We start from the raw sequence: 57,671 nt of genomic DNA on the forward strand, positions 1-57,671 counted from the left end.
GTTCACCGGCCGCGCGGGGCCCGACGACGACCACCCCCGTCGGTGGTCGGCCGTGGGGTTGCGACGCGGCCCCGCTCGACGCCCCCACGGCCCCGCGCCAGAGTGGTCCTGCACGGTCGGTCACGACGGGCAGGCCGACAGTGACGTCGGTCGAGGTCGGGGTTCAAGGTTGCGGGCCAGACGCCGATGAACAGGGAGTCACCCGCTCCCGGGTGGTGCCCCACGGCGCGGCGCGCCGGCAGCGAGGAAGGTCAGGTGCGACGTGGGCCCACGCATCAAGGTGCTCACGGTGGACGACTCCGTGGTCGTCCGCCGGATCGTCACCGACGTGCTGGCCTCCGACCCGGCCATCGAGGTCGTCGGAACGGCTCCCAACGGCAAGATCGCGCTCGAGAAGATCGTCCAGCTCAAGCCCGACGTGGTGACGCTGGACATCGAGATGCCCGTCATGGACGGGCTGGAGGCGATCAAGGAGATCCGCAGGATCGACCGGAAGCTGCCGGTCATCATGTTCTCCACGCTCACCGAGCGCGGCGCCACCGCGACCCTGGAGGCCCTGTCCTCGGGTGCCTCCGACTACGTGACGAAACCGGCGAACGTCGGGTCGGTCCAGGAGTCCATGGACTCCGTGCGCGAGCAGCTCATCCCCAAGATCAAGGCGCTCGTGCCGGGTCTGGCCGCCGCGGCCGCCCCCGCGGCACCCCTGGTCCCGGCGCGAGCCGCGACCCCCGTCACGACCCGCGCCCGCACCTCGGCCGCCAAGTCCCCCCGCGCCCTCGTCATCGGCTCCTCCACCGGAGGGCCCGAGGCCCTGTCGGCGGTGCTGGCCAAGCTGCCGGCCGGGCTCGGCGTCCCCGTGCTCGTCACCCAGCACATGCCGCCGGTGTTCACCCGGCTCTACGCCCAGCGCCTGGACAAGTCCTCCGCCCTGCGCGTCGTCGAGGCCGCCGACGGTGACGCCGTCGTCGCGGGCACCGTCTACGTCGCGCCGGGCGACTTCCACATGCAGGTCGTCCGCCGCGGGCCGCAGATGGTGATCGCGTTGAACCAGGGACCTGCCGAGAACTTCTGCCGACCCGCCGTCGACGTGATGGTGCGTTCGGCGGTCGCCGCCTACGGCGGTGAACTGCTGGCCGTGATCCTCACGGGCATGGGGTCGGACGGCAAGCTCGGCTGCAAGGCCGTGGCCACCGCCGGTGGGCAGGTCCTGGCCCAGGACGAAGCCACCTCGGTCGTCTGGGGCATGCCTGGCGCCGTGGCCCGTGAGGGGATCGCCGACGAGGTCCTGCCCCTGGGGTCCATCGCCGAGGCGATCCAGCGCCGGCTCGGCCCTGCCCGGTCGGTGTCCGCACCACCGGCGGCGCCGAGAGCCACCACCAGCACCACCAGTACCCGCACCAGTTCCCTCCCGCCGGCTCGACCGCCGGCGTTCCGTCCGGCCGCCCCCGCGGCCCGTCCCTCCCAAGGCAGGTGGTGACATGGCACTCACGACCACAGCCTTCGACTGGGTCTGCACCCTCGTGCGCAAGGAGAGTGCGATCGTCCTCGAGAAGGGCAAGGAGTACCTCGTCGAGTCCAGGCTCGTGCCGCTGGCACGAGCCGCGGGTGCGAGCGACGTCTCGGCCTACGTCGACGGCATCCGCCTGCGCCCGGACCGCCGGGCGCAGACCGCGATCGTCGAGGCGCTGACCACGAACGAGACCTCGTGGTTCCGCGACGGCGCCCCGTTCACCGCGTTCTCGACGTCGGTGGTGCCCGCGCTGAAGCAGGCGCGGGCGACGACCCGTTCGCTGCGCATCTGGTCCGCGGCCAGCTCCACCGGCCAGGAGGCCTACAGCCTGGCGATCTCGCTGCAGGACAGCTTGATCGCCGAAGGGTGGCGGGCTGAGATCATCGGCACCGACCTGTCCAGCGAGGTGCTGGAGAAGGCCAAGGCCGGTCGGTACTCGCAGTTGGAGATGAACCGCGGGCTGCCGGCCCCGATGCTCGTGCGCCACTTCACGCGCGTCGGGACGCAGTGGCAGGTGAACGACGACATCAAGCGGATGGTGCGCTTCCAGCAGCTGAACCTCACGAGCTCGTACGCGGCCCTGGGCCAGTTCGACGTGGTGTTCCTGCGGAACGTGCTCATCTACTTCGACCTGGAGACCAAGCGCGACATCCTGTCCCGCGTGCGCAAGGTCCTCAAGCCCGGGGGGTACATGTTCCTCGGGGGTGCAGAAACGACGCTGGGCGTCGACGAGAACTGGGACCGCGAACTCATCGGACGGGTTTCGGTCCACCGTCCCAAGAACGGAGGTCAGGCATGAAGGCTCTGGTGGTGGATGACTCCCGCGCCATGCGGAAGATCATCGCTGGTGCGCTGCGCAAGCTCGGGTACGAGACGATCGAGGCGGCCGACGGCGCCGAGGCGTTGAAGGCCCTCGAGTCGGGCCCGCTGCCCGACCTCGCGACGGTCGACTGGAACATGCCGGTGATGGACGGTCTGACGTTCGTCACCCAGGTCCGGGCGAACCGCGACTACCGCGCGCTCACGCTCATGATGGTGACGACGGAGGCCGAGCACGGGCAGATCGTCCGGGCGCTGGCCGCCGGTGCGCACGAGTACCTCATCAAGCCGTTCACGGTCGAGTCGCTGGAGGAGAAGCTCTCCCTGCTCGGCCTGCTCCCGGAAGGGGTCCAGGCATGACCGAACTGGTGGAGGAGTTCTACGACGAACCCACCGACTACGTCGAGGACGAGGCCCTGGGCCAGATCGTCGACGCGATGTGGGCGTCGTACTTCGCGCACACCGAGTTCCTGCTGCCGTCGTTCGAGCAGCACGACATCGAGGGCGACATCCTCGCCGCCTCGGTGACGATCTCCGGGGCCCGCCCCGGCATCGTGACCGTCAGCGTCGAGCGCACCCTCGGCCTGCCGCTGGCCGCCGCCCTCCTGCAGGACGACGGCGAGCTGACCGACGAGGACGTCTACGACTCCCTCGGTGAGGTCGCCAACATCGTCGGCGGCAACATCAAGGCCCTCGTCCCCGACGCGGGTCCCCTGGGCCTGCCCGTCGTCTCCACCGCCAAGCCGTTGCACGGCGCCTCCGACCGCCTCGCCGCCCGGCTCGACGCCAACTGGCAGGGTCAGTGGCTGACGTTCGAGGTGTGGCTGGCCGGCGGCAACGGCTCCGAGAACGCGGGGGTGTGAGGACGTGAAGGCCCTGGTGGTCGACGACAGCCGCGTCATGCGGCAGATCGTCATCCGCACGCTTCGTCAGGCCGGGTACGACTGGGTCGAGGTGGTCCAGGCGGAGAACGGCAAGGAGGGGTTCGACGCCGTCCGCAAGGAGAACCCGGACATCGTCCTCTCGGACTGGAACATGCCGGAGGCCAGCGGCATCGAGATGCTGCAGAACCTGCGCGGTTCGGGTCTCGACGTGCCGTTCGGCTTCGTGACGTCGGAGGGTTCGGAGGAGATGCGGGAGAAGGCGGCGGCTGCCGGCGCCCTGTTCCTCATCGCCAAGCCCTTCACCCCCGAGGCGTTCGCGGCGGCCCTGGCCCCGGTCCTCGGTGGTGACGCCGGTTCCGGCGCCGTCGAGACGTCGGTGGCGCAGGGTGAGGTCAAGTTCGAGGTCAACCCGCTGCCGTCGAACCTGGCGATCCGCAACCTGCTCTCGGACCTGCTCAACCGCGACGTCGACCTCTCCGACGGCCGCCCGCTGACCGTCGGCGGGAACCCCGGTTCCCTCGTCGGGCTCTACGTCGACGACCACCTGAAGTCCAAGGCCGTCGTGGTCTTCGACTTCGCGCTGGCCGCGCACGCCGGTGCCGCGATCGGCCTGCTGCCCCCCGGGGCCAGCGAGGCCGCGATCGAGGACAAGGAGCTGCCGGAGAACCTCGCCGTGAACTCGCGCGAGGTGCTCAACATCATGGCGTCCCTGTTCAACGTGGAGGGTGCAGCCCACCTGAAGCTGTACGCGTCCTACGTGCCCGGCGAGGCCCTGCGCCCCGACGTGGCCGACTGGGCGACCCGGACGGGCAGCCGCCTGGACCTCGCGGTCTCGGTGGCCCGCTACGGCAAGGGTGCGCTCAGCATCGTCACGTTCTGACGCGCACGACCCCGGAACCCCTCGCCCCCGCGGGCGGGGGGTTCTCGTCGTGCCCGGGGTCCGCCTCAGCCGGTGACGACGGCCGTCGTCGCCCCCGGACCGCCGCCCCCGAAGGGGTCCGCGCTCGGCCGGCCCAGCAGGTACCCCTGCCCGCAGCCGACGCCGAGCTCCCCGAGCACGCTCAGCTCGTCGGGCCGCTCGACGCCCTCGGCCACGATCGTCGACCCCAGTTCGGAGGCGAAACCGACCAGGGCCCGGGCCACGGCCCGGCGGGCGGGGTCGGTGTCGATGCCGCGGACGAACGCGATGTCGAGCTTGACGATGTCCGGCGACAGGTGCAGGACGTGCTGCAGGCTGGCGAACCCGGCCCCCGCGTCGTCGACGGCGATGCGCACCCCGTGCCGGCGCAGCCGCGCGGTCGCCTCGGTGAGCGCGTCGTAGTCCGCGACGGGGTCGTGCTCGGTGATCTCCACGACGAGCCGGTCCGGTGCCCCCACCAGCAGCAGGTCGTGGGTCGCGGGGTCCAGCAGCGCCTCGGCGGAGGCGTTCACGCTGAGGTACGTCCCGGCCGGCATGACCCCCCGCAGCGGCAGGGCCGAGGCGATGGCGGCCTGCTCCAGCCGGACGCCGATGCCGCAGGTGCGGGCGTCGGTGAAGACCTGCTCGGGGCAGCGCGGTGAACCTCCCGGCCCGGTGAACCGGCTGAGCGCCTCCGCGCCCACCGTCGTCCCGGTGCGCAGGTCGACGATCGGCTGCAGGACGGTGGTGCGGCCCGCACCGGCGACGAGCGCGTCCAGGGAGGCCAGGCGGTCGTCCCGTTCGGCGCGGCGGCGGTCCCGGTGGTGCAGGACCCCGGCCAGCAGCGCCGCCACGACGTGCAGGGCCTCCAGCTGGCGGGAGGCGAGGTCGTCCTCCGCGGCGGGCCCGACCCCCACCAGCCGTCCGCCGGTGACCCCGTCGGGGCGCACGACGTCGACGGCCAGCGGGGTGCGGGCGAGGTCGGTCTCGGCCAGCAGCCGGACGGTGGCGCGCGGGTCCAGGACGCTGCTGGTCTGCTCGACGTGGTGCGCGGTGGTGGGGGTGGGTCTCGTGAGGGCCGCGACGGGTGTCCCGAAGACGTCCCTGGCGAGGTCCAGGAGCTGGGCGACGGCGTCGGCGTCGTCCTGCCCGTCACCTCGCACCGGTGGCCCTCCCGCGGACGTGCCGTCTGTCGTTCGTCGAGTCGTGGGTGACCGCACCACCCGACGGGCGCACCGTGCGGGAACGGGGCGCCCTCCTCGTGACCCGCCGTCCGCTCGACCCTCGCAGAAGGGTGCCGTCCGCACAATCACGACGAGGTCACAGTCACCGTCGGTCACTCCCCGCAGTCGGCGTCGCCGTGCCCCGGTCTGCGCCGCGGCGCTGCGTCAGCGATGCCCGCTCGGGCCGTGCCGGCGCATCCGCAGCACCGCGACCATCGCCTCGCGGATGATCGCCCTCGACATCTTCGACGTCCCGTGCGTGCGCTCGGTGAACAGGATCGGCACCTCGCGCACGGTCGCGCCCCGCTGCAGCGCGGCCAGCGTCGTCTGGATCTGGAACGCGTACCCCGCGGCCGTCAGCTGCGACAGGTCCAGGGAGCGCAGCAGGTCGGCGCGCCACGCCTTGAACCCACCGGTCAGGTCGGCGACGGGCGCCCGCAGCAGGACGCGGGCGTAGACGTTCGCCCCGCGCGAGAGCGCCTTGCGGTACCAGGGCCAGGCGTCGTCGAGCGCGCCGCCCGGCACGTACCGCGCGCCGAGGACGAGGTCGGCGCCCGCGGCGATCTCGGCGGTCATCCGCTCCAGCGCCTCCACCGGGTGCGAGCCGTCGGCGTCCATCTGCACGACGACGTCGTGCTCGCCGGCGGCGAGGGCGTGCGCGAAACCGGCGCGGTAGGCGGCGCCGAGGCCGTCCTTCGTCGTGCGGGTCAGCAACCGCACGCGCCCCTGCGGGTACCGCGCCGCGACCTGCTCCACCAGGGCGCCGGTGCCGTCGGGGGAGGAGTCGTCGACGACCAGGACGTCCGGGGCGAGCGCGGAACCCAGGATGCGCTCGAGCATGCCGGTGATGTTGTCGGCCTCGTCGTACGTGGGCAGGACGACGACGCAGCGCAGGGCTTCGGCCAACGGGAACTCGCTCGGGTGATCGGCGGACGGGTCGCCCGACGCTACCCCACCTCCCACCCCCTCCGTCCCGGCCGGACACCGGGTCCGGCGTGTCCGCCCGCCGGTCCCGGGGTCGTGTCGGACCAGTGCGGCACGATCGGCCCCGTGCGGACGACCGGTGCGCAGGCTGCTGCGGAGGAGGTCGCGTGATCGAGCACCCCGGCTCGGAGCGACGGCCCGCCCCGGTCCCGACCTGTCCACCGGCACCCCGCGCGTCGCGCAGGAGGTGGTGTCGCCGTCGCCTCGACACCGTGCTCGCGCGGGTCGCCGCACCGCAGGAGGCCTGATGGGGCTGGAGGAGCTGCCGCCCGCCGTGCTCGGCGAGTGGTTCACCGAGGAGAAGCGGCTCCTCGCCCAGCGCGTGCTGCGCGCGGAGTACGAGCGGGGCCGCAGCCTCGCCCAGATCGCCCTCGACAGCGGCTACAGCGTCACCCGCGTGCGCAAGCTGCTGCTGCGCGAGGGCGTCGAGCTGCGCTCGCGGGCGGGCAAGCCGGTCCAGGAGCACGGAGCAGCTGGCAGACTGTCCCTGCGCCCGGGCCACCCGCAGGAGGCCGGCGCGGCCGGGAGGGCTGGCCGAGTGGTTGAAGGCGGCGGTCTTGAAAACCGCTAGGGAGGTACCCACTCCTTCCTCATGGGTTCGAATCCCATGCCCTCCGCCACCGCCGGACGCCCGGTCCGGGACGTGAGGACGCAGCGACGGCGAGGAGCAGGACGATGAGCGCGGTCGTGGGGCCCGAGATGACCCCGCAGCGGCGGGCGACGGCGCTGCGCGCCTTCCAGACGCTGCCCCGGGAGGACCGCCAGGACGCGATCGCCCTGGCCCGCTGGGGCCGGCGCCACCCCGACGAGCGCGTCGCCGCCGTCGCCTGGTGGTACGCCGCCGCCGTCCTGCAACCGCGCTGGTACAACCGGGTGCCGCTCCTGGTGCCCGTCCTGGTCGTCCTTGCGCTGCTCGCCGCGGCTCTCCTGGCGAACTCCTGGCCGCTGGCGCTCCTCGGTCTCGTCGTGCTCCTGCTCTCGGCCGCCCTCGTGCGCCAGCGCCTGACGACCGCGCCGCTGCTCGGCCTCATGCGCCCGCCGAGCGCCGCCGACGTGCCCGCGGACCCCCAGGGCTGAGACCGGCAGCGACGGCCTGCGCTCACCGCCGGACGGGTGACTGCGCGCTGTTGCACCCTCGTGGCCGATCCAGTCCCGGTGCCCGCGGGACGATCCACAGCAGGTGCGTACCTGGTCCAACCGAGGGCGGGACGCGCTGAGCGGCACTGGCCGCCTCGGCGCGGACCTCGGCGTCCTCGCGGGCGTCCTCCTCGCGCTGGCCCTGGTTCAGTCCCTCCTGGGGCGCGGGTCGACGCCGGCGCTGCTGCTGCTCGGGTCCGGTGAGGCGGCCGCCGCGTTCCTCGCCGCCGGTCTGCTGACCCGGGCGGTCCGGCGGCGGGCGCCGTCGCCGTGGCAGCGGCGCAGCTGGGCCCTGCTGGCCCTGGCGTGCTGGTCCTGGGGGACCGGCCAGCTCGTCTACGTCGTGGAGGACGTCCTGGGGCTCGCCGGGGGCGCGACGACCTGGGCCGACGGCCCGTTCCTCCTCTTCTCCTTCTCGCTCGTGGCCAGCGGTCTCAGCTGGTTGCGCGGTCAGACCCGCGCCCACCTCGGCGTCGGGGCGCTGCTCGACGGGGTGCTGCTGGGGACCTCGCTGCTGATGGTCGTCTGGGTCGGCTGGCTGGCCGAGGCGGTCCACGCCTCGCCCCTCCGGCTGACCGACCTCGTCGTGCCGTTGACCTACCCCCTCCTGGACCTGGTCTTCCTGACGATGGTGCTCGTCCAGGTCACGCTGTCCGGCCCCACCCGCACCGGGGTGTTCTGCCTCGCCGCCGTGAGCGCCCTCGCCTTCGCCGACGCCGCCTACCTGTGCGGCGTCCTGGCCCCGGGGGGTTTCCGGACGGGCGGTCCACCCGACTTCGCCTGGATCGCCGCCTTCGGGGTCGTGGCCGTCAACGCCCGGCACCACCCGGCCGCCCCGGTGCAGTCCTCACCGGCGACCGAGGGGTCGACGGGCTGGGTGGTGTCGTACCTGGTGATGTTCCCCGCCTGCCTGTGCGGGGTGGTCAGGCTGTGGACGGTGACCGACCACGTCGTCCTGGTCCTCCTCGTGACCATGGCCGCGACCGTCATGACCCGGCAGTTCCTGGCCCTCGACGACCACCGCCGTCTGCTGTCCACGGCCGAGCGGCAACGTCGTCAGCTCGACGTCCTCGCCCACGTCGACCCCCTCACCGGTCTGGAGAACCGGCGCCGGTTCTCCGACCGGACGGCGGAGGCGGTCCGCGACGCCCTCGGCACCGGTGACGCCGTCGTCGTCGCCTTCGTCGACCTCGACCGGTTCAAAGCCGTCAACGACACCCTCGGGCACGCGGCCGGCGACGACCTGCTCCGGGGGGTCGCGGCCCGGTTGCGCTCGAGCGTGCGCGAGGAGGACTGCGCCGCCCGGTGGGGCGGGGACGAGTTCGCCGTCCTGGTCACCGACCCGCAGGCGCGCGCGGACGACGTCGTCGAACGCCTGCGCGCCGCGCTGACGGAACCGTTCCGCATCCAGGGGACCGTCGTCCAGGCCTCCGCCAGCATCGGCGCGGTCCGGGAGGACGTGCGGGCCCTGGCCGCGGGCAGGGCGGACGACGGGGACCTCGTGCCCGGGGTCGTCGAGGCGCTGCTGGCCGCGGCCGACGCCCGCATGTACGTCGTGAAGCGGGCCCACCGCGATCCCGTGGCGCTCGAGCGGTGACCCGGGGGTAGGTTCGGGCGGTGCCGGCCGAGCGCCTCCTCGTGCCCGTCGACCCCGCCGGGGCGGACGGGCCCGTCCAGGTGGCCGCCGACGTGACCGGCACCGGCCCCACCCTGCTGCTCCTGCAGGGGCAGAGCCTGGGCCCGGAGACCGCCGCCGGCCTGGCCGAGGACCTGTCCGGCGCGTTCCGCGTCGTCGTCGTCCACACCCGGGGGACCGGTGCGAGCACGGGCGGTCCCGGACCGGGCGGCTGGAGCACCGCGACGTTCGCCGCCGACGCCGTCGCCGTCCTCGACGCCCTCGGCGTGGACCAGGCCCACGTCCACGGCTTCTCGATGGGCGGCCGCGTCGCCCAGGTGCTCGCGGTCCGTCACCCCGGGCGCACCGGCCGTCTCGTCCTCGGGGCGACCGGTCCCGGCGGGGTGCGGGAGGTCCCGTGCGACGACGCCGTCACCCGCACGCTGCGGCACGCCGCCTCCACCGCCGGGCGGCAGGAGCTGGCCGACCTGTTCTTCACCCCGGGATTCTCGACGGCCCACCCCGAGGTCGCGGCGCGGTTCGCCCCGACCGGGACCCCCCGCGCGCAGCGCGCCCACCACGGGGCGAGCAGGGGCCACGACGGGTGGGGACTGCTGCCGCGCATCCGGGCCCGCACCCTCGTCGTGCACGGCGACGGCGACCGGCTCACCCCGCCGGCGAACGCGCGGCTGCTCGCCGACCGGGTCCCCGACGCGCGGCTGGTCCTGCTCGACGGCGCCCGCCACGGCTACCCCGAGGAGTTCCGCGCGCAGGTCGCCGAGACCCTCGGGGGTTTCCTCACCTGACGCCGCGGGCGACGCCTCCCGGCGGGCGTCAGGACTCCGCGGGGACCTGGATCGTGACGGCGCCGGGGAGGACGCGCACGTGGAGGCCCGTCGCCTCGCCGAGGGTGTCGCCGTCGAGTTCCACCTGCCGGGCTGCCGGCAGGGCCAGGCTCATGGCGGCTGCTGTGACGTAGTTGAGGGCGGTGATCTCCCGCCGGCCGATGACGTGCCTCAGCGGGGTGCGCCGGACGATCCCGTTCTCGATGAACACCTTGCCGAGCACCTGCAACCAGTGCCCGAGGCCCTCGGGGCTCATCAGGAGCACGTCGAACCGGCCGTCGTCCAGGGCCGCGTCGGGGAGCAGGAGGATGTTGCCGGTCAGCGTTCCGCAATTGCCGACGATGACGGTGTGGGTGCGCAGCCGTTGCAGCGGCCCGTCGTCCAGTCGGTACTGCAGGCGGAAGGTGTTGGTCTGGCGCAGGGCTGCCACGATCGCCTTGACGTACGCCAGCCAGCCGACCTTGGCCTTGAGGTCCTCGTCGGTGGCGGCCAGCATCGTCGCGTCGATGCCCAGGCCGGCCATGACGAGGAAGGCGTGCTGGTCGACGCTGCCGTCGGGGCGGCGGATCTCGACGTGGCCGAGGTCGATGGGGCGGCCCCGCCCGGTGAACGCGGTGCGCACGGAGTGCTCGACGTCGTCGAGGGTGAGGTCCATGTTGCGGGCCAGCAGGTTGCCCGTGCCCGAGGGCAGCAGGGCCAGCGGGAGGCCGTGTTCGGCGAGGGCTTCGGCGACCAGTCGCACGGTACCGTCCCCGCCGGCGGCGATGACCAGGTCGACACCGGCGGCGACCGCTTCCAGGGTGGGGCCGCGGCCGGGGTCCTCCTTCGACGTCTCGAACCACAGCGTCGGGTCCCAGCCGGCGCGGGCCTGCTCGCGGTCGACGACCGCGCGGACGGCGTCGAGGTCGATCTTGACGGGGTTGTAGACGACAGCGGCGCGCATGGGGCGGCTCCAAGGACGGTGCGTGCGGGGAACGGTCCGGTGCGCAGGTGGGCCGGGGGTGCCTCCCGCAGGGGTCGCGGCGCCGAGATCGACACGTCCTGCGGGAGGCTCGACCTCAGGCGCGGAACTCCGCGGGCCGTTCGGCCGGGGCGTCCGCGAGGGCCCGGGTGATTCCCTCGACGCCGGCCTCGGCACCGTAGACGGGGGTGCCCGGCTGCTGGCGCCACGACTGCGCCAGGGAACCGGCGTCCACGACGTCGAAACCCATCTCGCGCACCAGGCCCGCCACCACGTCCTTCGCCGCGGGGTCGTCGCCGGCGATCGGCAGGGCGCGTCGTTCCAGGTCGCCCTCCGGCCGGCCCGCGGTGATGAGGTGGTCGGCCGTGATGCCGTTGAAGGCCTTGACCCAGTGCAGCCGTCCGCGCGGGTCGAGGTGCCGCGCGGTCCACACCGTCTCCGGGGTCCCGTCCTCGATCTCGTCGAGGCGACCGTCGCGCTGCTGCGGGTAGTAGTTGCCGGTGTCGACGACGACCGCGCCGTCGGGCAGGGGGTCCAGCAGGGTCGCGGGGAGGTCGGGAACCCTGCCCTGCGGGATCGTCACGACGGCCAGGTCCACCCCGCGCGGGGCGTCCTGCGCGGTGACCGCGCTCGCGCCCGTCTCCTGCGCGAGATCGGCCAGCGTCTCGGGCCCGCGGGAGTTCGCGACCTTCACGGTGTGGCCGAGGCGCGTGAACGCGCGGGTGAGGTTTCCGCCGATGTTGCCGGCGCCGATGATGCCGATGTCCATGGCCGCGACGCTACGTCCGCGGGCCGGCGTGCGCCCTCCGGGGCGACCCGGCACCCGTGCGGGGAAGCGAGTCGTCGACGCACCCGGCTCGCCGGGGGAGCCGGGTGCGTCGACGGGCCCGGACCCACCGGGGGCCGGGGAGGTGTCAGGTCAGAGGGTCGCGGTGTCGATGACGAACCGGTACCGCACGTCGGAGGCCAGCACGCGCTCGTACGCCTCGTTCACCTGGTCGGCGGCGATGACCTCGACCTCGGACCCGATGCCGTGCTCGGCGCAGAAGTCGAGCATCTCCTGGGTCTCGGCGATGCCGCCGATGTTCGAACCGGCGAAGCTCTTGTTGCCCATGACGACGGAGAACATCTGCAGGGACAGCGGCTTCTCGGGCAGACCCACGTTCACCATCGCGCCGTGCACGTCGAGCAGCGAGAGGTAGGCGTCGAAGTCGAGCATCGCGCTGACCGTGTTGATGATGATGTCGAACTGCCCGCGCAGCGCCGTGAAGGTGTCCGGGTCGGACGTGGCGTAGTAGTGGTCGGCGCCCAGGCGCAGGCCGTCCTCCTGCTTCTTCAGCGACTGCGACAGCACGGTCACCTCCGCGCCCATGGCGTGCGCGAGCTTGACGGCCATGTGGCCCAGGCCGCCGAGACCGACGACCGCGACCTTCTTGCCGGGGCCGGCGCCCCACTGCTTCAGCGGGGAGTAGGTGGTGATGCCGGCGCACAGCAGCGGGGCGGCGACGTCGAGGTCGATGCCCTCGGGGATGCTGCAGACGAAACCCTCGGTGACGACGATGGCCTGGGAGTACCCGCCGTGGGTGGGCTGCCCGTCCTTGCCGACGCTGTTGTAGGTGCCGGTCATGCCCTTGAGGCAGAAGTGCTCGTCACCGGCGAGGCAGTTCTTGCACTCGCCGCAGGAGTCGACCATGCAGCCGACGCCCACGCGGTCGCCGACGGAGAACTTCGTGACCTCCGAGCCGACCGCGGTGACGGTCCCGGCGATCTCGTGGCCGACGACGACGGGGTACGTCGCCGGGCCCCACTCGCTGCGGGCGGTGTGGATGTCGGAGTGGCAGATGCCGGCGAACTTGATGTCGATCGCGACGTCCTTCGGTCCGACGTCGCGGCGCTCGACCTCGAACGGCGTCAGCGGTTCGGTGGCGGACGTGGCGGCGTAGGCCTTGACGGTGGTGGGCACGACTTCTCCCTGGATCGGACGGGTGGGGACACGCGCTCCGTTGCGGCTCCTCCACGTTAACGCGGGGCGACCGCCCCCGCCGTCCGGGGTCGTTGCACTCTCTACCAGAAGCGGGGACGGCGTGGAGACCGCACGATGCTCGTGTGTGCGAAGCGACCCCGGACGCCGTCCTGGACCTGCCCGCGGACCTCGGCGCGGCACGCCTGGCCCGCGCGTTCGTCCGCGAGCGGGCGTGCCCGGACCACTGCGGCGACGTCCTGGACCGCGCGCTCCTGGCCGTCTCGGAGCTGACCGTGAACGCCGTCGAGCACGGCGCTCCGCCGGTGCGCGCGCACCTGGACTGCCGCGACGGCGTCCTGCACCTGGAGGTCAGCGACGGCGGTTCCTCGCTGCCGCGGCACACCTCGCCGGGCACGTCGGCCGAGTCCGGCCGCGGGGTGGGGCTGGTGGCGGCGGTCTGCGCCGACTGGGGGGTGCGCCGGGAGGGTCCCGGCAAGACGGTCTGGTGCGACCTGGCCGGGTGAGGGGTCCCGGCGGGCCGGGTCAGCCCACCCGCACCGCGACGATCGCGACGTCGTCGTCGCTGCCGTCGGGCAGCATCCGTTCCAGCAGGGCGTCGCAGACGGCGTCGACCTCGAGGTCGGCGAGGTCGCGGACGACGGAGCGCAGCTCGGCCAGGCGATCCTCCATGGGCTGGTCGCGGCGTTCCACCAGGCCGTCGGTGTAGAGCAGCAGGAGGGTGCCGGGTGCGAGGGTGCCCTCCTGCTGGTCGCGCTGCTGACCCGAGCCCAGGCCCAGCACGATGCCCTCGCCCTCGAGCAGCCGGACCTCGCCGTCGGGCGCGGCGACCACGGGCGGCAGGTGACCCGCGGTGCACCAGCGGACGCGACGCGCCCCCGGACCGGCCTCGAGCTGCATCACGACACCCGTCGCGAGCGTCGTCACGCCCAGGCCCTCGAGCAGTTCGTCGAGGCGGCGGACGACCTCGCCGGGTTGGGCGGAGCGGTCGTAGGCCAGGGCCCGCACGAGGGTGCGCAGCTGACCCATGGCGGCGGCGGCGAGGACGTCGTGGCCCATGACGTCGCCGATCACGACGACGGTGGACCCGTCCGGCTGGGTGAACGCGTCGTACCAGTCCCCGCCGACCTGCGCGGCCTCCGCCGCCGGGTGGTAGCGCGTGGCGATCGACAGCCCGGGGGAGGGGGTCGGCGGTGTCAGCAGACTGCGCTGCAGCGTCTCCGAGGACGTGCGCTGCTGCGCGTAGAGACGGGCGTTCTCCAGGGCGACCCCGGCGCGGGCGCCGAGGTCGGTGGCGGTCGCCAGGTCGTCGGTGGTGAACGGGGGGCGGTCCGGGCCCGACAGCAGCGTCAGGGAGCCCGTCACGGCCCCCCGGGCGCGCAGCGGCACGACGACGGCGCTGCCGAGGCCGAGGCGGCGCAGCACGTCGGCGGTCTCGCGCGTGGTGGTCACGGCGTCGGCGTGGTCGTCGTCGATCGAGACGAGGGTCGGGCCGAGGTCGCCGTGCAGGACGCGCATCGAGATGGAGTTGTCGCCCAGGTCGGCGTGCAGCTCCTGGAACCGCGCGGCCACCTCGGTCAGGTCGGGGTCGGCGTGCGAGGCGCGGATGTGGCGGGTGCGCCCGGAGGTGTCCAGCAGCGTCGCGAACGCCCACTCGGCGAACTCGGGCACCACGAGGGAGGGCAGGAGGTCCTGGGCCGCGTCGGGGTCCAGCACCTCGGACAGCTGGTCGGTGACCTGGGACAGGAACTCCAGCCGGCGGCGGGCGTCGCGCGCGGCGGCGAGCGCCTCGTCGCGCTCGCGCTCGGCCTGCACCCGCAGCGTCACGTCCGACTGGACGCCGACGAAGTGGGTGACCCGGCCCGCGGAGTCGCGGACGGGGGAGATGACGACCTCGTTCCAGAAGGCGGTGCCGTCCTTGCGGTAGTTCAGGAGCAGCTCGGTGACCGTGTCGCCGGTCTCCAGCGCCGTGCGGATGCGCCGGACCGCCTCCCGGTCGGTCTCCGGACCCTGCAGGAAGCGGCAGTTGCGCCCCAGCACGTCGCGGCCGTACCCGGTGACCTTCTCGAAGGCGGGGTTGACCCACACGAGCGGGTTGTCGGGCTGGGTGGGGTCGGAGATCGTGAACGACAGGTCGCTGGCCAGGACCGCGCGGGAGTGCAGCCGTTCGGCGGACTGCTGGGCGTCGCGCACCATGCCGGCCTCGCGCAGCGGCAGCAGGGCCACGAGGGCCAGGCTCGTGAGGGTGTCGACGGGGGCGTCGGTGAGCGGCAGCCCGATGACCCACAGCGCCTCGCGCTCGTCGGACATGTCCGAGGACCTCGCCGCGGTGACCCGTTCGCCGTGCACCGGTTCGCCGTGGACGATGCGCGACAGGGGGGAGGCGTCGTTGGTCGGGTCGTCGATGTCGTCGCCGTCCGAGCTCTGCAGACCGGCGCGGCGCGACCACTCGTCGACCGGGCAGGGGAGCCGGACCCCGGGGGCGAGCTGCTCGGCCAGGGGGTTGGCGAACAGGACGGTGCCGTCCTCGACCCGCACGAGGAGTACCGCCCCGGGTTGGCCGTGCAGGACCCGGGGCAGGTCGCTGCTCAGTGCGCCACCGGCCACGGCCGCGCTCGTCCCGTCCATCTCCTCGACCATAGCCGCGCGCGGGACCCCCCGCGAGTGCCGTCGGGCACGGGCGCTCCACCGACCCCGACACCGTCCGCGTGACGTCACAGGTACGCCCGGTGACCGTTCCGGGAGGGAGTCCGACGGGTGTCGTCCGCGTGAACGGAGGCGGTGCACACTGTTCGCGTGATCGCCTCGCACGACGAGTGGCTCGAGGGTCTCGACGACACCCTCCGTGCCGAAGCCCTGCACTGCCTGCTGGCCGGCACCTACTCGCGGCGGCTCCTGGAGTCCCTGCGCCGCGACGGCCCGGCGATCTCGCGCCGGGAGCGCGGCCTGGACGACCCGGAGAAGGCGCAGCCGGGTGACCCGCTCGGCGCGAACCTGCAGACGTTCCTGCGCGAACGGCTCGTCACGCAGACCCCCGAGGCCGTCAGGCTCTGACGCCCACCGGCCCGGCGGTGCCCACGACGGTCGCGTCCCGGGTCCCCTTCCCCGCGTACAGCGCCCGGTCGGCGGCCGCGACGACCGTGAGCGCGTCCAGGCCAGGTGCCCACTCGCACACGCCGACGGTGCACGTCTGCCCGTCCGGGACCGCGGCGCGGATGCGGTCGACGACGGCCACGGCGTCCGCGGCCGTGCAGTCCGGCAGCAGCAGGGCGAACTCCTCCCCGCCCCAGCGGGCCAGCGTGTCCGCCTCCCGCAGCTGGGCCGTGGCGGCCGCCGTGAAGGCGCGCAGCAGCTCGTCCCCGGCCAGGTGGCCGCGGGTGTCGTTGTAGCGCTTGAAGTGGTCCAGGTCGAGCAGGGCGAAGGTCAGCGGCGTGCCGGAGCGGGTGGCCCGGGCGATCTCCTGGCGGGCCAGCACGTCCCAGCGGCGGCGGTTCACCGCGCCCGTCAGCGGGTCGTGCTCGGCGGCCTGCGCGAGCCGGGCGAGGAGGTCGGCGCGGCTGAACGCGTGCGCCGCCTCCGCCGCCAGACCGGCCAGGACCGCCGCGGTCGTCGGGTCCGGGCCGGCCACGCGCTCGCGCCAGGCGACGCACAGGACGCCGAGCACCAGGCCGTCGCCGTCCACGACGGGTTGCCACGCCCCCGAGACCAGGTGGCCCTCGGCCACGAGGCGGGTGTCGGCCTGCGGGTGCAGCGCCACGTCGGCGACGAACAGCGTCTCGCGGGACAGGTAGCTCGACAGGGTCAGGCTCGTGTCCCGCCGCACGTCCAGGTCGAGCCGGAACCCCTCCGGCATCCCGGTGGAGGCGGTCACCACGAGCCGGCCGTCGTCGGGCTGGGCCAGGAACGCGGCGTGGGCGTCGGCGATCTCCACGGCGGCCTCGCAGACGGCCCGACGGGGGTCCTCGGCGGTCAGGACGGCGCGGGAGGCGACGGCGAGCCGTTCGACCCGGGCGGCGTGCAGCCCGAGCTGCGCGTTGGCGCGGGCGAGCTGGGCCTCGCGCGAGCGGACCTCGGTCGTGTCGTGCATGGCGACGACCGCGCCGAGCACGGTGCCCGTCCCGTCGGTGACGGTGCGACCGGTGCACACGACCGGCACCGACCCCACCCCGGGCCGGTCGATGACCATCTCGGCGCCGCTGACGGCGCCCTCGGCGAGGGTGCGCAGCAACGGGATCTGCGCCGCCGTCAGCGGGGTCGTGCCGTCGGGACCGTAGAGGTGGTAGTTGTCGGCGTGCTGGGTCGGGTCGAGGCTGTCGTCGGCGTCCAGGCCGTGCCAGGCGCGCGCGGTGTCGTTGAACAGCAGGAGGCGCCCGTCGGGGTCGGCGACGACGATGCCGGCGCCGACGCTGGTGAGGACGGCGTCGGAGAACCGGGCGCTGCGCTCGGCGTCGGCGCGCGCCCGCTGGGCCTGGGTGGTGGCGGCCGAGAGCCGGGCCAGGAGTCCGGCGCGTTCGTCCCGGCCCACCGCGAGGGCCATCCCGAGGGCGGCGACGAAACCGACGTGGACCTGCACGACGAGGGCGCGGGCGGCGTCGTCGTGGATGCCGGCGAAGGGGCCGGCCCCCTGGAACGTCCCGACCACCGTGATCGTGGCGACGGCCACGCTCGTGACGACGACGAGCGTGGTGTCGAACCGCAGGGCCAGCCAGATCGTCGCCGCCAGGGGCAGGAACGCCAGCGGGATCCCCGGGGGGCCCCAGAACACCCCGGCGTAGGTGACGCAGGAGACGGTCACGGCCGCGACGAGTTCCAGCCGCCCGGGGCGGGTCCGGGGCCAGGCCACGGCGACACCGGTCTCCAGGCGCAGGACGACGGGGGTGAGCAGGGCGATGCCCGTGAGGTTCCGGGTGAACCACACGGCCACGCCGAGCCAGCTCGCTCCCCCGCCCGCGGCCGCGACGGTGAGGGTCCCCCCCAGGGCGCCGGCGGCGCAGGCGATCGCGGTGGCGCCGAGCAGGACCGCCAGGTGCCGGGTGCTGTGCGCCACCGTCGAGGAGGACCACCGGCGCCGCAACCTCGCGTAGAGCAGGGCCTGACCGAGGTTCGTCACGACGAAACCGGCCAGCAGCACCGGACCGGCGCCCGTGAGGGCGTTGAGGGTGACCGTCACGACGGCGAGCAGGGCGGCGTCGAGCCAGCGGTGGCGCGTCCGGCAGAACCAGGCGGCCGCGACGCCGGCGGCGGGCCACACGAGGCTCAGGCTGGTGCCGTCGAGGACCGTCAGCCGGCCCAGGTACACCGTCACGGCGAACAGGGCCGTGAACACCAGGCTCCGGACCGGCAGGACCGCCAGGGCCCTGGCGACGGCGGGAGGAGGGTTCACGAGGTGTGTGTCGGCAGTTCCGGACCTCGGGAACAGCCCGGGAGCGCGGGTGTTCACGCGGTGTCGACGGTGAGGGCGTCCGGCACGGGGTGGACGCGGGACAGCTGCTCGCCCAGGAGTTCTCGCGGCACGGCCCGGGAGTACAGCCAGCCCTGGCCCAGGGGGGCGGAGATGAACCGGCAGATCGCGGCCTGCTGCTCGGTCTCGACGCCCTCGACGACGACCGTCAGCCCGAGGCGGGTGGCGAGGTCCACGACGCACGTGACGACCGACTGGCCGTTGACGTCGTCGGTGAGGGACCGCGTCAGCGACCGGTCGATCTTCAGGACGTGCACCGGCAGCCGGCCCAGGTACCCGAAGGCAGAGTACCCCGTCCCGAAGTCGTCGATGGCGATGCTGCACCCCAGGGCGGCGAGGTCGGTGACGACGCGCTCGGCGGGGGAGTCGGAGTCCAGGAATACCGACTCGGTGAGTTCCAGCGTCAGCAGCCGCGGCGGGACGCGGTACCGGTCGAGGAGTTCGACGACGACGTCGGTGAACCCCGGTGACTGCAGCTGGACCACCGAGACGTTGACGGCCAGGCCGACGCCGGCGGAGAACACCCCGGCCTCGTGGGCCGTGCGGACGGCGGTGCGCAGGACGTGCTCGCCGAGGGCCACGACGAGGTTGCACTCCTCGGCGACGGCGATGAACTCCACGGGGGAGACCGGGCCCAGGACGGGGTCGTCCCAGCGGGCGAGGGCCTCGAACTTGTCGACGCGGCCCGTCGTGAACGAGACGACCGGCTGGTAGTGCACGTCGACGACCCCGTCGCGGACGGCCTGCGTGAGCCGGTCGCGCAGCAGGCTGCGGCGGGCGTGCTCGGCGGCCACCGACCCCGAGTACACCGAGACCGCGCCCGGCCCGTGGCGCTTGGCCTCGCGCAGGGCGATGTCGGCCTGCACGAAGGGTTTCATGACGTCGGTGCCGTCGTAGTCGTCGCCGAACGGGCAGTTCGCGACCCCGGCGGCGGCCGACAGCGGGAACCGGGCGGCGCCGGGAACCCTCGCGGGGGCCGTCGTGACGGCGGCCAGGACCCGTTCGGCGTGCCGCAGGACCTGAGCGGGTCCCCCCGGCAGGACGACCGCGATCTCGTCGCCGGCCGTGCGGAAGGCGTCCCCGCCGAGCTCACCGGCGACGGACCCGACCTCCTGCGCCGCGGCGGCGATGACGGCGTCGCCGGCGCTGACGCCGAGCACGTCGTTGACGTCGTCGAGCCCGACGAGTTCGACGAGGACCAGGCAGGAGGCGTGGTCGGGTTCGGTGAGGGCGCGTTCGAGCAGCCCGCGGTTCCCCAGCCCGGTGAGGTTGTCGTGCAGCGCCTGGAACGTCAGGTGCGTGGTGGTCCGGTCGATCGATCGCGCCGTCGCCGCGTGCCGGATCGTGAACGTCACGAGGACGGCGACGTAGAAGCCGTACAGGACGGAGTCGGCGCGCGGGTCGACGACGAGCAGCACGAGGTCGACCAGCAGGACGGGGCCGGGCACGAGGGAGGCGACCTGGAGCCTGCGGGCCGCGCGTCCGGCGGTCTGCCCCCCGTGGCGGACGACGCCGTCGCGGGGCAGGCACAGCAGGCCGACGGCCCCGCCGACCGCCGCGACCGCGCACCCGACGGACGCCACGACCGCGTCGTGGTGGTGGCAGACCGCCGCGAGCGCCGTCCCGATCCCGTTGACGGTGAGCCCGGCGGCCGCCAGGCGCAGGCGGGGTTGCTCGATGGCCAGCGCGATCGACGAGCAGGCCACGACGGAGCTCACGACGAGGACGGCGGCGACCGCGGCCGTCCACCCCGGCGGTCCGTGGTGGCCGGTGCGGGCGAAGGCGTCCCAGGCGGCGGTGGCCAGGGCGCTGGCGAGCATGAGCGCGTCGACGACGAGCGGGGGGTCGTCGCTGCCGGCGCGGGCCCGCACGAGCAGCTGGAGCAGGACGACGAGCAGGCCCAGGGACCCCACGGCGAAGGCGAGCGGGGGCAGCGGGGACGTCTCGGCGCCGGTGCCGGGGAGGAGGCCGGCGGTGAGGGCGCCGATCCCCCACAGCGTCGCGGCCCCGAGGTACTTGCGGGAGTTGCGGCCCCGGTGCAGCACGATCAGCGCGAGGGCCGCCGCGGCGATCGCGGCGATGCCGGTGACGGCCAGCGGCGTCCGCACGGTCCCCGTCGCCCGCACCACCAGCACCGTCAGCCCGCCGGCGAGCGCCAGCAGCCCGATCCCACCGCCGACGCGACCCGGGGTCGGGCGCGTCGGGGTGAGCGGGGAGGACACGGTGGAGGTGTCGGACGCCGCCGCCGTGGACTTGACCACTCCCGCGGTGCGCGAGGATGGAACCCGCACGGTCTCGATCAGCTGGAAGTGGTGGGTGCAGTGGCCAAGGGCAAGGTCCGTTCGTACGACGAGGACCGCGGGTTCGGTTTCATCCGGACCCCCGAGGCGTCCGACGACGTCTTCTTCCACTTCAAGGACGTCGTGGGCGGTGCCGACGACGGCCCCCTCGACGGCGCGGTGGTCGAGTTCACCCTCGGCGAGGGTGAGCGCGGCCCGAAGGCGTCCGACGTGCGCGTGGAGTCCCGCCGCAGCGGCCCGCCGCCGGAGCAGCGCCGCCCCGCGTCCTCGTCCCAGCGCCCCGTGTCGCTGCGCGAGTTCCGCCGCGAGGTCACCGAGATCCTGCTGAGCGTCGACGGGATCGGGTCCACCCAGGTCCGCGCCGTGCGCGACTACCTGTCCGACTACGGGCTGGACCGCGGGTTCGTGGTGGAGGACACCCGCCGCTGAGGGCTGGACCGGTACGTTCCGACCCGCTCGCAGCGCTGCGACGGGTCGGGACGTACCGGAAGATCCCTCCTCCACAGGGACGGAGCGTGATCGTGGCCCCGTGGGGGACCCTGCCGCGGTGCGCAGCGAGGTCCCGGACGTCCTGGTCGGTGCGGCCCTGCGCCGAGGTGAGCTCCTCCGCCGTGGCGTGACGGACAGTCGGCTCCGGTCCCAGGCCGTGCGACGGCCCTTCCGCGGGGTCCACGCCGACGCCGCTGCCCCGCCGGGCGTCCTGCGGCGCATCCGGGACGTCGTCCCCCTCCTGCCGCCCGGTGGTGTCGTCGGCGGCTGGGCCGCGGCCTGGTTGCACGGGGCCCGCTGCCTCGACGGTCGCGCCGGTGGCACCGAGTTGCCCGTGCTGGTCTGCGTGCCGGGGACGAGGCGGATGCGGCCCCGCCCCGGTGTGCGGGTGCTGCGCTCGGAGCTGCGGGAGGACGACGTCGCGGAGGTCTCGGGCGTGCCGGTGACGAGCGCGGTGCGCACGGGTTTGGACCTGGCGCGCCTCTCGGAGACCCCACGCCGTGGGGTCGTCGCCGTCGACGCGCTGTGGGCCGCCGGCGTCACGACCGGTCCCGCCGTGCTCGCCCACCTCGAGGAACGGCCGAGGTTGCACGGCTCACCTGTGGCCCGTGGGGCGGCGACACTGGCCGTGGCGGGCGTCCGCTCGCCCCAGGAGACTGCGCTCCGGATGCTGTGGCTGCTCGACGCGGGCCTGCCGGTTCCGCTCGTCAACCACCGCGTCGTGGACCTCGACGGTCACCACCTCGGCCGGCCCGATCTCCTCGACGAGGAGGCGGGCGTCGTCGGCGAGTTCGACGGGCGGGGCCACCTGGCGCTGGACGTGAGCACCGTGGACCACGTGCGCCAGGAGGGCCTGGAGCGTCACGGGCTGGTCGTGGCCCGCTTCACCTCGCTCGACGTCCGGCCGGAGCACGCGCGCCGCACGGTGTGGAGGCGCACGACGCTCGGCGACGGGGCCTGGAGCGGCCGGGTCCGCGGACGTGGCGGGTCGTCCGCTGACCGGTACGTTGCGACCCGTTCGTCGGGAACGGGCGGGTCGGGACGTACCGGTCCCGCCACCTCCCGCACGTCACTGGCGTTCCGGCGACGTCCGGTGACCGGCCCGGTGCGCCTCAGCGCACGGGTTCGGGGGAGACGGGGTACTCCCGCTCCAGCTCCGCGACGATCCGGTCGGCGGTGACGGCCGCCGAGTACAGCCAGCCCTGCCCCAGGCCCGCGCGCATGGACCGGCAGATCGCGGCCTCCTCGTCGGTCTCGACACCCTCGACGACGACCGTGAGGCCGAGGCGGTTGGCCAGGTCGACGACGGCCGTGACGACGGAGCGCCCGTTGCCCTCCCCGGTCAGCGACTGCGTGAGGGAGCGGTCGATCTTCAGGACGTGCACGGGCAGCCGGTCCAGGTAGCCGAACGCGGAGTAGCCGGTGCCGAAGTCGTCGATGGCGATCTGGCAGCCCAGGCGGGCCAGGTCGGTGACGACGCGCTCGGCGGGGGAGTCGGAGTCCAGGAAGACCGACTCGGTGAGCTCCAGGGTCAGCAGGTGCGCCGGGATGCGGTGGTCGGTGAGGATCCCGCGGACGACGTCGGCGAAGCCGGGCGACTGCAGCTGCACGACGGAGACGTTGACCGCGAGCCGCACGCCCGCGTCGAAGACCCCGGCCGCGTGCGCGGTGCCGACCGCCCGCCGCAGCACGTGCTCGCCGAGCGCGACGACGAGGTTGGACTCCTCGGCGACGGCGACGAACTCGACGGGGGAGACGCGGCCCAGCTCGCGGTCGTCCCAGCGGGCGAGGGCCTCGAACTTCACGACCCGGCCGGTGGCGAAGTCGATGATCGGCTGGAAGTGCACGTCGATGCAGCCCTCGGCGACGGCTGAGGCCAGGCGCTCGCGGACGAGGAGGCGGCGGGCGTGCTGGGCGGCGACGGCGCCGGAGTAGACCGACCAGCCGAGCATCCCGGGGTGGGCGCGGGCGTCGCGCAGCGCGAGGTCGGCGTGCACGAGCGGCAGGGCCGCGTCCCCGCCCGCGCGGGCTCCGCGGTCGACGCGGGCGATCCCGGCGACGGCCTCGACGGCGAAGCGGCCGGCCCCCGGGACCTGCAGCGGCGCGGCGCTGACGGCGCCCAGGAGGTGCGGCAGGTGCCGGACGGCCTCTTCCGGGCTGCCGGGCAGCAGGAGGGCGAACTCGTCGTGGCGGACGCGGTAGGTGGAGCCGCCGAGGGGGGTGACGTGCTCGCGCAGGTTCGCGGCGGCGGCGCGCAGGACGTCCTCGCCGACGGGGACGCCGAGGACGTCGCTGACGTCGTCGAGGCCGCTGACCTCGAGGATGACGAGGGACTGGGTGCGGTCGGGTTCGATGAGCGCTTCGGTGAGGGCCGTCCGGTTCTTCAGGCCGGTGAGCTGGTCGTGCTGGGCCTGGAAGAACAGGGTGCGGCGGGTGCGGTCGATGGCGCGGGCCGTGGCGGCCTGGCGCACGGCGGCCGCGAGGACCGCGGCGCCGTAGTAGGCCGACAGCAGGGCGTCGGCGCGGGGTTCGGCGACGTTGACGGCCATGGCGATGAGCACTGCCGCCCCGGGGAGGGAGACGGCCAGGCGGAGCCGGCGGGCGGCCTGCGCCACCGCCGCGCCGCCGTGCCGGACGAACCCGCCGCGCGGCTGGAAGACCAGCAGGGTGGTCCCGCCCACGACGGCGACGACGATGGCGACGTCGGCGACGCGGGGGGACGTGGTCGCCGTGATGGCCGTGACCTGCGTGGCGATGGCACCGAGCCCGAGCCCCAGGCAGGCCAGGCGCAGGGCGGCGTGCTCGACGGCCAGGACGGCGGCGCAGGCCGCGACGAAGGACGTGAGGAGGACGACCAGGGAGGCGCTGGCCTGCCACCAGCCGTCCCCGGTGTACCCGGCGCGGCCGAACCCGTCCCACGCGAGGGTGGCCAGGACGGTGCCGAACACGGCGGCCTCGACGAGCAGGGGCTGGTCGTCGCCGGCCACGCGCGCGTGCCGGAGCTGCTGGAAGGCGATGTGGGCCAGGCCGGTCAGCGAGACGGCGTGGGCGAGGTGCGGGAACGACAGCGGCCCGATCATCGCTGCCGGGTAGGCGCCGGCCAGGACCGTCCCGACACCCCAGAGCGTGCCCGCCGCGGTGAAGCGGACGAGGCCGGGGCGGGAGCCCCGCCGCGAGAGGAAGGGCATGAGGACGGACACGGCCAGCCAGCCCAGGCCGACGGTCAGCAGCACTGGCCGGCCTTCCTGCCAACGGGCCGCCGCGGCGAGCGCCACCGGCGTGGACACGGCGAGCACGGCGGTGGACAGCGCCGCGCGCCAGGCGTGCCGGGGGAACGTCATGGCCACAGCTTCGGACCGGCGCCGTCTGCGCTGGATGGGCCGACCGCGTGACGTGGCTCCCGGTGGGGTGGGAGGCGGAGGGAGCCGTCCCGTGATCGTTCCCGTCACAGTCGGCGACGACCGCCCGGAGGAGCTAAGCGCACCCTGGTCCGATGGGGGTCACCCACATGAGTCACACGGGGTCATGGCCCGTGCGAAGACGGTGACCCCATCCGGTGTGACTACTCCGTCTGGGTGACCTGGGGCCGTCGAGGCGGGTGAGGCTGCCCGTTACCAAACTGTGACAATCCTCTGTGGGAGGCAAAACCGCAGGTCACGGTGCGTCTGTCCCTCCCGACACGCCGGGACGGCGCGAGATCTTCTGTTACTCCCCGTGTTGCTGGTGTGACTCTCGTGTACGTTCATGTCTGTCACCGAGTCACTCCGCTGAGTAGCGGAGCGGATGGTGTCGCAGGCCCGAGACCGGGCCGGCCCCCACGGGGGGGAACATCACTTTCACATGCCTTGGAGGCAATCGTGACCGCAGCAACCTCCCGGTTGCGCCGGCGTGGTATCGGGGCCGGCGTCGCGGCTCTTGTTGGTCTGTCCGGCCTCGGCTTCGCCGCCATGCCGGCCCAGGCTGCAGCTGGCTTCGATCCTTCTTCCGCTTCTGCTCGCCTCGCGGGCGTCGACCGCTACGACACGGCCGCCAAGGCCGCGCTGGCCGGCTGGACCACCTCGTCCACCGTCATCGTCGCCAACGGTGAGGTCACGGGCATCGACGCCCTCGCCGCCTCGTACCTCGCGGGCGTCAAGGACGCTCCGATCCTGCTGACGCAGCGCGACTCGGTGCCGTCCCAGACGGCCGCCGCCATCGCGTCGCTGAACCCCACGACCGTCATCGTCCTCGGTGACACGAACGCGGTCTCGGCCAGCACCTACGCCTCCCTGGTCGGCACCAAGACCGGCCAGCGCATCGACGGCCCGAACCGCTTCCAGACCGCGGTCGACGTCATGACCGAGGCCGGCGTGACCCCGCCCAAGACGGTCTTCCTCGCCCGCGGTGACCAGTACGGCGCCGGCCAGGTCGCCGCCGACGCGCTGGCCGCCGGCCCGGCCGCCTTCAAGAACCGGATCCCGGTCCTGCTCACCAACCAGAACTCGCTGCCCGCCGAGACGCTGGCTGCGCTGAACACCGCCGGTGTCACCAAGGTGTACGTCCTGGGCAACGCGAACGCCGTCTCGGACTCGGTCTACACCCAGGTCGACAACCTGGCCAGCGTCACCGACATCGAGCGCATCCAGGGCTCGGACCGCACCGCCACCGCGGCTGCGATCGCCAACGAGACCGACTTCGGTTTCAACCGGACCGGTGCCGCCCTCGCCAACGGCTTCCGCATCGACGCCCTGGCCGCCGGCCCGGTCGCCGGTCGCGCCGGGTCCCCGATCCTGCTGACTGAGGGCACCGTGGGTCTGGGTGTCGGTACCGAGGCCTACCTGCGGGCCAACGCGGCTACTCTGACCAAGGCGTGGGTCTTCGGTGACGACAACAGCGTGACGCCGACGATCGCGGCTGCGGCCACGACCGCCGCCAACGGTGGTTCTGCCCCCACGCTGCAGAACATCGCGGTGGCACCGACTGCTGCGGCCGGCTACGTGATCGCCGACGAGACCGACGCGGCCACGCGCGCTTCCGACGACCGTGTCTACACGGTCACCGGCCTCACCGCGGGCACGACCTACCGCATCACGCTCGTCGACGCGAACTCCATCCGCACGGCGGCCGACGGCTCGGTCACCTTCCTGAGCAGCGCGGACACGGCGTCGGCCAGCGGGTTCTCCGCCGACCCGGGTGCCGACAACGCCGACATCACCTCCGTCAACAACGCCAGCCCGACCTTCACCGGTACGGCTGCGGAGATCGCTGCCGCTCGCACGACGACGGTGCAGCCGGTCAACGGCAGCATCACCTTCACCGTCGACGGCACCGCGCCCGGTTCGGTCGTCCCCGTCGTCTACATCAACGGTGGTGCCGGCCAGGCGGCCAACAACGGTGGCCCCAGCACCCGTCTCGAGACGAGCGCGACCGTCGCCGGTGCCTACGCGGCGGCGACCGAGAACTACGGGCTCGGTGGTGTGGCCAGCTACACCGCCACGCGAGCAGCAAACGGTTCGTTCGGTGGTGACAGCAGCGACGCCACCGTGGGCGCGGAAATCACGTCCGTGGACAAGGCTGGCAACACGTTCACCGCGGAGGTGGACCTCAACCCGGCCGCCGCCATCGGCCTGCAGGCGCGTTCGTTCGCCTTTGACGCGAACGACCGGTTCACGGTGGGTACTGCGTCGGTGGGCCTGGACGCCTTCAAGGCGGCGCTCAGCTCCGGCGACACCATCACCGGTTCCTACGCGACCGACCCGGGTGGCATCAGCACCTTCAACCTCAACGACAGCAACCCCGCCGCCCCGACCACGGTGACGTCCGCTCGCGGCACCACGAACGCCACGAGCAACGACATCACGGTCACCGTCACCCCGGCGGCCGGTGACTACGACTCGGTGGTCATCCAGCGCGCGCTGGTGACCGGTGGCACCGACGGTGCTGCGGACGGCACCGTGGGCACCTACACCACCGTCGGTTCGCCGACCACCGACGCGGACCTGGCCACGGCTGGCTTCCAGTACGTCGACAACGACGTGCCGGCCGGCACCTACCGTTACCGCGCGGCCGTGGTCAACGACGGTGACCAGGGCGACTACACGGCAGTGACGAACAACGTCGCCTCGATCGCCCCGAGCACCGACACCACCGGTCCGCTGGCCGTCGACACCCGCGTGGGCACGAACGGTGCCGGGAGCGCCCTCACCCTCAACCAGGGTGCGACGTTCACGGTGGCCTACAACGAGGCGGTCAACGCCCCCGCCAACGGCACCACGATCCGCCTCAGCGACGCCGACGGCACGCAGATCGACTTCATCGTCGGGACCACCGGCACGTCGGTGGCGCGGAACACCGCGGCGACCACCATCGGTGGCGTCTCCTACCCGGTGAACACCGTCCTGACCTTCACCCTGGGTACCGGGGTGCAGGTCAACGCCGGGACGGGTGCCGGCCTGAGCCTGCCGACGACGATCATCGCGCAGTCGGGTGTGCAGGACGTCAACGGCAACGCCTGGAACATCTCCGGCAGCACCGACGCCACGATCGACAACGAGTGATCTGGCAGCGCGAGTGATCTGATCTCCCGCCAGGAAGGGGTCCAGTCGAGTCCGCTCGGCTGGACCCCTTTCGTTTCCCCTTCGCGGCGCTCGTCGCGACCAGGTTTCGGCTCGAACAGATGAGGAAGTGCGATGGACAAGCGACAGAAGACCCGGCGCCGCGCAGCCGGTATCGGGGCCGGGGTTGCTCTGCTGGTCGGCCTCGGTGGAATCACCGGAGTTCCCGCACAGGCGGCCGTGGGTTTCAACCCCAGCGCGGCCGACGCCCGCCTCGGCGGCGCCGACCGCTACCAGACGGCTGCCCTGATCGCGCAGAAGTACTGGACGGCCTCGTCGACGGTCATCGTTGCCAACGGTGAGACGAACGGCATCGACGCATTGAGCGCGTCCTACCTGGCGGGTGTCAAGCAGGCTCCGATCCTCCTCACCTCTGCGAACTCCGTCCCCGCTGCCACGGCCGCCGCGATCGAGGCGCTCAACCCTTCCGAGGTGATCGTCATCGGCGGGGAGCCCTCCGTGTCCACTGCGACGTTCGCTGAACTCACTGCGGGCCGTACCACCGGGAAGCGCATCTCCGGGATCGACCGGTTCGACACCGCAGCCAAGATCATCGCCGAGGCGCGTGCTGCGCTGCCTGCGAACGCCCCGGCGCCCGCGGCAATCCTGGCTCGCGGGGACGTCTACGGCACCACCATCGCCGCTGATGCCCTTTCTGCTTCACCGTTGGGCTACCGCGGAATTCCCATCGTCCTGACGGCCCAGGGATCCCTGCCAGGCGTCTCGGCGTCGGCACTGGCATCCCTCAAGCCGACCTCGCTCACCGCGCTGGGAAGCACCCAATCCATCAGCGCGGCGACCGCGTCTGCCGCGGCGAGCGCGGCGGGCGTCCCCACCGCGTCCCGGCTGGAAGGTACCGACCGCAGTGCCACTGCCGTCGCCATCGCGACGTCGGACCTCGCGACGTCCGTCGGACTCGGCAAGACGGCGGTCGGGCTGGCGAACGGCTTCCGCGTCGATGCCCTGGCCGCCGGACCGGCAGCCGGCAAGGCGGGGTACCCCCTGCTCCTCACAGAGTCGGCGCAAAGCCTCGGCAGCGCCACGGAGGCGTACCTGCGGGCCAATTCCGGGAACCTCATCAGTGGCCAGATCTTCGGTGACGCCTCCGCCGTCTCGACCAGCGTCACCGACGCCGCCGTCACCTCGGGAGGTGGGGTACCCAGCTCGGGTCAGGTCGCACCCGTCTCCAACCCCGTTGCCGGCCTCCCGGCCAACCTCGACAACCAGGGCGATCAGCCCGACGTCCGCGTGAGCTTCGGCCTGAGCGCAGCACCCGTCACGAGTTTCACCGTCCAGCGCGTGTCGAGCAGCAACGCCGCCGTGTCCTCCCCGGTGAACCTCACCGGTCAGGACGTGACATCCGGATCGTTCATCGACTACGACGTCCCCCTGGGGTCGTGGGTCTACCGGATCACCGTGACATCGGGTGGTGCGACGTCGACCGTCGTGACCCAGACGCCTGTCAGCATCGCCGGCGCTCCAGTGGTGAACGGCCAGCCGACGGGTCTGACCCCGGGTTCCAACTCCGTCACCCTGACCTTCGACCAGCCGGTCTCCGGGCTCTCGCTTGGAGAGGTGACCTCCAGCAACGGCTCTCTCAGCTTCACGCCCACCGCAGTCGCTCCCAGCGGCGGCAGGTCGGCCACGTGGACGCTTGCCGTGGCCGGGGGGACTTTGCAGGCAGGAAACACCGTCACGTTGGCCGCCGGGTCGGTCGTGAACGCTCAGGGTGTCAACGGCCCTGCCACCGGGTTCACGTCGGCTCCGGTCGTCGCAGCGCCGACAGTCTCGGTGGCCGGCCTCCAGCCAGGGTCTTCGTCGTTGACCTACACGTTCGACCAGCCGGTCAGCGGCTTCACCGCAGCAGACCTCACGAGCAACAACGGAGTATTGACCTTCACCCCCTCCGCGACCCTCGACGCCAACGGCCGTGCTTCGGTGTGGACGGTGGCGATTGGAGGCGGGACCTTGGCCGCCTCCAACACCGTCACCCTGAGCGCCAACGCCGTTGTGAACGGGCAGGGGGGGACGGGACCGTCCAGCCCGAACGTCCAGACCGTCCTCGCCGCCCCGGTTGCGTCTTTCAGCAACTTCTTCGTCGGCGCGTCGTACATCCACGTCGACTTCAACGTCGGCGTGACGGGCCTCGAGGCCAGCGATTTCACCCTCCCTGGCGGGCAGAGCATCCTGGGAGTCAGCTCCCACAGTCCGCAGCAGTGGCACGTCGACCTGGCATCGCCAGTGGCTGCTGGTGAGACGTACACGTTGGCCGCGAACAGCGTGGTGAACAGCCAGGGCACCACCGGGCCGGTCACTGCCTTCACCGCGTCGATCGCCGCAGCGCCGAGCGTGTCGGCAGTGAGTGGTTGGTCGCCGAACACCACGAGCTTCACGATCACCTTCGACCAGGCGGTCTCGGGGTTCACCGACAGTGAGGTGACCTCCTCCGGGGCAGGGAACCCGGTCTTCTCGGTGGCGCCGCAGACCGCGGGGGCAACTTCCGACACGACGTGGGTCGTGACCGTCAGCAGCGGGACCGTGAGCAGCAACGACACGTTCACCGTCTCGGCGAACGCGGTGCAGAACGCCGACGGCACCAGCGGTCCGACGACTGCCTACACCTCAAGCGCCGCCTGAGCACTGGGGGCCGACAGGTCAGCACCCCGACCGGATGTCGGGGTGCTGACCTGGTGAGAGGGAACTGTTCCCCGTTCTGCGGTGAGTCTCTTCCAGCGCCGTGACGGGCGGGCTTCGTCCTTCACCGGTGCACAGGCGGCGAGTCCGTTCGGTCGCGTCGACTCCGTGGCGGTCGAGCAGTCTCTTCACAACGCGCCCCCGAGTCCTGTCCTGGGCAGGGGAACGCGCCGTCGCCCGCTTCGAGGATGGGCGGGCTGTGTCAGCGGCTGACGGGTCGTACGAGACTGAGGCGGTCGAACCGCTCGACGGTCCCACCGCACTGCCGCAGCCACTGATCGAGGTCGGCGCCCGGGATGCGGTTCGCGATGGTGGGGTCCACGACGAGGGCCGCGGAGCACTCCACCGCCCCTGGACCGATCACCGTCACCTGCGGCGCAGCGCGTTGCAGGGTGCCGGTGTCGGCCCAGGACACCACGGTCGTCCCGGGGGGAAGGGCCCGCAGTTGCGGGGCCAGCAGGGCGTAGTCGGCGGTGCGGGTGGTGGCGACCGTGGCGAGCTGCCCGACCCCGGCGACGAGCAGCGGGACGGCGAGGACCGCGGCCACGGGCCAGGCCCGGGACGCGGCCAATCGCGTCAACCCCACGGTGGCCAGCACCACGAGCGGGGGAGCGAGGACGTCGTGGTACTGCGGCAGTTTCAACGGTGAGGCGACGACCGCGACGGTGAACCCGACGACGGCGGTCGCGACGACCGCGGTGGACACCCGCCGCACCAGCGCGGCCCCGAGCAGCGCCCCGAGCCACAGCGCCGCCAATGCCGCCCACCCGAGGTAGCGGGACTGGAACCACCACGCCGACCACCACGGTGGGAAGGCGTAGTTCTGCCCGGCGACGTGCTGCACGGCACCGCGGCCGGCGTGGTCGAGCTGCCACTGCACCACGGTCCGCACCGCCTCCGGCGCCTCGGTGTCGAACGGCAGGTACGTGGCGAGGAACACCGCGACGGCGCTCACCCCGGCGAGCAGGACCCTGCCGACCCTCCGAGGGTGCGCGGCCCAGGTCGCGAGCACCACGACCGCGACGCTCGCCCCCGTGAGCTTCGTCGCGGTCGCCGCACCGACGGCCGCGCCGAACACCGCCCACCGCCACCACACCGGGCGGGCGGCGACGACCTGCGCGGCCCAGACCGCGCAGGACGTGAAGAACAGCAGCGGCATCTCCAACGTCGCCTGCCGGCCCACGTGGGCCTCGACCACACCGGGGTGCAGGGGCAGGACGTACCAGAGGAGCATCGCGACCAGCCCAGCCCGGGGGCCCGCGATGCGCCGGGCGATGCAGAACAGCACCCCGCCGGTGGCCAGGCCCATCAGCGCGGACGGCAACCGGTCCGCGGTGAGGGACCCGCCGAACGCGAGGTGCCCGAGGCCGATGAGGAACTTCGCCAGCGGCGGGTGCTCCAGGTTCGCCTGGAAGTTGCCGTGGACGTAGGCGGTGCCCGCGTCGCGGTAGACGAGTTCGTCGCCGGTGGACGACTCCACGCCCAGGCGCCAGAGGAAGACGAAGGCTCCGACGAGCACGACGAGGAGGGTCAGCAGTCGTCGGGTCCGTGTCATGGCCCGGTCACGCTACCGGGGACCGATGGCCGACCCCGCCCCTCGCGCAGGGGTGTCGCGGCCGGCTCGCCGAGCCCGTGCCACCTCGACTCCCGGTGCCTCCTGTCGTTGGTCACCGGAGCAGCAGTCGACGGAGGGACCCCGGGTCCACCACTCCCAGGCGCCTCGGTGCCGGCCTGGCCGCCCTCGTCGGCCTGTCCCTCCTCGCCACCGGAGCGGCGCAGACCTCGCCCGTCGACGACGGCGGCGGCCGACTCGGCGGGGCCACCCGCTACGGCACGGCGGCCCTCGTCCGTGGCGGCCTGTACGGGTCCGCGGTCGCCGCCGACGCCCTCACCGCCTCCCCGGTCGCCTTCCGCGCGAAGGTCCCCGTCCTGCCCGTCGAACCCGGCACGCTCCCCGCCCCCACCGCGCAGGTCCTGTCGATGGTCGGCGCCCCCTCGTCCACGAGCTGGGTTCGGCCGGCTCGGTCGGCGCGACCGTCGCCGGTTCCGGCCTCGCCGCGCCCGCCGGGTTCTCCACGATCTCCATCGGCCCGGCCAACGGCTGCTCCACCGATGCCCTCGCCGCCGGGACCGAGGAGTTCCTGCGCCGCCACGGCGCCGGGCTCACCGACACCGACGTCATCGGGGAGCCGGTCTCGGTGTCCTCGGCGGCGACGGCCTTCGGGGCAGCAGGTGCCGTGGCGGGGGAGGCTGGTGGTTCCGTCGATCCACCACTGCACGTCCCCCGGTCGAACACGTCCACCTTCGACTGCGGGTGCAGGCTGACACCGTCGACGATCGACGCCAGGACGTGCACCGGCTCAGCGGTGGTTCACGACCTGCCGTCGTACAACTCGGCCAGGTCGATCAGGTGGACGTCCGCGCGGTGCGCTGACGCCTGCACCAGGTTGACCTCGAAACCGGACCTGCTGAACAGGGCCAGCTGCGTCCGCTCGACGTTCCGACCCGACCGGGCCAGCAGACCACGCAGGGCGTCCAGACGGTCCAGGTCGGCGCTCGTGCGGGGCCGCCGGGTCGCCTTCGCCTCTCCCAGGGCGATGACGGGCGCGTTCGGGTCCTGGCGCCGGTGTCCGCGGGCGAGGGCGAGGACGTCGATCTCGTGCCGGGTCCGCCCGGCGGGGTCGTTCAGGACCGCGGGGCCGACCTCCCCAACCGGTGTGCCCCAACGGTCTGCGGAGTACCGGGCCGTCCACGTCCGGGCCAGGTGTTCGAAGTGGGGCCCGAGCACCTGTGCGGAGTACCCGGGGGCGGCGGCGGCCCAGGCTGTCGTGGTGTCGCCCTCTTCCAGGAGGGCGCGGTGGGGTTCGACGACGACCTGGGTGAAACGCACGACGGGGTCGGCGAGGGAGAAGGTCGGGCGTCGGGCCGTGAGGACGTCGTCGGTGCGGACGAGGAACCCCGCGTTCTCCAGGACGGTCAACGGGTGCCGCAGCGTGTTGAGGTCCCGGCCCACCGCAGCACCGATCGCGGTGGGCGATCGGCGTCCGTCGGCCACCGCCTGCACGAGTGAGGTGTAGGGCGTGCGGTCGAGGTTGCGCGGATCCTCGCGCAGGAGGAACGCCTTCTCGTTGAACAGGGCCGACGCCGGGTTCAGCACCGTGCGGCCCAGCCAGGCCGCCCAGCCGTCGAGGTGGGGTGGCGGTGGTTCGGTCACCAGCGCGCGGTACCCGGGCGTGCCACCGAGGACGGCGTCGAGTTCGAAGGCGACCTGCGGGTCCTCGATCTCCCAGTAGGCGCGGGAGTCCCGGAAGTCGAACGGGGGAGTCGTCAGCTCCAGCTGTGCGCGCCCGCGCAGTGGCTGCGAGCCGGTGAGCAGGGTGTTCATGACCGACAGCGCAGACCCGCAGACGATGACGGTGGGGGTCGGGGCCTGGGGGTCGTCGGCGACCTCGTCGTGCAGGAGCTGCAGCACGGAGGGGATCTCGGGGGAGTGGGCCAGGAGGTAAGGCAGTTCGTCGATGATGAGGACGTCGGCGCCCGGGCGTCGACGTCCCCGTGCGTCGGGGCGCGACAGGCCCAGGGCCACCCGCAGGGCTGTCTCCCAGGAGTCGAACCGCACGGCTGCGGGGTCGTAGCCGAGGTGGTCGGCCACGTCCCGGGCGAAGACGTCCAGCGCAGGAGCTTTGTCCAGTTCCCGAGCCTGGTGGTAAAGCCCGCCGGCGGCGGCGACCAGGCGGCGCAGGAGGTAGCTCTTTCCGTGCCGACGACGGCCGGAGACGATGCCGAGGCGCAGCCCGGTCCGGTGTCGCGGCGGGCCGACGAGGGTGGAGAGCGCCTCCCACTGCGGCACCCGGTCGAACAGGTCGTCGGGGCGGGGCAGCGACACCGGTCCTCCTGGGTATAAACGGATTTACAGTAAATCGCGTTGCACTCGGAGCGTAACGGCTGGTCTGCCCCTGGGGCAACGCGCTGACCACTCGCTCCACGGGAGTCGTCCGATGGCTCGCACGGGCCGCCCATCCGGTCTGACGAGGCGCCCTGGTGATCCGCGGACTGCGTGCGGACGAACCGGTCCCGACCAGGTGAGACCGCTGATCACCGGCGATGAAGGTGGCCCGGAGACGACAGGTGTGGCTGCTGTGACTCTCGTGGACGTTCTGCTCTGTCATCAAGTCGTTGCGCAGTGTCGGAGGAGGCAGTGCCCGTCGTCGGCCACGTGCCGGGACGAACGGGGCGGCCCCCGATGCTCCCGCGGTCGAGGAGAGGTCAACGCGCCCCGTCGACGACCTGCCGCGCCGCGTTCGGGTTCACCTGGGTGTTCCGCTGGTTCATCGGCGCGCTCGGCCAGGGGCTGTCGGTGTTCTCCCGCGTGCAGGAGGTCAGCCAGTTCCGCCTCGACGGGGGTGACGTGTCGCACGCGTTCGGTGCGGGCGTGGCCGCGAACTGGACGTACTGGACCGAGCACTCCGTCACGGCCGTCCCCGTCGTGGTCGCCTCGGCCGCGCTGCTCGTCGTCCTCCTCGGTCTCACCGTGGTCCGGCACGGGGCGAGCGGTCTCGCGGCGTTCGCGGCGTTCGCGGCGATCGGCCTGCCCGCGCTCGTCGTGCCGGCCTGGTACTGCGTGCTGAGCAACCACTCCCAGATCCACGCCTTCTTCGTGTACCGCAGCCTGCCCGCGGCGGTCGGGGTGCTGCTGCTGGCGGGGGTCGTCGTGAGCGGCCGGAGGTCACCGGTGCGGGCGTCCGAGGACCCGCGGACGGCAGGAGACCTCCTGCGGCACGGGTGAACCCCGGGGCGGTGCGAGCCGCCCGGGCCGTGGGACCCCTCGTTCCTCACGCGCGGCGCACAGGTCCGTGCCAGGCTGCAACCCGCCGCCGACCCGAGGAGACCACGTGCACCACCGCCGCCTGCTCACCGCCCTCGCCGCGGCCACCGTCCTGGCCCTGGCCGCCGCCCCGGCCGCCCAGGCCGCCGACGGGCGCCTCGCCGGCGCCGACCGCTACGAGACGGCCGTGGCCGTCTCCCGCGCCTTCGAGGGCTCGCGGTACGCGCCCGTCTTCCTGGCCACGGGGGAGAACTTCCCCGACGCGCTCGCCGCCGCGGCGGCCGCGGGCGCCGACCAGAGCCGGGTCCTGCTCACCGGCCGGTACGCGCTGCCGCAGTCCACCCTCGACGAGCTCGCGGCCCGCCAGCCGTTCGGCGTCTACATCGTCGGCGGTACCCCCTCGGTCAGCACCGAGGTCGAGACGGCCCTGGAGCGGCTGGGGTACTCAGTCCTGCGCCTGGACGGGGAGGACCGCTACGACACCTCGGCCGTCGTCGCGCAGATCCTCTTCGACGACCCCGACACCGTCTTCCTCGCCACCGGCGAGAACTTCCCCGATGCCCTGTCCGGGGCGGCGGCCGCCGGGAGCGTCGGCGCGCCCGTGCTGCTCGTGCGCCCCGACGGCCTGCCCGACCCGATCCGCTCCGCCCTCACCGACGACTTCCTGCCCCTGGAGCCGAGCCGCTTCATCGTCCTCGGCGACGAGAGGGCCGTCTCGAACGTCGTCCTCGACCAGATCAGGGCGCTCGGGTTCCAGGGGGCGACGTTCGAGCGGCTCGCCGGCGCGGACCGCTACGCGACGTCGGTGGCGGTGGGGCGCCGGTTCTTCCCCACCAGCACGCACGTCGTGCTCGCCGTCGGCGACGACTTCCCCGACGCCCTCGCCGCGGGCCCCTTCGCCGCCGCGACCGGGGCGCCGCTGCTGCTGACGCAGCGGACGACGACGCCCGCGGCGACGCAGGTCGAGCTGGACCGGCGGCAGCCGTCCGACCGCTTCTTCGTGGGGGCGGCGCAGCCGAACTGACTCCTCGCCAGGGTCGGCGCGCCAGGCAGCACGAGTGGAAGTGCGGTCCCCGCCCCGCCCCGCCTCGGCGTCCAGCGGGTTTCGAGGCCGCTCAGGCGACCGGCGGCCCCGGTACGGCCCGCCGGACCACCCGCGCCACGAGACGTTCCAGCGGTCCCCGCCCCAGCACCCGCGCCCAGACGGTGCACAGCACCAGCGCGACCGCGGCGAACACGTACCACTCCGTCCACGACACCCCGGTCGACACCCCGGTCCCGCTGCCGGGCCACCCGGAGGGGGCGAACTCCTCCCCGGCGCCGACGACCCCGAGGACGGCGAGCGCGACGAGGTGCCCGCAGTACGCGGTGAGCGGCATCGACCCCACGGCCGTCAGCGGGCGCACGATCCAGTGCAGTCGACCGAGCGACCGGACCAGGCCCAGGCAGGCGGCGACCACCGTCAGGGCCACGCCCCCGGAACCCACGACCTCGAACGTCGTGCTGGTGTGCGGGGAACTGGTGGTGAACGTCCACAGGTCCAGGTCGCCGCGCACCGCTGCCCAGTCGGCGGCCCACAGGTCCCCGGACGTCAGGCCAGCGGGGGTCAGGTCCTCGGGCGCCACGACGGAGGGGTCCTCACCCGGTGCGAGACCGGGAAGCGATCCGTAGCAGGACCAGCCGATCGACGGAGCGCCCGAGCACGCCACGCCGTCCGGATCGACCCGGTCCCCGGGGAGTTCCGTGGACCCGTCCCCGGAACCGAGGTACAGGCTCGACTCGTAGGGTCCCGACCCGGACCCGCCGGTGCCGGGTGTCCCCGCCGCCGGGGCGAGGAGCCAGGACCCACCGTACCCGGCCACCGCCAGCAGGACCCCGCTCAGCGCCAGTCCCGTCCTGACGCGGGCACGGGTCAGGTCCAGCCGGCCCACGCCGAGACCGGCGACGACGAACGCCGACCACACCAGCGCCGGGTAGGTCCCGGACACGGTGAGCTGACCGAGCACCCCGCCGCTGCCCAGCAACCCCTCCGACTGCAGGGCCACCAGCACCGCGCGGGCCGGCGGCGTGAGCACGGCCAGGCCGGCGGCCAGCAGGAACAGCCGCCGCGCCCGCCAGTGCAGCACCACCACCGAGGCGGCCAGGAGGAGGCCGTAGAACTCCAGGATCACCGCGACGTCCGTCACGAGGAACTGCACGAGCCCGCCCAGGACGAGCAGGCAGGCGGCGCGGACCAGGACACGCCGGCGGGCCGTCGCCAGCGCCGCACCCCGCGGCGGGGTGGTGCGCCCGCTCACCAGGGCGAGGGAGACCCCGGCCAGGGTGGCGAACAGGATCGCCGAACGCCCGTTGACGACACCGGCCCAGGTGGTGGGGTCGCCGAGGGTGAGGTCCGGGGGCATCGCCGTGTGGGCGGCGAACATGCCCAGCACCGCGAGGCCCCGGGCGAGGTCGACGCCGTGCAGGCGTGGGGCCCGGGGGTGGAGGGCGGTGCGGGACGCGGGGTCGGCGTCGGGGGCCGGCGCAGCGTCGGTTCTCTCGAGCACCCCACGACGTTACGGACCTCCGGGCCCCGTCCGCGTCCGCCGCCCGGGGGGTGTGCGACCGGTCCGGCCCCGTCGCACGGCGGGGGCGACCCGTCACGCGGACGGGCGAGCACCACCCTGGCCCGCAGACGTCAGGGCTGCACGAGCACCCGCACCGGGTTCCCGTCCCGTTCGTGCAGCTGGCGGATCCCCTCCTGCACGTCCTCCAGCGGCACGACGGCGCTGACGGACCGGGACAGGTCGAGCCGGCCGGCCGCGAGCAGCCGCGCGAGGGTCCCGATGTCGGAGTTCTCGTACCCGAGGTGGCCCAGGGCCTGCTTGCGGGACAGGTTGAACGCCAGCGACGTGCCGAGCGAGATCTCCTGCCCGGACAGCCCGACGCCGACGACGCGACCGCGCGGGGCGAGCATCGCCAGCCCCTGCTCGAACGTGGCCTTCAGCCCGACGGCGTCGAACGCGACGTCGAGGAGGTGCCCCTCGGTGGCCGCGGTGATCTTCTCGCGCAGCTCGGGGTCGGCCGGGTCGAGGGCGAGGTCGGCGCCGACGGCGAGGGCGCGCTCGCGCACCGCGGGGTCGAGGTCGACGGCGATGACCGGCACCGCGCCGACGAGCCGGGCCAGCTGCACGAGGTGCGTCCCGACCCCGCCGACGCCCCAGACGCCCACGGCCTCACCGGGGCGGACGGCCGCGGTGTGGACGACGGCGCCGAAGGGGGTGGAGACGGCGTCGGCGAGCAGGGCGGCCTGGTCCAGCGGGACCCCGTCGGGCACGCGGGTCAGCCCGCCGGCCTGGGCGATCGTGTACTCCGCCCACGCGCCGTCGTAGGCGAAGGCCATGAGCATCACGTCGTCGCAGTGCACGAGGTCACCGCGGCGGCAGCGTTCGCACCGCAGGCAGGGGCGCCCGGCGGCCGGGACGACGCGGTCCCCGACGGCCCAGCCGGTGACGCCCGCACCGAGCGCGGCGATCGTCCCGGACGCCTCGTGCCCCTGGGTGATGGTCTCCGGGCCGCGGGGGTCGGTGAAGCTGCCGTCGAGCAGGCCGAGGTCGGAGTGGCAGATCCCGCAGTAGGCGACGTCGATGAGGACCTCACCCGGGCCCGGCCGGGGGACGGGGACCTCCTCGACCGTCATCGTCCTCGTCGGGACGTGCAGGCGCTGGGCGCGCATCGTCGTGGGCACAGTGGTCACGGGTTTCCTCCAACGGTGGTCCAGAACTCCTGGAGCAGCTCCGCGAACTCGGCGGGCCGCTCGATCTGCGGCATGTGGCCGGTGGCGGGGAACAGGTGGGTCCGCGCGTGCGGGAGTTCCCGGCGGGCGGCGTCGAGGTGGGTGGCGGGCAGGATCCGGTCCTGCGCACCCCACACGACGAGGGTGGGGACGGGGGTGGCGCGGGCTGCGCGCAGCAGGTCGCGCCGCCAGCGCCGCCGCACCCCGAGCGGGGTCCCGAGCGAGCGGGCGGTCTGGCGCATGACGCGGGCACCGTGCGGGCGCCGGCTCAGCGCCTCGGCCCGCGCGACCCGTTCGGCGGTGACGAGGCCGGCGTCGTGGAACACGGCCCGCAGCGTGCGCCGGGAGGCCTCCGTGCCGGGTTCCAGCAGGCGCCGGGACAGCAGCGGCACGGTGATCGCGCGCAGCGCCACGGTCACGTCGCGGCCGAAACCCGCCGGGTCGGCGAGGGTGAGGCTGCGCACGCGCCCGGGGTGGTCGACCGCGAACCGCAGGGCGACGGCCCCGCCGAGGGAGTTCCCGACGACGTGCGCGGGTTCGGTGATCCCCACCGCGTCGGCGAAGGCCGCGACGAAGGCGCCCAGCCGCGCGACGGTGGCCGGGACCGGCATCGGGTCGCTGCCGCCGAACCCGGCGAGGTCGACGGCCCAGCAGCGGTACCGCCCGGACAGCAGTTCCACCTGCTCGTCGAAGTCCTCCAGGCTGCAGCCGATCCCGTGCAGGAGCAGGACCGGGTCGCCCTCGCCACGGGTGCGGTACCGGACGCGCATCCCGTTGCCCAGCAGGGTGGTCCGCGGTGCGGTGAGGGTCACGAGAACTCCAGGGCGCGGTCGTCGACGCGGCGGTGCTTCAGCGTCCACCGGTCGGCCGGGTAGTTCTGCCGCAACCGCCACGGGCTCGCGGCGCCCTGCTGCGGGAGGCGCCCCGCGGCCCGTCGGACGTACCCGGAGTCGAGGTCGATGAGCGGGCGGCGGGCGGGGTCGGTGGGGGTGCCCGGTCGCACGACGCGGTGGCCGCGGCGGTCCATGAGGTCCAGCAACCGGCACACGTGCTCGGTCACGAGGTCGACCTTCAGCGTCCACGACGCGTTCGTGTACCCGAGGGCGAAGGCGAAGTTCGGCACCCGGGACAGCATCATCCCCCGGTACACCACCGACTGCGCGGGGTCGATCCGCTCCCCGTCGACCGCGAGGTCCATCCCGCCGAGGAACAGCAGGTCCAGACCGGTGGCGGTGACGACGACGTCGGCGTCCAGTTCCGCGCCGGACGTCAGCCGGATCCCGCGGGGGGTGAACGTGTCGATCCCGTCGGTGACCACCGAGGCCGTCCCCGAGCGCAGCGCGCGGAACAGGTCGCCGTCGGGGACGAAGCAGACGCGCTGGTCCCACGGGTCGTAGCGCGGGGTGAAGTGGCGGTCGACGTCGAAGTCCGCCGGCAGCTTCTCGGCCACCTTCCCGCGCAACCAGGCGCGGGCGGCCCGCGGGCGGCGCCGGCTGAACTGGTAGCTGGCGGTGGCCAGGGCGACGTGCTTGGCCCGCACGAGCGGGTAGGCGATCCTCTCGGGGACCTTCCCGCGCAACCGGTCCGCGAGGTGGTCGCGGGAGGACAGGCCCAGCACCCAGGTGGGGGAGCGCTGCAGCATCGTCACGTGGGCGGCGTCGCGGGCGAGGTTCGGGACGAGGGTGACGGCGGTGGCGCCGCTGCCGATGACGACGACCCGCTGCCCGCTCGTGTCGAGGTCGGCGGGCCAGTGCTGCGGGTGGACGACGCGGCCCCCGGCGGCGGTGAACTCCCCGACCCCGGCGAACTCGGGGGTGAAACCGCGGTCGTAGCGGTAGTACCCGGTGCAGCTCAGGAGGAACCCGCAGGTGAGGGTGGCCCGTTCGGTGCCGCCGCCCGCGGCGGGGCGCTCGACGACGACCGTCCAGCGGGCCGTCGCGGTCGAGAACCGCGCGGAGACGACGCGGTGGTGGAACCGGGTGCGCTCGTCCACGCCGAACTCGCGCGCGGTGTCCCGCACGTACCGCCGGATCGAGGCGCCGTCGGCGATGGCCTCGCCGCCGCGCCAGGGCCGGAACGAGTAGCCCAGGGTGAACATGTCCGAGTCCGAGCGGACGCCGGGGTAGCGGAACAGGTCCCACGTGCCGCCGGTGGCGCCGCGGGCCTCCAGGACGGCGAACGTCGTCCCGGGCCGGCGCCGCACGAGCTGGCACGCGGCGCCGACGCCGGACAGGCCGGCTCCCACCACGAGGACGTCGAGGTGCTCGGTCGTCGTGTCGCTGTCCACGACGACCACTGTTCAACGCGGTGTCGACTCTGTCAACAGGGTGTCGAGAGACGCGTCCCCGCACTACAGTCGACCCGGTGAGCGAGTCGACCGCCGCCGCCCGGGGGCGCCGCGCGTCCCGTCCCCGCGGGGACGACCGCGAGCGCGCGATCCTCGACACCGCCGAGCGCCTGCTGGGCGAGCGGTCCTACGCCGACACCTCCGTCGACGACCTCGCCCGCGGCGCCGGCCTGTCCCGCCCCGCGTTCTACTTCTACTTCCCGTCCAAGGAGGCGGTCCTGCTCGCCCTGCTGGACCGCGTCGTCGCCGAGGCCCGCACCCGGCGCGACGAGGCCGTGCACGCCTCCCCGGCCGGTGCCGAGGACCGCTGGCGCCAGGTCATCGGCGCCATCGCGCAACCCTTCCGCTCGCACCTGGCCGTGACGCTCGCCGCCGCCGAGGCCGGTGCGACCAGCGCCGCCGTGCGCGAGGTGTGGAACGGGGTCATGGAGCGGTTCGTCTCCGAGACCGCCGCCGAGATCGAGGCCGAGCGCGCCCGCGGCAGCGCCCCCGACGGACCACCGGCCCGGGACCTGGCCGTGGCGCTGAACTGGATGAACGAGCGCGTCCTGCACTCGGCCTTCGCCGGGCAGCGGCCCGGGATCGCGGCCGACGACGCGGTCGAGGTGCTGCTGACGGTGTGGTTGCGGACGATCTACGGCGGGTCCGCCCCCTGACGCCCCACCGCGGTGGTGCACCGGGCGGCGTGCTGGACTAGCGTTGGCCCATGGACGCCGAACGCCGCTTGTCCTGCGAGCCCCCGGCTCCGGAGGGCACCGTCCCGTCGACCGCCCCGCACGTGGGGGTGGGCCGGTGAGCGGACCCACGACCGAGGACGCCACCGCGGCCGACATCGCCGCCGAGTACGCCGAGGCCCGCGAGCGCGTCGCCGAGTTCCGGCGCGACGCCCAGGAGGACCCGGCCTCGGCCATCTACCCCCACGCCGACGAGACCGACGTCGACCTGACCGCCGTCGTCGACGGTGTCCTGCGCAAACCCCTCGTGGTGACGCGGGGAGGTGAGGAGGCCGCGGTGATCGTCTCGGTGGACTTCTTCAACCGCGCCCACGCGGCGGTGGAACTCCTCGAGGACGACGCGACGGAGTAGCGGCCCCGGCCGCCCGGCGGAGGTGCGGTCCTCCGCCGCGCCTGATTGAGTGTGAAATCAGCAGGTCGGCGCCCGTCCGGCCGCGGGGGGGAGCAGGGGTGTCCAGCACGGGAGGCAGCGGAGGCGGCAAGGGGTACGTCAACCCGACGGGGGACTTCCGCCGGGACCAGCGCTACCTGGAGACCCGCATCACCGCCGACGGCCGGGACGGCTACCCCGTCGAGGCGGGCCGGTACCGCCTGGTCGTGAGCCGCGCCTGCCCCTGGGCGAACCGGGCGATCGTCGTGCGCCGCCTGCTCGGCCTCGAGGACGCGCTGTCGATGGGGATCTGCGGTCCGACCCACGACGAGCGGTCCTGGACGTTCGACCTCGACCCCGACGGCCGGGACCCGGTGCTCGGCATCGAGCGGTTGCAGGAGGCCTTCTTCGCTCGCGTCCCCGACTACGACCGCGGCATCACCGTCCCCGCGATCGTCGACGTCCCGACGGGTCGGGTCGTCACCAACGACTTCGCGCAGATGACGATCGACCTGTCGCTGGAGTGGACGGCGTTCCACCGCGAGGGGGCTCCGCAGCTGTACCCCGAGCACCTGCGCGAGGAGATCGACGCGGTGAACCGCGACGTGTTCCGGGACGTCAACAACGGCGTCTACCGCGCGGGTTTCGCCGGGACGCAGGACGCGTACGAGAAGGCGTTCGACCGGTTGTTCGGCCGCCTCGACGCGCTGTCGGAGCGGTTGTCCACCCAGCGCTACCTGGTGGGGGACACCATCACCGAGGCCGACGTCCGGTTGTTCACCACCCTGGCGCGGTTCGACCCCGTCTACCACGGGCACTTCAAGTGCAACCGCCAGGAGCTGGCGGAGATGCCGGTGCTGTCGGCCTACTTCCGCGACCTGTACCAAACCCCGGGGTTCGGGGACACGATCGACGTCGAGCACATCAAGGCGCACTACTACGTCGTGCACCGCGACATCAACCCCACCGGCATCGTGCCCGCCGGCCCGGACCTGTCCGGCTGGCTGGAACCGCACGGGCGCGAGGAGCTCGGCGGCCGGCCGTTCGGCGACGGGACCCCGCCGCCCCCGCCGGTCCCCGCCGAGGTGGTGCCCGCCGACCACGCGCCGCGGGCGGCCTGACCCGGGGGCGGGGCGCCGCGCCCCTCAGGCGCGTTATGCGGGTTCAGCTCACGTGGTGAGCTGAACCCGCAGCAGCGTGTGCGCTGCGATCGTGGCCGCAGTCCGGGCCAACAGCCCCCAGAAGGTGTGCGCCCCGTGACGGGCCAAGTCCATCACCTGCGTGATCTCCCCGAAGGTCGTCTCCACCCGGTTACGCCACTGCGCGATGACCTTCAACAGACCCGACGGCATCGACCGGCGGGCAGTCTTGCCCGGCGGGACGATCACCACGGTGCCCACCGAAGCCAGATCAGCAGCGAACGCTCGACCCGCAAACCCCTTATCGCACAGCAGATACCGCCGAGCCGGCCCGTCAGCGAGCAGGTCGAGGGCGACCTGACGTTCGTTGACGGCCGCCGGCACGATGCTCCAAGCCCGCACCAGGCGTGAGCCCAGATCGGTCAGCACCGCTAACCGGAAACCGTAGAACCACTCCCCGTGGGCCCCATCACGCCCGAACCGGGCGCACAAGCCCGCTGGCCCGACCCAGCTGTCGGGGCCGCGGACCCGGGAGGGGTGCTTGACCGGCAAGGCGCTGGTGTCGACCTGGTCTCGATGGCAGGCGGCGTCATCGGTGGGCAAGGTCGCGGCCAGCAGGGCGCGCAGCTGCTCGAAAGCCCCCCACAGCCAGCGGGTGCGCCGGTTCAGCTGCGACTGCCCCGGCAGGTGGGGGAACAGGCCGGGGTGGTCGTGGATCAGCTCGGCGCGGAAGGCGGCCTCGCTGCGCCGGTGCAGCAGGTGCCGGACCACGGAGATGGTGAGGATCTCAGCATCGCTGCAGGTCGGGGGCGGTCCGGGGCGGGCCGGGATGTGCACGGCGCCGGTGATGAGGGCGTCGTCGATGAGGACGTAGGTGTGGACGAGGAGGTCTTCGGTGGGCAGCATCGTGGGTGCCTCTGCGGTGGGAGGAGGGGCTTCGAGAACCACTTGCCTGCCGCAGAGGCCCCACGGGCGTCAAGACCTGGGCACCTCAACCCGCATAACGCCCCTCAGGTCCCCAGGACCACCGGGTCGCCGGGGGTCAGGGCCCGCACCAGGGCGGCGACCGGCTGCGGGCGCTGGTACCAGTACCCCTGGGCCAGCGGGCACCCCAGCGCGACGAGTTCGCGTTCCTGCTCACCGGTCTCGACGCCCTCGGCGATGACGACGAGGCCGAGGTCGCCGGACATCCGCAGCAGGCCCGCCAGCAGCGCGCGCCGACGGTCGCTGACGGTGAGCTGCGCGGTGAAGTGGGCGTCGAGCTTGAGGAAGTCGGCCGGCATCGTGTCGAGCTGGCTGAGCGCGGAGTAGCCCGTCCCGAAGTCGTCGATCGCGACCCGCACGCCGACGGCCCGCAGCTCCTCCAGGGTGTCGCGCGTCGCGTCCGAGGCCGATTCCACGGTGCTCTCGGTGACCTCCACGACGAGCGCGGACAACGGCCAGCCCGTGGCGGTGGCGGTGCCCAGCAGGTCCTGCACGAAGTCGGGGTCGACGAGGTGGCGCCCGGAGGCGTTGGTGGTGAGGAAGAAGTCCTGCCCGGTCGCCTCCCGCAGCACGACCGCGTCCGCGCACGCCCGGCGGGTGACGGCCCGGTCCAGGTCGGTGATGAGGTCGTTGGCCTCGGCCAGCGGGACGAACACGGCGGGGGAGACCGGACCGTGGACGGGGTGCGTCCAGCGGGCCAGGGCCTCCACGCCCACCAGGCGCGTCGCGTCCGGGCCCGCGCCGGGGACCACGACCGGTTGCAGGACGACGTCGAGGCCGTCCTCGGCCAGCGCCGTGCGCAGGTCGTCCAGCAGGCCCTCGTCCGCCCCGCCGGCGACGGCGACCCGCCCCCGGCCGGCGGCCTTCGCCTCGTACAGCGCGGTGTCGGAGCGCCGCAGCAACGTCCCGGGGTCCTCCTCGGCCCGCAGCTGCGCGACGCCGACCGACAGCCCGGTAGGGGCGGCCTCGGCGCGCAGCGCCTGCGCGACCTCCTCCGCCCCGGCGAGGTCGGTGCCCGGCAGCACCACGGCGAACTCGTCACCGCCGTGCCGGGCGAACCCGGCGGTCGGGGCCAGGGCGTGCAGGCGCCGGGACAGCCGCTCGGCGAGGGCGACCAGCAGCTCGTCACCGGCCGCGTGGCCGCCGAGGTCGTTGACCTGCTTGAAGTGGTCGACGTCGACGAGGACGACCGACAGCGGCGCCCCCGTCCGGCGCGCGGTGCCGACGCTCTCCTCGAGCCGTTCGTCGAAACCGCGGCGGTTCAGCAGGTCGGTGAGGCCGTCGCGCGAGCCGTGGGCGGCGCGCTGGACGAGCCGGCCGATGACGACGACGACCGCGACCTGGACCGTCATGACGGCCCCCACCACGCCGGGGTCGACCTGCCGCCACAGCAGGCTGCCCGCGACCGCGGCGAGCAGCAGCCCGGTGTGCACCAGGGCGGCCCGGCGCGCGAAGAAGTAGAGGTTGTCCACGGCGCAGAAGACGAAGACGCAGGCCACGCCCAGAGCGGTCACGTCGTCGCGGCTCAGGAGGGTGGCGGCCGCCACGAAGCACGTCCCCTGGCCGACGACCAGGTGGAACGCCTCGCGCGGCAGGGCCCTGCCCCACCGCAGCAGGGCGGCGCCGAGCACCACGGCGAGACCGGCCACGGCGAGCAGGCCCACCGTGCGCGGGTCCGGGTCCGCCCAGGCACCCGTCGTCGTGAGGATCCCCGCCGTCCCGCCGGCGACGTAGAACGCCCCCGTGGTGTACGCCATGAGCCGTGGTGTCGCCACCTCGGGAACCCCGCGGGAGAGCACGTCCACGCCAGACCATCGGCGTGCGCGCCCCGGTGCTTGACCGTCTGCAGCCATCGGTCAGGGGCGCGGGGCCGCACGGTCCAGCGTGAACCACACGACCTTCCCCGTCCCCTCCGGCCCCTCGCCCGGGCGGCACCCCCAGGCGGAGGCGGCGAGGTCGACGAGCTGCAGGCCCCGGCCCGAGAGGGCGTCGGGGTCGGCCGGCAGCACCTCGGGCACCCGGTCGTTGTCGTCGGAGACCTCCACGAGGAGCCGGTCGGCCGAGCTCGCGACCTGCAGCCCGACGTCGCTGCGCCCGTGCAGGACCGCGTTGGTGACCAGTTCGCTGACGAGCAGCGCGGCGACCTCCACGGTGTCCTCGTCCCAGCCGTCGTCCAGGGCGAGACGGCGCACGGCGCGGCGGGCGGCCCCCGAGGACTCCGGGGCGCAGGGGAGCAGGACGACGCGCGAGCTGGCCACCGCCTCGGCCCGGGCGGGGAGGGGCGGGTGGGCGGCCCCGGCCGCGGTGGTGCGGTGACCGACGCCGACCAGCAGGATCGTGCGGTCGTCGTCGAGGACGTCCCCGCGGCCGGGCTCCGCACGCACCTCGGCCAGCCGGTCGCAGAGGTCCTGCACGCCGGTGCGGTGGGGGTCCTCGAGCGCGCGCCCGAAGGTGACCAGCGCCTGCTCCAGGTCCCTCTCGCGGTCCTCGACCACCCCGTCGGTCACGAGGGCGAGCAGGCTGCCGGGCGGCAGCACGCGGCGGTGCTCGGTGCGTGCCTGGGAGGCGTCCACCCCGAGCAGGAGGTCGTCCCCGGCGCCGTCGCGCAGCACCTCGAGGCGGCCCCCGGGGTGGCGCACGAGCGGGGGCGGGTGACCGGCGTTGGCCCACCGCACCTCCAGCGCCCCGTCCGCCTCGACGCGCGCGGTCGCGAGCACGGCGGTGGCCAGGGTGCCGGGCTCCAGCGCCGTGGCCACGGCGTCCAGCCGGTCCAGCAGCCGTGCCGGGCCGTCGTCGCTGTCCCACGCCAGCCCGCGCAGCATGGTGCGCAACCGGGTCATGGCGGCCGCGGCCCGCGCGTCGTGGCCCGCGACGTCACCGATGGCGAGCAGCAGGTCCCCGCGCGCCCGGGTCAGGACGTCGTACCAGTCGCCGCCGATGGAGGCGCCGGCCCGCACGGGCCGGTAGCTGACCCCGAGGTCGAGACCGGCCACGGCGGGCAGGCGGGACACCACCCCGCGCTGCAGCTCCCGGGCGAGGCCCACGACCAGCGCGGTCGCCCGGTCCTGGCGGTCCTGGGACAGCACCCGGTGCAGCGAGGGCGCGCAGTGCGCCGCGAACACCCCGAGCAGGGTCTCCTCGTCCGGCCCGAACGGGGCGGGCGCCTCCCACGACACGGCCAGCGAGCCGTAGGTCTCCTCCCCCGCGGTCAGGGGCAGCAGGGCCCACCGGGCGCGGCCGGTGACGTCGACGACGTCGGCCATCCGCGGGTGGACGGCGCGGGCCGCGGGCCGGTCCGGGACGAGGAAGGTGCGTCCCTCGCGCGCGGCTCGGCAGGCCGGCAGGGGGCTGTCGTGGGCTTCGTAGGCGAACCGGGAGCGCAACTCGTCCCCGAAGGAGGTGGCCAGCACCAGTTCCCAGCCGCCGTCCTCGGCGCGGGTCACCAGACCGCACCCGGCGGAGCCGAGGATCCGCAGCCCGTGGTCGGTGAGGGCGCGCAGGACGTCCTCGACGGTGGCGGCGCCGCTCAACCGGACGGCGAAGTCCGCCAGGTCCTCCCAGACCGACCGCGCACCGTCCATCCCGATCTCCCGGTCCTGATCGCGTTCCTGCTGGCAGTGCGTCGCGAGCACACCACACCGAGTGCTCGGTGCCCGCGGGGCACGGTCGGTCGAATCGTCTCACGGGAGCCCCCGGAACGTCGCCCGGGACCTGCCCCGTGAGCAGTCCGGCTGCTCACGGGGCGGCGCCGTCGCGCGGTGGTGCGCTTCAGACGCGGACGACCATCTTGCCGGTGTTCGCGCCGCGCATCATCGACAGGAACGCCTCCACGGAGTTCTCGATCCCGTCGACGACGGTCTCGTCGAAGACGATCTCGCCCTCGGCGAACCAGCCGGTCACGCGCTCGCGGAACTCACCCGCCAGGTGGGCGTGGTCGCCGACGATGAACCCGCGCAGCGTCAGCTTCTTGGCGACGAGCTGGAACAGGTTCTCCGGGCCGGCGGCGCGCTCGGTGCTGTTGTAGGCCGAGATCGCCCCGCACAGCGCGGCGCGGCCGTGCGGGTTGAAGGTGTCGATCGCCGCGGCCAGGTGGTCGCCGCCGACGTTGTCGAAGAACACGTCGACACCGCCCGGGACGACGGTCGGGAGCTGCTCGCGGATCGGGGCGTCCTTGTAGTTCACGGCCGCGTCGTAACCGTACTTCGACGTGAGCAGCTCGACCTTCTCGGCCGAACCCGCCGAGCCGACGACGCGGCCCGCACCGAGGAGGCGGGCGATCTGCCCGACCGCGGTGCCGACGGCACCGGCTGCGCCGGAGACGAAGACGGTGTCACCCTCCTGCAGGTGGGCGACGTCGACGAGACCGGCGTAGGCGGTCAGGCCCGTCATGCCGAGGATGCCCAGGTGCACCGAGTTCGGGGCGCCGGGGACCTCGGGGACGGCGCGGAACTCCGCAGCCGGGCCCTGGGCGACGTCGCGCCAGCCGAGGTTGTGCACGACGAGGGTCCCCTCGGGCAGGTCGGCGGTGCCGGAGGCGACGACGCGGCCGACGGCGCCGCCGGTCATGGTCTCGCCCAGCGCGTACGGCGGGACGTAGCTCTTGGCGTCGTTCATGCGGCCACGCATGTACGGGTCCACGGAGACGAACTCGTTCTGCACGCGCACCTCGCCGTCGGCGAGGTCGGGCAGGTCGACCTGCGCGGTGCGGAAGTTCTCCGGGGTCGGCCAGCCCGTCGGGCGGGAGGCGAGCTGGACCTGGGTGCTGGTGGGCACGGGGGATTCCTCTCGGTTCTGCGGGGTGTCGTCGGAGTGCTTCGCCACGGGCCGGGACGATCGCCGGTCGCGGGGCGCTGAGCGCGGACGCCCGGCCCCTGCGGCCGGGGTCCCCCGCCGGACGGCCCGTTGTGTGATGACCGTTCCACTATACTCTCGTCCATGGGCCGGTCGCAGACCTTCGACACCGCCACCGTCGTCCGGGCGGCGCGCACCCTCTTCTGGCAGCGCGGGTACGAGGACGTCTCCGTGCCCGACCTCGAGGAGGTCACCGGGATCAAGCGGTCGAGCCTCTACCACGCCTTCGGCAGCAAGCGGGGGGTGTTCGACGCGGCCGTCGACAGCTACCTCGAGGACGTCGTCCGCCCGCGGCTGCGTCCCCTCCAGGGGCCCGACGTCGCCCCCGAGGCCCTCGTGACGACGTACCTCGGCGGGCTGCGCGCCGCCCTCGCCGACGGCCGGCCCGCCGCGCTGCAGACCGGTTGCCTCCTGGTGAACTCCGCCACCGCCCCCGTCGGCCGGGACGAGGCGGTGGCCCAGGTCGTGCACGACTACCGCGCCGAGCTGCACGCCGCCTTCCGGCGGGGGGCGCTCGCGGCGGGGGTCGCGGCGCCGGAGCAGGTGGCGACGCTGTGCACGTCGGCCGTCGTCAGCGCGTTCGTGCTCGCGCGGATCGACCCGGCCGAGGCGGTCGCGACGCTGGACGCGGTGCTCGACGTCGTGACGCGGGAGGGCGGGGTCCTCAGACGGTGACCCGCCCGCGCTTGACCCGGTACATCGCGTGGTCGGCGTTCCGCAGCAGGTCCTCGAACGTCGTGCCGTGCCGGCCGGACACCGCGACACCGGTGCTGATGCCCAGGGACAGCTGGACCCCGTGCAGGTCCACGGGATCGGCGACGCGGGCGGCCACGCCGGCCACCGCGCGGGCGGCGACGTCCTCGGCGTCGTCGGGGGCCAGGCCGGTGAGCGCGACGATGAACTCGTCGCCACCCAGGCGCGCCAGGACCGCCCCGGCCGGGGTGGCCTCGCGCAGCCGCCGCGCCACCTCCACCAGCAGGTCGTCCCCGGCCGCGTGGCCGAGTTCGTCGTTGACGACCTTGAAGTCGTCGAGGTCGCAGAACAGCAGCGCGGTGCGCGCGTCGGTGCGGCGCAGCGCCTCCTCGACGAGGGGTTCGACGCGCCGCCGGTTCGCCAGCCCGGTCAGCGGGTCGGTGTAGGCGAACTCCTCGATGCGCCGCAGGTGCTCGCGGGACCGCTCGCGTTCGACCTCCAGCTCCTGCTGGGCCCGGACGCGGGCGGTCACGTCGTTCTGGACGCCGATGTACTGCACGACGCGGCCGGTCGCGTCGGCCACGGGTGCGAGGTAGACCTCGTTCCACCACGGTTCGCGCTGCGGGCCGCGGTGGTTCAGCAGCACCCCGCGCCACTCCTGGCCGGACTGCAGGGCCGACCGGATCTCGTTCAGCGTGCCCCGGTCGGTGTCCGGCCCCTGCAGCAGACGGCAGTTGCGGCCCAGGACGTCCTCGGACCGGAACCCGGACAGTTCCTCGAACGCGGAGTTCACGTAGACCAGCGGGTGGTCCGGGCGCAGCATGTCGGCGATCGAGATGCCGCTGCTCGTCGCGCCGAGGGCGCGCTGCAGCAACGCCTCCGCGGTGCCCGCGGCGACGGCCCCGGTGGGGCGCGCGGCGGTGCGCGGGGGGACCGCGTCGCGCGGGGCCGCGGCGGGGACCTCCGTCGCGGCGGCGGTGCGCGGGGCGACCCGGGACAGCAGCGACTGCGCGGCCGCCGCCACGGTGGCGCGCTCGTAGGTCAGCGCGTACTCGAACGTCCGCTCCCGCTCGGGAGCGTCGTCGCCGAGGTCGCGGGCCAGCAGGGCCGCGGCGAAGTGCGGGGCCAGCACGACGACGTCCCACTCCCCGCGCACCGGGTCCTGCGGGCTCAGGGAGGCCCCGCGGACACCGGGCAGGGGCGTCTCCGGCAGGTCCTCACCGAGAGCGCAGACGAAACCCACGCGGTCGGCGAGGTCGCGGTACCGGCTGCGGGTGGCCGGGGTGAAGTGCCGGGCGTACTGGAACGTCGAGGCGACGACGCACGTCTCGCCCAGGCGCATCGCCTCGCGCTCGAGCTGCTTGCTGAGCTCGATGAGCAGCGCCTTGGGGGCGCGGCGCAGCGGGGTCCCGGCGGGCAGCAGCGCGAACGGCGAGGACGGTTCGGTGCCCGCGACCGCCACCGGCGCCGGCAGGACGAGCTCGGCGACGGCGGGCGCCGGCGACGGCGGAGCCGCGGGCCGGCCGAACAACCAGCCCTGACCCAGCTGGGCGCCCAGCGCCCGGGCGGTCAGCAGGTGCCGCTCGTCCTCGATGCCCTCGGCCAGGACCAGCGCCCCGGACTCCTGCGCGTACGCGTTGACGGCGTTCATGATCTGCGCGACGGCCGGGCCGGGCCGGTCCTGCACCAGGCGCAGGTCGAGCTTGACGACGTCCGGGCGCAGCAGCGGCATGAACGCCAGGGACATCGCGTCCGCGCCGACGTCGTCCAGGGCGATGGCCCAGCCGAGCTCGCGCACGCGGGTCACGGTCCGCAGCAGCTCGGCGGGCCGGGCCGCGAGGGCGCGCTCGGTGATCTCCACGACGACGCGCAGCCCGGTCGGGGCGCCGTCGGCCAGGGCCATGAGCTCGGTCAGCGGCGCCGCGTCGAGGATCTCCGGTTCGACGTTGACGAAGAGCGTCAGCGGTGCGACCACGCCGTGCTCCAGCGCGCCGCGCAGGGCGGCGGCGCGGCAGGCGTGGTCGAGCTCGGACAGCACGTCCTCGGCGCGGGCCGCGGCGAACAGCTGGTCGGGGCGCTGCAGCGGGCCGACCGGGCCGCGCGCGAGCGCCTCGTAGGCGACGACGGCACCGGTGTCGAGGTCCACGATCGGCTGGAAGACGCTGTGGACGGCCCGCTCGCGCAGGACCTCGTGGATCGTCGCACCGTTCGTCACCTCGTGTCCTTCGGCAACCGGCGCCGGGTCCTGGGGAGGTCGTCACCCGGACGGCGCAGCGTGGACCGGGGCGCGTGGGAGGGTCGCCCCATGAGCGTCGTGCTGGCCGTGGACGTCGGCGGAACCGGGTTGAAGGGGGCCGTCGTCGACGACCGCGGACGCACCCTCGCCCGCCGCGACCGGCCCACCCGCCTCGACGGACGCGGCCCGGCCGACAACCTGCTGGCCCTCGTCGCCGACCTGACGGCGCTGGCCGGTGCCGAGGAGCCCGTGGCCGTCGGCGTCGGCACCCCCGGAATCGTCGACGAGGCGACCGGCACCGTCGTCTACGCCTCGAACCTCGGCTGGCGCGACGTCGGCCTGCGGGCGCTGCTGGAGGACGCGACGGGCCTGCCCGTCGGGGTGGGCCACGACGCGCGGGCGGCGGGCCGGGCCGAGCAGCTGGCCTCGGGCACGCACGGCAGCTTCGTCTTCGTGCCCATCGGGACGGGGATCGCGGCCGCCCTCGTCGTGGAGGGGACCGCCGTCAGCGGCGTCTCGGGGGCGGCGGGGGAGTTCGGGCACGTCGTCGTCCACCCCGGCGGGGAGGTCTGCCCGTGCGGGCAGCACGGGTGCGTCGAGGCGTACGCGGCCGGCGGGGCGGTCGTGCGGCGCTTCCGCGCGCGCGGTGGTGAGGCGGCCTCGACCGCGGAGGTGGTGGCCCTCCTCGGCTGGGACCCGCGCGCCGACGAGGTCTGGGCGGACGCGGTGCGCGCCCTGGCGCTGGGTCTGCAGGGGCTGACGATGCTGCTGGACCCGGCCGAGATCGTCCTCGGCGGCGGGGTGTCCGGCGCGGGCGCGGTCCTGCTGGACCCCCTGGGCGCCGAGCTGGCCTCCCTGCTGACCTGGCGGTCGCCGCCCCCGCTGCGGACGGCCCGCTGGGGGGCCCAGGCCGGGCGCGTCGGGGCCGCCCTGCTGGGGTTCGAGCGGGCCGGGGTGACGCCGGACTTCCAGCTCGGCTGAGGCCAGCCCGGGAGCGGCGGCCGGGTCACGCCACCCGGCACCGCAGCGGTCGGCCCTGCAGGGCTCGAGCCACCTCGTCGGCCGCCAGACGCTGCAGCGCGGCGAGGGAGCCCAGCGAGTAGAAGGCCGCGTGAGGTGTCAGGAGGATCTCCGGACGGTCGCGCAGGACGCTGTCCGGGGGCAGGGGTTCGGTGTCGAAGACGTCGAGCGCGGCCGCGGCGATCGTGCCGGACGCGATGGCGTCCACCAGTGCCCCCGTGTCCACCAGCGCGCCGCGCGAGGTGTTCACCAGCACCGTCCCCGGGCGCATCACGGCGAAGGCGTCCGGCCCGATCAGCCTCTCGGTGGCCGGCGTCGAGGGGCAGTGCAGCGAGATGGCGTCGGCGCGTGCGAGCAGCTCGGGCAGCGCCACCAGCTGCGGGCCGTCCCCATCCGGGTCCCCGGCGTAGGGGTCGTGGGCGAGGACCTGCAGGCCGAGCGCGCTCAACCGGGCGGCCACGACCCGGCCCACGCCGCCGATGCCGATCAGGCCGACGGTCGTGTCGGCGAACCGCTGGAGGGGCCCGATCTCGGTGGCGCGACACCAGCCCCGGTCGCGGACGGTGCGGTCGAACGCCGGCAGGCGCCGCAGCAGGCACAGCAGGGAGGCGACGGCGTGGTCGGCGACGGTGTCGCCGCCGTAGTCCGGCACGTTGGCGACGGCCACCCCCAGGTGCCGGGCGGCCTCGACGTCGACGTTGTCGTAGCCGATCCCGTACCGCACGACCGTGGCTCCCGGGGCCATGACGGCCAGGACCCGGCCCGTGACGGGGGCGAGGTTCACCAGCGCCACGTCGGCACCTCGCACGGCCGCCAGGGTCTGCTGCTCGTCCCTGCAGTCGTGCTCGGCGAAATCGGCCCCGAGCCCGGTGACCGTCGCACGTTCCCGGTCCACCCCGCCGAAGGCCTGGTCGGTGACCACCACGCGCTTCACGCCGACTCTCCCCCCCTCGGACCGGACCACGACCTCCGGTGCAGGCGGGACTGCCCGGGGACCGGGGGGTTGTTCCTCAGGACGATCATGATCGGCTCCGCTTCGCAGCAGTGGTGGGTTCCGGGAGAGCTCGATGGGCTCGGAGGTCCTCAGCGGGGTGGTGCGAACTCGTTGAAGGCCTCGTGCCCCGCTCGCAGGGAACCGTCGGCCTCGATGAAGTGCAGCCACTCGGGCCGGCCGACAGGGCCGTACTCGTCGCGGTGGAGGTCGGCCACGAGGCTGTGGTGCAGCGCGTGCACGGTGAACCCGATGTCGCGCGCGACCAGCTGACCGAGGGTGTACCGCATGACGTCCACGTGCTTCGCGTCGTCCCGCGCCCCCCACACCGTCTCGTTGCCCACCAGGTCCTTGCCGGCGTCCCTGGCGATCGCCACGCACTCGTCCAGGAACGCCTCGAACCCCTCTTCGGTCTTCGTGTGCGGCTGGTTCCCGCTGCCGTTCCACATGAAGTAGGGGTGGAAGCTGATGATGTCGCTCATCGGTTCCGTGAGCCGGATCGCGGTGGTGTTGGGGTAGTTCCCGATCGTCAACGGCTGCTGGGCACCGATGTCCTTGCACACCTCGTAGCACCACGTCAGCCAGCGCAGTTCGGCCGACCGGATGTTGCTGGAGGGGTCCTCCACGTAGGGACCCATCAGCGGCTCGTTGCACAGGTCCCAGGAGTGGATCCGCTCGTCGCGGGTGTGGTCGCCGACCACGGCGTCGAGGTAGCGCCGGAAGAGGACCTGGACCTCGGCCGCCCCGTCGCCCGCGCGGGCGTCCCGGAAGAGGTCCTCGCCCAGGCTCCAGGAGCTCAGGTCGGGGACGATGTGGTCGAGGGGCACACCGCCGAAGTCGCAGACCGCGTCCCGCCAACGGTTGAACAGCACCGGGACGACGAGGATGTCGTGCTCGGCGAACAGGCCGAGACCGGCGTCGAAGTTCGCCAGGAACCTCTCCGGGTCCCGCTGGAAGGCCTCGTGCGACAGCCACCACCGCGCGACGTTCCACCCCGGGAAGTACTCCTTCCCGCGGGCGACCTCGACCGCCATCCGTCCGTGGTCGTGGTGCTGCCACAGGTCCAGGCCGCTGGTTCCCCAGGAGCCGTCGTAGTTGAACCCTCGGACGTCCCTGCCCTGCATGTCCCACCATCCGTTCGTCGACGTCGTCGAACTCCGCGCGGGGACGTTCCCCGCGCGGACGTGCGTCTCGTGCTCCGGGCTCGTACCACGATCCCGTCGCACGTCAGCCCTGGTCGGGCTCCTGCGGTGCGACCACGACCTTGCCGAGGCCCGGAGCGCGCGCACGCAGCAGCTGCAGGGCCTCCGGTGCGCGCCCGAGGGGGAACCTGTGGGTGATGAGCGCCGAGGGTCTGACCCGTCCCCGTCCGAGCAGTCCCAGGGCCTGCGGCCAGACCCCTGGGCTGCCCAGGGAGCCGAGGAGCACCTGGTCGTCCACGACGAGCCGGTCGACGTCCACGGGGGTCGGTTCACCTCCGCTGAGCCCGATGACCACGCAGCGTCCCCTCGGGGCCAGCCTCGCGAGCCCCGAGGTGAGGCCGGCGGGGTTGCCGCTGGCCTCGACGACCACGTCGAAGCGTTCCCCGTCGGAACTCCCGCGCACCCCCAGACGACGGAGCCGGTCCATCCGGTCGGCGTCGGGTTCCAACGCGGCGACGTCGGCGTGCACGAGATCCATGAGGATGGCCGAGACCAGCCAGCCCACCGTGCCACCGCCGACGACGAGGGCGCTGCCCCCGGGGCGGCACGACGACCGCAGGACCGCCCTGAGCGCGACGGCGGTCGGCTCGGCGAAGACGGCGTCCTCGACGGAGGTGCCGGCCGGCACCGCGTGGGCGCTGCGGGCGGGGAACACCATGGTCTCCGCGAGGGCGCCGTCGAGGCCCACGACACCGGTCTCCCGCCTCCGGGCGCACTGGTGGTAGGCGCCCGACGCGCAGGCCGCGCACCGCGCGCACCCGATGCTGCACTCGCCGACCACGACGTCCCCCGGAGAGGGACCCCGGGTGTCCGCGGGGGCGTCCAAGACCCGGGCCACCCACTCGTGGCCGGGAACCAGGGGCAACCGGCTCTTCCCGGTGCGCAGGTACACCATCGTCCCTTCGAGCAGCTCGACGTCCGTCGCGCACAGCCCGACGGCCAGGGGTGCCAGCAGCAGTTCCCCGGGCCCGGCGCGTGACCGCGGGCGGACGGCGATCTCGCAGTGACCGGGGCCGTCGAGCACGAGGGCGCGTTCTCCCCGCTCCGGCCCGTCGCCGGCAGGTCCGCTGTCCCCGGTCAGGGCGTTGCTGGTCACGGTGTGCCCCCTCGCGTCGTGGTCGGACGGCCTGCGGTGGCGGTCATCGACCCGCGAGGGAGCCACCGATGCCCCCGATGCTGAAGTAGCGGTTCAGGAGGGCGAAGATGAGCACGGGCGGCAGGATCATGATGACCGAGACCGCCATGACCGGCCCCCAGTCGGTGGCGTTCTGCTGGAAGAACGTCTGCAGCCCCACGGGCAAGGTGTACGTGTCGCTCGAGCGCAGGAAAACGATGGCCACGAGGTAGTCGTTCCAGGCGACGAGGAAGCTGAAGATGGCCGTCGACAGGATCCCCGGCAGTGAGTTCCGCAGCACGATGCGGCGAAAGCTGCCGAACAGCGAACAGCCGTCCACCCACGCTGCTTCTTCCAGCTGGACCGGGATGGAGTCGAAGTAGGCAGCCATCATCCACACCGCCACGGCCAGGGCGCCCCCGACGTAGATGATGACCAGCCCGTTGAGGGAGTCGACGAGCCCCAGGCCGGCGAAGAGGATGAACAGCGGGATGACCGCCACGATGACGGGCAGGCTCTGCACGACGAAGAGCAGCAGCGAGTACGTCGACACCAGCTTGCTCCGGCCCCGGGAGACGACGTACCCCGCCGGGGCCGCGACGACGACCGCGGCCACCACGGTCACCGTCGTGACCCAGAGGCTGTTCCCCAGCCACTGGAGCGCGTCGGTGCGGGTGAGGACGAAGCGGAACGACTCCAGGCCCGTCCCGGCGCCCACGGCGGACGACGGTGGTTGCAGCGCGAGGACGAAGACGGCGAAGACGGGCACCAGGACGACGCCGAGGACGACGACCAGGACCGAGAAGCGCAGCCAGTCCCCACGGTCGACGGTGGACGTCCGGCGCACCGGTGCCGCGGGGTCGCGGGAGCGTGTCGCGGTGGTTCCTGGGGTTTCTCCACGGGTGGACATGGGTGTCCTCTCTCGGGGCGAGCAGTCACCCGGTCAGACGGTTGCTCGGCGGATGGAGCGGTAGAGCCAGACCGACGCGACGACCA

Annotated in this window: 47 protein-coding genes, 1 tRNA gene and 1 pseudogene (1 of these 49 running past the window's edge); 24 read left to right on the forward strand and 25 right to left on the reverse strand. The window is 73.8% G+C overall.

Translation table 11 applies throughout. The features are described from left to right. Nucleotides 1–289 precede the first annotated feature (289 nt). The 5 genes and pseudogenes from AB2L28_RS19755 to AB2L28_RS19775 all read left to right on the forward strand — a co-directional run. Nucleotides 290–1,477 (forward strand): protein-glutamate methylesterase/protein-glutamine glutaminase, encoded by a 1,188-nt coding sequence (locus tag AB2L28_RS19755; RefSeq protein ID WP_370720712.1) that lies wholly within the window; start codon nucleotides 290–292, stop codon nucleotides 1,475–1,477. A gap of 1 nt (nucleotide 1,478) precedes the next feature. Then, entirely contained in the window at nucleotides 1,479–2,309 is an 831-nt protein-coding gene (locus AB2L28_RS19760) for a CheR family methyltransferase (protein WP_370720713.1), read from the forward strand. Continuing rightward, on the forward strand, nucleotides 2,306–2,689 hold the full coding sequence (locus AB2L28_RS19765; protein WP_370720714.1) for a response regulator: 384 nt from the start codon (nucleotides 2,306–2,308) through the stop codon (nucleotides 2,687–2,689). Before AB2L28_RS19760 ends, AB2L28_RS19765 begins: the two co-directional genes overlap by 4 nt. Further along, nucleotides 2,686–3,192, forward strand: a complete 507-nt coding sequence (locus AB2L28_RS19770; RefSeq protein ID WP_370720715.1) for a chemotaxis protein CheX — start codon at nucleotides 2,686–2,688, stop codon at nucleotides 3,190–3,192. The genes AB2L28_RS19765 and AB2L28_RS19770 overlap by 4 nt, the downstream gene beginning before the upstream one ends. 4 nt (nucleotides 3,193–3,196) lie before the next feature. Continuing rightward, nucleotides 3,197–3,553: pseudogene (locus AB2L28_RS19775) on the forward strand (response regulator); the annotation flags it as partial. Between the two features lie 605 nt (nucleotides 3,554–4,158). On the opposite strand, the gene AB2L28_RS19780 reads toward AB2L28_RS19775, so the two are convergent. Continuing rightward, nucleotides 4,159–5,274 carry an EAL domain-containing protein gene (locus tag AB2L28_RS19780; protein WP_370720716.1) on the reverse strand — a complete coding sequence of 372 codons (1,116 nt, stop codon included), beginning with the start codon at nucleotides 5,272–5,274 and terminating at the stop codon, nucleotides 4,159–4,161. 225 nt (nucleotides 5,275–5,499) lie between these two features. After that, nucleotides 5,500–6,240, reverse strand: coding sequence for a polyprenol monophosphomannose synthase (locus AB2L28_RS19785; protein ID WP_370720717.1), 741 nt, complete (start codon nucleotides 6,238–6,240; stop codon nucleotides 5,500–5,502). Between the two features lie 325 nt (nucleotides 6,241–6,565). Here AB2L28_RS19785 and AB2L28_RS19790 point away from each other — a divergent pair, with 325 nt between their 5' ends. From AB2L28_RS19790 to AB2L28_RS19810, 5 genes are all read left to right on the forward strand, one after another. After that, complete coding sequence (locus AB2L28_RS19790) at nucleotides 6,566–6,889, forward strand: helix-turn-helix domain-containing protein (RefSeq protein ID WP_370720718.1); 324 nt, start codon at nucleotides 6,566–6,568, stop codon at nucleotides 6,887–6,889. Next, nucleotides 6,843–6,938 (forward strand) — tRNA-Ser (locus tag AB2L28_RS19795). Before AB2L28_RS19790 ends, AB2L28_RS19795 begins: the two co-directional genes overlap by 47 nt. Before the next feature lie 55 nt (nucleotides 6,939–6,993). Next, nucleotides 6,994–7,395, forward strand: coding sequence for a hypothetical protein (locus tag AB2L28_RS19800; protein ID WP_370720719.1), 402 nt, complete (start codon nucleotides 6,994–6,996; stop codon nucleotides 7,393–7,395). A 103-nt stretch (nucleotides 7,396–7,498) separates the two neighbouring features. Next, nucleotides 7,499–9,052 (forward strand): diguanylate cyclase domain-containing protein, encoded by a 1,554-nt coding sequence (locus tag AB2L28_RS19805; RefSeq protein WP_370720720.1) that lies wholly within the window; start codon nucleotides 7,499–7,501, stop codon nucleotides 9,050–9,052. Nucleotides 9,053–9,072: 20 nt separating this feature from the next. Next, nucleotides 9,073–9,876 carry an alpha/beta fold hydrolase gene (locus AB2L28_RS19810; RefSeq protein ID WP_370720721.1) on the forward strand — a complete coding sequence of 268 codons (804 nt, stop codon included), beginning with the start codon at nucleotides 9,073–9,075 and terminating at the stop codon, nucleotides 9,874–9,876. A 28-nt stretch (nucleotides 9,877–9,904) separates the two neighbouring features. On the opposite strand, the gene AB2L28_RS19815 is transcribed toward AB2L28_RS19810, so the two are convergent. The 3 genes from AB2L28_RS19815 to AB2L28_RS19825 all read right to left on the reverse strand — a co-directional run bounded on the left by AB2L28_RS19815 (nucleotide 9,905) and on the right by AB2L28_RS19825 (nucleotide 12,839). Beyond that, entirely contained in the window at nucleotides 9,905–10,858 is a 954-nt protein-coding gene (locus AB2L28_RS19815) for a diacylglycerol/lipid kinase family protein (protein WP_370720722.1), read from the reverse strand. A gap of 115 nt (nucleotides 10,859–10,973) precedes the next feature. Beyond that, complete coding sequence (locus tag AB2L28_RS19820) at nucleotides 10,974–11,645, reverse strand: NADPH-dependent F420 reductase (protein WP_370720723.1); 672 nt, start codon at nucleotides 11,643–11,645, stop codon at nucleotides 10,974–10,976. A gap of 150 nt (nucleotides 11,646–11,795) precedes the next feature. Then, nucleotides 11,796–12,839 carry an NAD(P)-dependent alcohol dehydrogenase gene (locus tag AB2L28_RS19825; protein WP_370720724.1) on the reverse strand — a complete coding sequence of 348 codons (1,044 nt, stop codon included), beginning with the start codon at nucleotides 12,837–12,839 and terminating at the stop codon, nucleotides 11,796–11,798. A gap of 143 nt (nucleotides 12,840–12,982) precedes the next feature. Here AB2L28_RS19825 and AB2L28_RS19830 point away from each other — a divergent pair, with 143 nt between their 5' ends. Beyond that, entirely contained in the window at nucleotides 12,983–13,363 is a 381-nt protein-coding gene (locus tag AB2L28_RS19830; protein WP_370720725.1) for an ATP-binding protein, read from the forward strand. Nucleotides 13,364–13,382: 19 nt separating this feature from the next. Here AB2L28_RS19830 and AB2L28_RS19835 read toward each other — a convergent pair whose 3' ends face one another. Next, complete coding sequence (locus tag AB2L28_RS19835; RefSeq protein ID WP_370720726.1) at nucleotides 13,383–15,485, reverse strand: SpoIIE family protein phosphatase; 2,103 nt, start codon at nucleotides 15,483–15,485, stop codon at nucleotides 13,383–13,385. Nucleotides 15,486–15,653: 168 nt separating this feature from the next. Between AB2L28_RS19835 and AB2L28_RS19840 the strand changes: the two genes are divergently transcribed. Then, nucleotides 15,654–15,911 carry a hypothetical protein gene (locus AB2L28_RS19840; RefSeq protein ID WP_370720727.1) on the forward strand — a complete coding sequence of 86 codons (258 nt, stop codon included), beginning with the start codon at nucleotides 15,654–15,656 and terminating at the stop codon, nucleotides 15,909–15,911. On the opposite strand, the gene AB2L28_RS19845 is transcribed toward AB2L28_RS19840, so the two are convergent. Beyond that, on the reverse strand, nucleotides 15,901–18,240 hold the full coding sequence (locus AB2L28_RS19845) for a diguanylate cyclase domain-containing protein (protein WP_370720728.1): 2,340 nt from the start codon (nucleotides 18,238–18,240) through the stop codon (nucleotides 15,901–15,903). The two genes, AB2L28_RS19840 and AB2L28_RS19845, sit on opposite strands and share 11 nt — an antisense overlap. Nucleotides 18,241–18,293: 53 nt before the next feature. Continuing rightward, nucleotides 18,294–20,540, reverse strand: a complete 2,247-nt coding sequence (locus tag AB2L28_RS19850; RefSeq protein ID WP_370720729.1) for a putative bifunctional diguanylate cyclase/phosphodiesterase — start codon at nucleotides 20,538–20,540, stop codon at nucleotides 18,294–18,296. Between the two features lie 90 nt (nucleotides 20,541–20,630). Between AB2L28_RS19850 and AB2L28_RS19855 the strand changes: the two genes are divergently transcribed. Both AB2L28_RS19855 and AB2L28_RS19860 read left to right on the forward strand, forming a co-directional pair. After that, a complete protein-coding gene (locus AB2L28_RS19855) occupies nucleotides 20,631–21,047 on the forward strand; it encodes a cold shock domain-containing protein (protein WP_370720730.1) in 417 nt (138 codons plus the stop codon). Between the two features lie 217 nt (nucleotides 21,048–21,264). After that, complete coding sequence (locus tag AB2L28_RS19860) at nucleotides 21,265–22,287, forward strand: hypothetical protein (protein ID WP_370720731.1); 1,023 nt, start codon at nucleotides 21,265–21,267, stop codon at nucleotides 22,285–22,287. Here AB2L28_RS19860 and AB2L28_RS19865 read toward each other — a convergent pair. After that, the gene (locus tag AB2L28_RS19865; RefSeq protein ID WP_370720732.1) at nucleotides 22,220–24,448 is read right to left on the reverse strand and encodes a putative bifunctional diguanylate cyclase/phosphodiesterase; all 2,229 of its coding nucleotides are present in this window, start codon (nucleotides 24,446–24,448) and stop codon (nucleotides 22,220–22,222) included. The genes AB2L28_RS19860 and AB2L28_RS19865 overlap by 68 nt on opposite strands. Before the next feature lie 516 nt (nucleotides 24,449–24,964). Here AB2L28_RS19865 and AB2L28_RS19870 point away from each other — a divergent pair. Continuing rightward, on the forward strand, nucleotides 24,965–27,643 hold the full coding sequence (locus tag AB2L28_RS19870) for a cell wall-binding repeat-containing protein (RefSeq protein WP_370720733.1): 2,679 nt from the start codon (nucleotides 24,965–24,967) through the stop codon (nucleotides 27,641–27,643). A 132-nt stretch (nucleotides 27,644–27,775) separates the two neighbouring features. Beyond that, nucleotides 27,776–30,337 (forward strand): cell wall-binding repeat-containing protein, encoded by a 2,562-nt coding sequence (locus AB2L28_RS19875; protein ID WP_370720734.1) that lies wholly within the window; start codon nucleotides 27,776–27,778, stop codon nucleotides 30,335–30,337. A 259-nt stretch (nucleotides 30,338–30,596) separates the two neighbouring features. Here AB2L28_RS19875 and AB2L28_RS19880 read toward each other — a convergent pair whose 3' ends face one another. Continuing rightward, entirely contained in the window at nucleotides 30,597–31,949 is a 1,353-nt protein-coding gene (locus AB2L28_RS19880; protein ID WP_370720735.1) for an ArnT family glycosyltransferase, read from the reverse strand. A gap of 95 nt (nucleotides 31,950–32,044) precedes the next feature. Here AB2L28_RS19880 and AB2L28_RS19885 point away from each other — a divergent pair, with 95 nt between their 5' ends. Then, a complete protein-coding gene (locus AB2L28_RS19885) occupies nucleotides 32,045–32,719 on the forward strand; it encodes a cell wall-binding repeat-containing protein (protein WP_370720736.1) in 675 nt (224 codons plus the stop codon). Between the two features lie 46 nt (nucleotides 32,720–32,765). Here AB2L28_RS19885 and AB2L28_RS19890 read toward each other — a convergent pair whose 3' ends face one another. After that, nucleotides 32,766–34,280: an AAA family ATPase gene (locus AB2L28_RS19890; protein ID WP_370720737.1), complete on the reverse strand. Its 1,515-nt coding sequence runs from the start codon at nucleotides 34,278–34,280 to the stop codon at nucleotides 32,766–32,768. Nucleotides 34,281–34,709: 429 nt separating this feature from the next. Here AB2L28_RS19890 and AB2L28_RS19895 point away from each other — a divergent pair, with 429 nt between their 5' ends. Then, nucleotides 34,710–35,180 (forward strand): hypothetical protein, encoded by a 471-nt coding sequence (locus AB2L28_RS19895; protein WP_370720738.1) that lies wholly within the window; start codon nucleotides 34,710–34,712, stop codon nucleotides 35,178–35,180. A 106-nt stretch (nucleotides 35,181–35,286) separates the two neighbouring features. Continuing rightward, on the forward strand, nucleotides 35,287–36,243 hold the full coding sequence (locus AB2L28_RS19900; protein ID WP_370720739.1) for a cell wall-binding repeat-containing protein: 957 nt from the start codon (nucleotides 35,287–35,289) through the stop codon (nucleotides 36,241–36,243). A 91-nt stretch (nucleotides 36,244–36,334) separates the two neighbouring features. On the opposite strand, the gene AB2L28_RS19905 is transcribed toward AB2L28_RS19900, so the two are convergent. From AB2L28_RS19905 to AB2L28_RS19920, 4 genes are all read right to left on the reverse strand, one after another. Beyond that, nucleotides 36,335–37,765, reverse strand: coding sequence for a heparan-alpha-glucosaminide N-acetyltransferase domain-containing protein (locus tag AB2L28_RS19905; RefSeq protein WP_370720740.1), 1,431 nt, complete (start codon nucleotides 37,763–37,765; stop codon nucleotides 36,335–36,337). 131 nt (nucleotides 37,766–37,896) lie between these two features. Continuing rightward, nucleotides 37,897–38,946 carry a zinc-binding dehydrogenase gene (locus AB2L28_RS19910; protein WP_370720795.1) on the reverse strand — a complete coding sequence of 350 codons (1,050 nt, stop codon included), beginning with the start codon at nucleotides 38,944–38,946 and terminating at the stop codon, nucleotides 37,897–37,899. A gap of 5 nt (nucleotides 38,947–38,951) precedes the next feature. Continuing rightward, nucleotides 38,952–39,806: an alpha/beta fold hydrolase gene (locus tag AB2L28_RS19915; RefSeq protein ID WP_370720741.1), complete on the reverse strand. Its 855-nt coding sequence runs from the start codon at nucleotides 39,804–39,806 to the stop codon at nucleotides 38,952–38,954. After that, complete coding sequence (locus AB2L28_RS19920; RefSeq protein WP_370720742.1) at nucleotides 39,803–41,281, reverse strand: flavin-containing monooxygenase; 1,479 nt, start codon at nucleotides 41,279–41,281, stop codon at nucleotides 39,803–39,805. The genes AB2L28_RS19915 and AB2L28_RS19920 overlap by 4 nt, the downstream gene beginning before the upstream one ends. Nucleotides 41,282–41,358: 77 nt before the next feature. Here AB2L28_RS19920 and AB2L28_RS19925 point away from each other — a divergent pair, with 77 nt between their 5' ends. From AB2L28_RS19925 to AB2L28_RS19935, 3 genes are all read left to right on the forward strand, one after another. Beyond that, nucleotides 41,359–41,997, forward strand: coding sequence for a TetR/AcrR family transcriptional regulator (locus tag AB2L28_RS19925; protein ID WP_370720743.1), 639 nt, complete (start codon nucleotides 41,359–41,361; stop codon nucleotides 41,995–41,997). A 136-nt stretch (nucleotides 41,998–42,133) separates the two neighbouring features. After that, on the forward strand, nucleotides 42,134–42,427 hold the full coding sequence (locus tag AB2L28_RS19930) for a hypothetical protein (protein WP_370720744.1): 294 nt from the start codon (nucleotides 42,134–42,136) through the stop codon (nucleotides 42,425–42,427). Between the two features lie 98 nt (nucleotides 42,428–42,525). Then, entirely contained in the window at nucleotides 42,526–43,566 is a 1,041-nt protein-coding gene (locus AB2L28_RS19935; protein WP_370720745.1) for a glutathione S-transferase family protein, read from the forward strand. Nucleotides 43,567–43,614: 48 nt separating this feature from the next. Here the strand turns inward: AB2L28_RS19935 and AB2L28_RS19940 are convergent, their stop codons facing one another. From AB2L28_RS19940 to AB2L28_RS19955, 4 genes are all read right to left on the reverse strand, one after another. Then, nucleotides 43,615–44,490 (reverse strand): transposase, encoded by an 876-nt coding sequence (locus tag AB2L28_RS19940; protein WP_370720746.1) that lies wholly within the window; start codon nucleotides 44,488–44,490, stop codon nucleotides 43,615–43,617. A 104-nt stretch (nucleotides 44,491–44,594) separates the two neighbouring features. After that, a complete protein-coding gene (locus AB2L28_RS19945) occupies nucleotides 44,595–46,373 on the reverse strand; it encodes a putative bifunctional diguanylate cyclase/phosphodiesterase (RefSeq protein ID WP_370720747.1) in 1,779 nt (592 codons plus the stop codon). 51 nt (nucleotides 46,374–46,424) lie between these two features. Next, nucleotides 46,425–48,149, reverse strand: a complete 1,725-nt coding sequence (locus AB2L28_RS19950; protein WP_370720748.1) for a SpoIIE family protein phosphatase — start codon at nucleotides 48,147–48,149, stop codon at nucleotides 46,425–46,427. Between the two features lie 187 nt (nucleotides 48,150–48,336). Beyond that, nucleotides 48,337–49,341 (reverse strand): NADP-dependent oxidoreductase, encoded by a 1,005-nt coding sequence (locus AB2L28_RS19955; protein ID WP_370720749.1) that lies wholly within the window; start codon nucleotides 49,339–49,341, stop codon nucleotides 48,337–48,339. 162 nt (nucleotides 49,342–49,503) lie between these two features. Between AB2L28_RS19955 and AB2L28_RS19960 the strand changes: the two genes are divergently transcribed. Next, nucleotides 49,504–50,094: a TetR/AcrR family transcriptional regulator gene (locus tag AB2L28_RS19960; RefSeq protein ID WP_370720750.1), complete on the forward strand. Its 591-nt coding sequence runs from the start codon at nucleotides 49,504–49,506 to the stop codon at nucleotides 50,092–50,094. Here AB2L28_RS19960 and AB2L28_RS19965 read toward each other — a convergent pair. Continuing rightward, nucleotides 50,084–52,327: a diguanylate cyclase domain-containing protein gene (locus AB2L28_RS19965; protein WP_370720751.1), complete on the reverse strand. Its 2,244-nt coding sequence runs from the start codon at nucleotides 52,325–52,327 to the stop codon at nucleotides 50,084–50,086. The two genes, AB2L28_RS19960 and AB2L28_RS19965, sit on opposite strands and share 11 nt — an antisense overlap. 90 nt (nucleotides 52,328–52,417) lie before the next feature. Here AB2L28_RS19965 and AB2L28_RS19970 point away from each other — a divergent pair, with 90 nt between their 5' ends. After that, a complete protein-coding gene (locus AB2L28_RS19970) occupies nucleotides 52,418–53,329 on the forward strand; it encodes an ROK family protein (RefSeq protein WP_370720752.1) in 912 nt (303 codons plus the stop codon). A gap of 25 nt (nucleotides 53,330–53,354) precedes the next feature. Here AB2L28_RS19970 and AB2L28_RS19975 read toward each other — a convergent pair whose 3' ends face one another. The 5 genes from AB2L28_RS19975 to AB2L28_RS19995 all read right to left on the reverse strand — a co-directional run. Beyond that, entirely contained in the window at nucleotides 53,355–54,302 is a 948-nt protein-coding gene (locus AB2L28_RS19975; RefSeq protein WP_370720753.1) for a C-terminal binding protein, read from the reverse strand. 149 nt (nucleotides 54,303–54,451) lie between these two features. Next, nucleotides 54,452–55,483, reverse strand: coding sequence for a glycoside hydrolase 5 family protein (locus AB2L28_RS19980; protein WP_370720754.1), 1,032 nt, complete (start codon nucleotides 55,481–55,483; stop codon nucleotides 54,452–54,454). Between the two features lie 103 nt (nucleotides 55,484–55,586). Then, nucleotides 55,587–56,657, reverse strand: a complete 1,071-nt coding sequence (locus AB2L28_RS19985; protein WP_370720755.1) for a zinc-dependent alcohol dehydrogenase — start codon at nucleotides 56,655–56,657, stop codon at nucleotides 55,587–55,589. Between the two features lie 43 nt (nucleotides 56,658–56,700). Beyond that, complete coding sequence (locus AB2L28_RS19990; RefSeq protein ID WP_370720756.1) at nucleotides 56,701–57,585, reverse strand: carbohydrate ABC transporter permease; 885 nt, start codon at nucleotides 57,583–57,585, stop codon at nucleotides 56,701–56,703. Between the two features lie 33 nt (nucleotides 57,586–57,618). After that, nucleotides 57,619–57,671, reverse strand: the end of a protein-coding gene (locus tag AB2L28_RS19995; RefSeq protein ID WP_442490339.1) for a carbohydrate ABC transporter permease. The gene runs 787 nt beyond the window's last position; the window shows 53 of its 840 coding nt (coding positions 788–840); its start codon lies off the right edge, out of view — the gene reads right to left on this strand; it ends in the stop codon at nucleotides 57,619–57,621.

The organism is Kineococcus mangrovi (genome assembly GCF_041320705.1).
GTDB lineage: Bacteria > Actinomycetota > Actinomycetes > Actinomycetales > Kineococcaceae > Kineococcus > Kineococcus mangrovi.

What these genes read in the sequence shown, in the direction of transcription:
- AB2L28_RS19980 (WP_370720754.1), bottom strand. Translation starts at nt 55,483, where the DNA reads ATGCAGGGCAGGGACGTCCGAGGGTTCAACTACGACGGCTCCTGGGGA.
- AB2L28_RS19765 (WP_370720714.1), top strand. Translation starts at nt 2,306, where the DNA reads ATGAAGGCTCTGGTGGTGGATGACTCCCGCGCCATGCGGAAGATCATC.
- AB2L28_RS19800 (WP_370720719.1), top strand. Translation starts at nt 6,994, where the DNA reads ATGAGCGCGGTCGTGGGGCCCGAGATGACCCCGCAGCGGCGGGCGACG.
- AB2L28_RS19820 (WP_370720723.1), bottom strand. Translation starts at nt 11,645, where the DNA reads ATGGACATCGGCATCATCGGCGCCGGCAACATCGGCGGAAACCTCACC.
- AB2L28_RS19970 (WP_370720752.1), top strand. Translation starts at nt 52,418, where the DNA reads ATGAGCGTCGTGCTGGCCGTGGACGTCGGCGGAACCGGGTTGAAGGGG.
- AB2L28_RS19950 (WP_370720748.1), bottom strand. Translation starts at nt 48,149, where the DNA reads ATGGACGGTGCGCGGTCGGTCTGGGAGGACCTGGCGGACTTCGCCGTC.
- AB2L28_RS19940 (WP_370720746.1), bottom strand. Translation starts at nt 44,490, where the DNA reads ATGCTGCCCACCGAAGACCTCCTCGTCCACACCTACGTCCTCATCGAC.
- AB2L28_RS19790 (WP_370720718.1), top strand. Translation starts at nt 6,566, where the DNA reads ATGGGGCTGGAGGAGCTGCCGCCCGCCGTGCTCGGCGAGTGGTTCACC.
- AB2L28_RS19960 (WP_370720750.1), top strand. Translation starts at nt 49,504, where the DNA reads ATGGGCCGGTCGCAGACCTTCGACACCGCCACCGTCGTCCGGGCGGCG.
- AB2L28_RS19815 (WP_370720722.1), bottom strand. Translation starts at nt 10,858, where the DNA reads ATGCGCGCCGCTGTCGTCTACAACCCCGTCAAGATCGACCTCGACGCC.
- AB2L28_RS19770 (WP_370720715.1), top strand. Translation starts at nt 2,686, where the DNA reads ATGACCGAACTGGTGGAGGAGTTCTACGACGAACCCACCGACTACGTC.
- AB2L28_RS19880 (WP_370720735.1), bottom strand. Translation starts at nt 31,949, where the DNA reads ATGACACGGACCCGACGACTGCTGACCCTCCTCGTCGTGCTCGTCGGA.
- AB2L28_RS19990 (WP_370720756.1), bottom strand. Translation starts at nt 57,585, where the DNA reads ATGTCCACCCGTGGAGAAACCCCAGGAACCACCGCGACACGCTCCCGC.
- AB2L28_RS19835 (WP_370720726.1), bottom strand. Translation starts at nt 15,485, where the DNA reads ATGGACGGGACGAGCGCGGCCGTGGCCGGTGGCGCACTGAGCAGCGAC.
- AB2L28_RS19760 (WP_370720713.1), top strand. Translation starts at nt 1,479, where the DNA reads ATGGCACTCACGACCACAGCCTTCGACTGGGTCTGCACCCTCGTGCGC.
- AB2L28_RS19875 (WP_370720734.1), top strand. Translation starts at nt 27,776, where the DNA reads ATGGACAAGCGACAGAAGACCCGGCGCCGCGCAGCCGGTATCGGGGCC.
- AB2L28_RS19865 (WP_370720732.1), bottom strand. Translation starts at nt 24,448, where the DNA reads ATGACGTTCCCCCGGCACGCCTGGCGCGCGGCGCTGTCCACCGCCGTG.